At 74.8% G+C, this 54,097-nt stretch carries 54 protein-coding genes and 2 pseudogenes (2 of these 56 running past the window's edge); 25 read left to right on the plus strand and 31 right to left on the minus strand.

The genetic code is table 11. The features are described from left to right. Nucleotides 1-108 carry the 3' portion of a beta-phosphoglucomutase family hydrolase gene (locus AC0VX4_RS10910; protein WP_136940556.1) on the plus strand. The gene continues 3,270 nt to the left of window position 1, outside the view, so only the last 108 of its 3,378 coding nucleotides appear in the window; the start codon falls outside the window, past its left edge; it ends in the stop codon at nt 106-108. 28 nt (nt 109-136) lie between these two features. Here the strand turns inward: AC0VX4_RS10910 and AC0VX4_RS10915 are convergent, their stop codons facing one another. Together AC0VX4_RS10915 and AC0VX4_RS10920 are read right to left on the minus strand one after the other, a co-directional pair. Next, nucleotides 137-1,486: a sensor histidine kinase gene (locus AC0VX4_RS10915; protein ID WP_002855364.1), complete on the minus strand. Its 1,350-nt coding sequence runs from the start codon at nt 1,484-1,486 to the stop codon at nt 137-139. Then, entirely contained in the window at nt 1,483-2,148 is a 666-nt protein-coding gene (locus AC0VX4_RS10920; protein WP_002855366.1) for a response regulator transcription factor, read from the minus strand. Before AC0VX4_RS10920 ends, AC0VX4_RS10915 begins: the two co-directional genes overlap by 4 nt. Nucleotides 2,149-2,354: 206 nt before the next feature. On the opposite strand from AC0VX4_RS10920, the gene AC0VX4_RS10925 reads away from it, so the two are divergent. Further along, nucleotides 2,355-2,585, plus strand: coding sequence for a hypothetical protein (locus tag AC0VX4_RS10925; protein ID WP_475464374.1), 231 nt, complete (start codon nt 2,355-2,357; stop codon nt 2,583-2,585). Nucleotides 2,586-2,607: 22 nt separating this feature from the next. On the opposite strand, the gene AC0VX4_RS10930 is transcribed toward AC0VX4_RS10925, so the two are convergent. Continuing rightward, on the minus strand, nt 2,608-4,062 hold the full coding sequence (locus AC0VX4_RS10930; RefSeq protein ID WP_475464375.1) for an L-lactate permease: 1,455 nt from the start codon (nt 4,060-4,062) through the stop codon (nt 2,608-2,610). Between the two features lie 81 nt (nt 4,063-4,143). Here AC0VX4_RS10930 and AC0VX4_RS10935 point away from each other — a divergent pair, with 81 nt between their 5' ends. From AC0VX4_RS10935 to AC0VX4_RS10950, 4 genes are all read left to right on the plus strand, one after another. Further along, the gene (locus tag AC0VX4_RS10935; RefSeq protein WP_002855372.1) at nt 4,144-5,295 is read left to right on the plus strand and encodes an NAD(P)H-dependent flavin oxidoreductase; all 1,152 of its coding nucleotides are present in this window, start codon (nt 4,144-4,146) and stop codon (nt 5,293-5,295) included. 65 nt (nt 5,296-5,360) lie between these two features. After that, complete coding sequence (locus AC0VX4_RS10940) at nt 5,361-6,704, plus strand: sensor histidine kinase (RefSeq protein ID WP_136940561.1); 1,344 nt, start codon at nt 5,361-5,363, stop codon at nt 6,702-6,704. Nucleotides 6,705-6,760: 56 nt separating this feature from the next. Then, nucleotides 6,761-7,453, plus strand: coding sequence for a response regulator (locus tag AC0VX4_RS10945; protein WP_095695091.1), 693 nt, complete (start codon nt 6,761-6,763; stop codon nt 7,451-7,453). A 333-nt stretch (nt 7,454-7,786) separates the two neighbouring features. Further along, entirely contained in the window at nt 7,787-8,053 is a 267-nt protein-coding gene (locus tag AC0VX4_RS10950) for a hypothetical protein (protein ID WP_475464376.1), read from the plus strand. Nucleotides 8,054-8,066: 13 nt separating this feature from the next. On the opposite strand, the gene AC0VX4_RS10955 is transcribed toward AC0VX4_RS10950, so the two are convergent. After that, nucleotides 8,067-8,642, minus strand: coding sequence for a TetR/AcrR family transcriptional regulator (locus tag AC0VX4_RS10955; RefSeq protein WP_475464377.1), 576 nt, complete (start codon nt 8,640-8,642; stop codon nt 8,067-8,069). A gap of 165 nt (nt 8,643-8,807) precedes the next feature. On the opposite strand from AC0VX4_RS10955, the gene AC0VX4_RS10960 reads away from it, so the two are divergent. Then, a complete protein-coding gene (locus AC0VX4_RS10960) occupies nt 8,808-9,641 on the plus strand; it encodes an ABC transporter ATP-binding protein (protein ID WP_475464378.1) in 834 nt (277 codons plus the stop codon). Beyond that, a complete protein-coding gene (locus AC0VX4_RS10965) occupies nt 9,638-12,232 on the plus strand; it encodes an ABC transporter permease (protein ID WP_475464379.1) in 2,595 nt (864 codons plus the stop codon). Before AC0VX4_RS10960 ends, AC0VX4_RS10965 begins: the two co-directional genes overlap by 4 nt. Before the next feature lie 124 nt (nt 12,233-12,356). Here the strand turns inward: AC0VX4_RS10965 and AC0VX4_RS10970 are convergent, their stop codons facing one another. From AC0VX4_RS10970 to AC0VX4_RS10990, 5 genes are all read right to left on the minus strand, one after another. Beyond that, nucleotides 12,357-13,358 carry a bile acid:sodium symporter family protein gene (locus AC0VX4_RS10970; protein ID WP_145033303.1) on the minus strand — a complete coding sequence of 334 codons (1,002 nt, stop codon included), beginning with the start codon at nt 13,356-13,358 and terminating at the stop codon, nt 12,357-12,359. Nucleotides 13,359-13,476: 118 nt separating this feature from the next. Next, the gene (locus AC0VX4_RS10975; protein ID WP_475464380.1) at nt 13,477-14,472 is read right to left on the minus strand and encodes a hypothetical protein; all 996 of its coding nucleotides are present in this window, start codon (nt 14,470-14,472) and stop codon (nt 13,477-13,479) included. Nucleotides 14,473-14,650: 178 nt separating this feature from the next. Continuing rightward, nucleotides 14,651-16,534 carry an ABC transporter ATP-binding protein gene (locus AC0VX4_RS10980; RefSeq protein WP_475464381.1) on the minus strand — a complete coding sequence of 628 codons (1,884 nt, stop codon included), beginning with the start codon at nt 16,532-16,534 and terminating at the stop codon, nt 14,651-14,653. 58 nt (nt 16,535-16,592) lie between these two features. Next, the gene (locus AC0VX4_RS10985; RefSeq protein WP_010079918.1) at nt 16,593-17,063 is read right to left on the minus strand and encodes an NUDIX hydrolase; all 471 of its coding nucleotides are present in this window, start codon (nt 17,061-17,063) and stop codon (nt 16,593-16,595) included. A gap of 25 nt (nt 17,064-17,088) precedes the next feature. Next, nucleotides 17,089-17,919 carry a LysE/ArgO family amino acid transporter gene (locus AC0VX4_RS10990; RefSeq protein WP_223246372.1) on the minus strand — a complete coding sequence of 277 codons (831 nt, stop codon included), beginning with the start codon at nt 17,917-17,919 and terminating at the stop codon, nt 17,089-17,091. Nucleotides 17,920-17,988: 69 nt separating this feature from the next. On the opposite strand from AC0VX4_RS10990, the gene AC0VX4_RS10995 reads away from it, so the two are divergent. Continuing rightward, on the plus strand, nt 17,989-18,912 hold the full coding sequence (locus AC0VX4_RS10995; RefSeq protein ID WP_081304920.1) for an ArgP/LysG family DNA-binding transcriptional regulator: 924 nt from the start codon (nt 17,989-17,991) through the stop codon (nt 18,910-18,912). A 93-nt stretch (nt 18,913-19,005) separates the two neighbouring features. Here the strand turns inward: AC0VX4_RS10995 and AC0VX4_RS11000 are convergent, their stop codons facing one another. The 4 genes from AC0VX4_RS11000 to AC0VX4_RS11015 form a co-directional block, all read right to left on the minus strand. Continuing rightward, complete coding sequence (locus tag AC0VX4_RS11000) at nt 19,006-19,431, minus strand: WGxxGxxG family protein (RefSeq protein ID WP_060775135.1); 426 nt, start codon at nt 19,429-19,431, stop codon at nt 19,006-19,008. 140 nt (nt 19,432-19,571) lie between these two features. Beyond that, entirely contained in the window at nt 19,572-21,149 is a 1,578-nt protein-coding gene (locus AC0VX4_RS11005; protein WP_227448874.1) for a sensor histidine kinase, read from the minus strand. Between the two features lie 94 nt (nt 21,150-21,243). Then, complete coding sequence (locus AC0VX4_RS11010; protein ID WP_475464677.1) at nt 21,244-21,972, minus strand: response regulator transcription factor; 729 nt, start codon at nt 21,970-21,972, stop codon at nt 21,244-21,246. Between the two features lie 334 nt (nt 21,973-22,306). Next, entirely contained in the window at nt 22,307-23,050 is a 744-nt protein-coding gene (locus tag AC0VX4_RS11015; protein ID WP_065572675.1) for a ubiquinone/menaquinone biosynthesis methyltransferase, read from the minus strand. Between the two features lie 201 nt (nt 23,051-23,251). Here AC0VX4_RS11015 and AC0VX4_RS11020 point away from each other — a divergent pair, with 201 nt between their 5' ends. The 6 genes from AC0VX4_RS11020 to AC0VX4_RS11045 all read left to right on the plus strand — a co-directional run bounded on the left by AC0VX4_RS11020 (nt 23,252) and on the right by AC0VX4_RS11045 (nt 29,145). Next, entirely contained in the window at nt 23,252-24,328 is a 1,077-nt protein-coding gene (locus tag AC0VX4_RS11020) for an iron-siderophore ABC transporter substrate-binding protein (RefSeq protein WP_475464382.1), read from the plus strand. 9 nt (nt 24,329-24,337) lie between these two features. Beyond that, nucleotides 24,338-25,393 (plus strand): FecCD family ABC transporter permease, encoded by a 1,056-nt coding sequence (locus AC0VX4_RS11025; protein WP_475464383.1) that lies wholly within the window; start codon nt 24,338-24,340, stop codon nt 25,391-25,393. Further along, nucleotides 25,390-26,460, plus strand: a complete 1,071-nt coding sequence (locus AC0VX4_RS11030) for a FecCD family ABC transporter permease (RefSeq protein ID WP_311795791.1) — start codon at nt 25,390-25,392, stop codon at nt 26,458-26,460. Before AC0VX4_RS11025 ends, AC0VX4_RS11030 begins: the two co-directional genes overlap by 4 nt. After that, nucleotides 26,457-27,326 carry an ABC transporter ATP-binding protein gene (locus tag AC0VX4_RS11035; protein ID WP_475464384.1) on the plus strand — a complete coding sequence of 290 codons (870 nt, stop codon included), beginning with the start codon at nt 26,457-26,459 and terminating at the stop codon, nt 27,324-27,326. Before AC0VX4_RS11030 ends, AC0VX4_RS11035 begins: the two co-directional genes overlap by 4 nt. Continuing rightward, nucleotides 27,323-28,378 (plus strand): siderophore-interacting protein, encoded by a 1,056-nt coding sequence (locus AC0VX4_RS11040; RefSeq protein ID WP_475464385.1) that lies wholly within the window; start codon nt 27,323-27,325, stop codon nt 28,376-28,378. Before AC0VX4_RS11035 ends, AC0VX4_RS11040 begins: the two co-directional genes overlap by 4 nt. A gap of 101 nt (nt 28,379-28,479) precedes the next feature. Further along, a complete protein-coding gene (locus AC0VX4_RS11045) occupies nt 28,480-29,145 on the plus strand; it encodes an SDR family oxidoreductase (RefSeq protein ID WP_065572679.1) in 666 nt (221 codons plus the stop codon). Between the two features lie 143 nt (nt 29,146-29,288). On the opposite strand, the gene AC0VX4_RS11050 is transcribed toward AC0VX4_RS11045, so the two are convergent. From AC0VX4_RS11050 to AC0VX4_RS11060, 3 genes are all read right to left on the minus strand, one after another. Continuing rightward, entirely contained in the window at nt 29,289-30,068 is a 780-nt protein-coding gene (locus tag AC0VX4_RS11050; protein WP_145033338.1) for a Pr6Pr family membrane protein, read from the minus strand. 124 nt (nt 30,069-30,192) lie between these two features. Next, complete coding sequence (gene glsA / locus AC0VX4_RS11055; protein WP_475464386.1) at nt 30,193-31,563, minus strand: glutaminase A; 1,371 nt, start codon at nt 31,561-31,563, stop codon at nt 30,193-30,195. Nucleotide 31,564: 1 nt separating this feature from the next. Beyond that, entirely contained in the window at nt 31,565-32,227 is a 663-nt protein-coding gene (locus tag AC0VX4_RS11060; RefSeq protein WP_049158229.1) for a GNAT family N-acetyltransferase, read from the minus strand. A gap of 86 nt (nt 32,228-32,313) precedes the next feature. Here AC0VX4_RS11060 and AC0VX4_RS11065 point away from each other — a divergent pair, with 86 nt between their 5' ends. From AC0VX4_RS11065 to AC0VX4_RS11080, 4 genes are all read left to right on the plus strand, one after another. Next, nucleotides 32,314-33,771 (plus strand): FAD-binding oxidoreductase, encoded by a 1,458-nt coding sequence (locus tag AC0VX4_RS11065; protein WP_065572682.1) that lies wholly within the window; start codon nt 32,314-32,316, stop codon nt 33,769-33,771. Then, nucleotides 33,768-34,223 carry an acyl-CoA thioesterase gene (locus AC0VX4_RS11070; RefSeq protein ID WP_475464387.1) on the plus strand — a complete coding sequence of 152 codons (456 nt, stop codon included), beginning with the start codon at nt 33,768-33,770 and terminating at the stop codon, nt 34,221-34,223. Before AC0VX4_RS11065 ends, AC0VX4_RS11070 begins: the two co-directional genes overlap by 4 nt. Nucleotides 34,224-34,288: 65 nt before the next feature. Continuing rightward, on the plus strand, nt 34,289-35,131 hold the full coding sequence (locus tag AC0VX4_RS11075; protein WP_475464388.1) for a GTP pyrophosphokinase: 843 nt from the start codon (nt 34,289-34,291) through the stop codon (nt 35,129-35,131). A gap of 149 nt (nt 35,132-35,280) precedes the next feature. Further along, entirely contained in the window at nt 35,281-36,123 is an 843-nt protein-coding gene (locus AC0VX4_RS11080) for a TVP38/TMEM64 family protein (RefSeq protein ID WP_098470970.1), read from the plus strand. Here the strand turns inward: AC0VX4_RS11080 and AC0VX4_RS11085 are convergent. The 4 genes from AC0VX4_RS11085 to AC0VX4_RS11100 form a co-directional block, all read right to left on the minus strand. Further along, complete coding sequence (locus AC0VX4_RS11085) at nt 36,005-36,430, minus strand: iron chaperone (RefSeq protein WP_475464389.1); 426 nt, start codon at nt 36,428-36,430, stop codon at nt 36,005-36,007. The two genes, AC0VX4_RS11080 and AC0VX4_RS11085, sit on opposite strands and share 119 nt — an antisense overlap. Before the next feature lie 39 nt (nt 36,431-36,469). Then, a complete protein-coding gene (locus tag AC0VX4_RS11090) occupies nt 36,470-37,024 on the minus strand; it encodes a TIGR03086 family metal-binding protein (protein ID WP_475464390.1) in 555 nt (184 codons plus the stop codon). A 10-nt stretch (nt 37,025-37,034) separates the two neighbouring features. After that, on the minus strand, nt 37,035-38,288 hold the full coding sequence (locus AC0VX4_RS11095; RefSeq protein WP_475464391.1) for a polysaccharide deacetylase family protein: 1,254 nt from the start codon (nt 38,286-38,288) through the stop codon (nt 37,035-37,037). A 270-nt stretch (nt 38,289-38,558) separates the two neighbouring features. Continuing rightward, nucleotides 38,559-39,041, minus strand: a complete 483-nt coding sequence (locus AC0VX4_RS11100) for a MarR family winged helix-turn-helix transcriptional regulator (RefSeq protein WP_136940576.1) — start codon at nt 39,039-39,041, stop codon at nt 38,559-38,561. A gap of 115 nt (nt 39,042-39,156) precedes the next feature. Here AC0VX4_RS11100 and AC0VX4_RS11105 point away from each other — a divergent pair, with 115 nt between their 5' ends. From AC0VX4_RS11105 to AC0VX4_RS11115, 3 genes are all read left to right on the plus strand, one after another. Continuing rightward, nucleotides 39,157-40,035 (plus strand): dioxygenase family protein, encoded by an 879-nt coding sequence (locus AC0VX4_RS11105; RefSeq protein ID WP_180536436.1) that lies wholly within the window; start codon nt 39,157-39,159, stop codon nt 40,033-40,035. A gap of 77 nt (nt 40,036-40,112) precedes the next feature. After that, nucleotides 40,113-40,253, plus strand: coding sequence for a hypothetical protein (locus AC0VX4_RS11110; protein WP_002855432.1), 141 nt, complete (start codon nt 40,113-40,115; stop codon nt 40,251-40,253). A 29-nt stretch (nt 40,254-40,282) separates the two neighbouring features. Then, a complete protein-coding gene (locus AC0VX4_RS11115) occupies nt 40,283-40,813 on the plus strand; it encodes an SgcJ/EcaC family oxidoreductase (protein WP_475464392.1) in 531 nt (176 codons plus the stop codon). A 142-nt stretch (nt 40,814-40,955) separates the two neighbouring features. On the opposite strand, the gene AC0VX4_RS11120 is transcribed toward AC0VX4_RS11115, so the two are convergent. The 3 genes from AC0VX4_RS11120 to AC0VX4_RS11130 all read right to left on the minus strand — a co-directional run bounded on the left by AC0VX4_RS11120 (nt 40,956) and on the right by AC0VX4_RS11130 (nt 44,858). Then, a complete protein-coding gene (locus tag AC0VX4_RS11120) occupies nt 40,956-41,516 on the minus strand; it encodes a GNAT family N-acetyltransferase (RefSeq protein WP_475464393.1) in 561 nt (186 codons plus the stop codon). A gap of 97 nt (nt 41,517-41,613) precedes the next feature. Further along, nucleotides 41,614-44,073, minus strand: a complete 2,460-nt coding sequence (locus AC0VX4_RS11125; protein ID WP_206399753.1) for a YhgE/Pip family protein — start codon at nt 44,071-44,073, stop codon at nt 41,614-41,616. After that, complete coding sequence (locus AC0VX4_RS11130; protein ID WP_475464394.1) at nt 44,073-44,858, minus strand: ATP-binding cassette domain-containing protein; 786 nt, start codon at nt 44,856-44,858, stop codon at nt 44,073-44,075. The genes AC0VX4_RS11125 and AC0VX4_RS11130 overlap by 1 nt, the downstream gene beginning before the upstream one ends. A 72-nt stretch (nt 44,859-44,930) precedes the next feature. Between AC0VX4_RS11130 and AC0VX4_RS11135 the strand changes: the two genes are divergently transcribed. Continuing rightward, nucleotides 44,931-45,539, plus strand: a complete 609-nt coding sequence (locus AC0VX4_RS11135) for a TetR/AcrR family transcriptional regulator (protein ID WP_020624715.1) — start codon at nt 44,931-44,933, stop codon at nt 45,537-45,539. Nucleotides 45,540-45,560: 21 nt separating this feature from the next. Here the strand turns inward: AC0VX4_RS11135 and AC0VX4_RS11140 are convergent, their stop codons facing one another. Further along, nucleotides 45,561-46,328: a sulfite exporter TauE/SafE family protein gene (locus tag AC0VX4_RS11140; protein ID WP_126860539.1), complete on the minus strand. Its 768-nt coding sequence runs from the start codon at nt 46,326-46,328 to the stop codon at nt 45,561-45,563. A gap of 74 nt (nt 46,329-46,402) precedes the next feature. Between AC0VX4_RS11140 and AC0VX4_RS11145 the strand changes: the two genes are divergently transcribed. Next, nucleotides 46,403-47,683, plus strand: coding sequence for an NAD(P)/FAD-dependent oxidoreductase (locus AC0VX4_RS11145; protein WP_475464395.1), 1,281 nt, complete (start codon nt 46,403-46,405; stop codon nt 47,681-47,683). 27 nt (nt 47,684-47,710) lie between these two features. On the opposite strand, the gene AC0VX4_RS11150 is transcribed toward AC0VX4_RS11145, so the two are convergent. The 4 genes and pseudogenes from AC0VX4_RS11150 to AC0VX4_RS11165 all read right to left on the minus strand — a co-directional run. Then, nucleotides 47,711-48,601 (minus strand): class F sortase, encoded by an 891-nt coding sequence (locus AC0VX4_RS11150; RefSeq protein ID WP_240755385.1) that lies wholly within the window; start codon nt 48,599-48,601, stop codon nt 47,711-47,713. 29 nt (nt 48,602-48,630) lie between these two features. Beyond that, the gene (locus AC0VX4_RS11155) at nt 48,631-49,293 is read right to left on the minus strand and encodes an excalibur calcium-binding domain-containing protein (RefSeq protein ID WP_136940584.1); all 663 of its coding nucleotides are present in this window, start codon (nt 49,291-49,293) and stop codon (nt 48,631-48,633) included. A 204-nt stretch (nt 49,294-49,497) separates the two neighbouring features. After that, a complete protein-coding gene (locus AC0VX4_RS11160) occupies nt 49,498-49,710 on the minus strand; it encodes a hypothetical protein (protein WP_065572688.1) in 213 nt (70 codons plus the stop codon). Nucleotides 49,711-49,879: 169 nt separating this feature from the next. Next, nucleotides 49,880-49,942, minus strand: a pseudogene (locus tag AC0VX4_RS11165) (hypothetical protein); the annotation flags it as partial. 11 nt (nt 49,943-49,953) lie between these two features. Between AC0VX4_RS11165 and AC0VX4_RS11170 the strand changes: the two are divergent. After that, nucleotides 49,954-50,180: pseudogene (locus AC0VX4_RS11170) on the plus strand (acyl-CoA desaturase); the annotation flags it as partial. A 39-nt stretch (nt 50,181-50,219) separates the two neighbouring features. On the opposite strand, the gene AC0VX4_RS11175 reads toward AC0VX4_RS11170, so the two are convergent. The 3 genes from AC0VX4_RS11175 to AC0VX4_RS11185 form a co-directional block, all read right to left on the minus strand. Beyond that, complete coding sequence (locus AC0VX4_RS11175; protein WP_049158252.1) at nt 50,220-51,140, minus strand: sugar ABC transporter permease; 921 nt, start codon at nt 51,138-51,140, stop codon at nt 50,220-50,222. Nucleotides 51,141-51,217: 77 nt separating this feature from the next. Beyond that, nucleotides 51,218-52,855 carry an ABC transporter permease subunit gene (locus tag AC0VX4_RS11180; RefSeq protein WP_049158246.1) on the minus strand — a complete coding sequence of 546 codons (1,638 nt, stop codon included), beginning with the start codon at nt 52,853-52,855 and terminating at the stop codon, nt 51,218-51,220. A 118-nt stretch (nt 52,856-52,973) separates the two neighbouring features. Continuing rightward, nucleotides 52,974-54,097, minus strand: partial view of a sugar ABC transporter substrate-binding protein gene (locus AC0VX4_RS11185; protein WP_044659341.1) — the 3' portion only. The gene runs 199 nt beyond the window's last position; the window shows 1,124 of its 1,323 coding nt (coding positions 200-1,323); its start codon lies off the right edge, out of view; the stop codon is at nt 52,974-52,976.

The raw sequence follows: 54,097 nt of genomic DNA on the forward strand, positions 1-54,097 counted from the left end.
GTGACGGTGTCCGCGGGCGAGGGCATGTGGCACGACGTGCCGATGGTCATCGCCGGCCGCGAGCACATCCTCTCCCCCGGCGAGAGGCTGACGGTCCCGCTGGACTGAGGGCCGCCATCGTCGGCCCCGCCCCGGCTCAGCGCAGCGGCAGCTCGGCCCGGACCACCCAGCATCCGCCCAGCGGGCCGGCCATGAGGGTGCCGCCGAACACGGCCACGCGCTCGCGCATGCCGGCCAGGCCGAAGCCGCTGGCCATCGCGACCACCACGCGGTCCCGGCGGGGCTCGCCCTCGTCCATGGGGCTGGCGATGCACAGCACGAGGCGGTCCGCGCCCTCGAGCTCCGAGGTCAGGCGCACCGTGCCGCGGCGCGGGGCGTGCTTGAGGATGTTCGTCACCGACTCCTGCACCACGCGCAGCACGGTCAGCTCCAGGGAGCGCGGCAGCTCCTCCAGCTCGGTCAGCGAGCGCTCCACCGCGAACCCGGCCGCGTGCAGGCGGGCCTCGAACTCGTCGAGGCGGGCCGGCAGGTCCACGACGGCGTCCCCCTCCGCCGTCTGCGCGTTGCGGGAGGAGCCGCGCAGCGCGGTGAGCATGCGGCGCAGGTCCACGAGGGACTGCCGGGCGGCCTGCTCGATGGCCTTCTCCGCGGCGGCCCGCTTCTCCGGGTCCTTCTGGGTGGGCAGCATGGCGGCCTGCATCGAGATCACGGTGAGCCCGTGCGCGACGACGTCGTGCAGCTCCGCCGCGATCCGCTGCCGCTCGGCCTCCGCGGCGCAGGCAGCGGCCTCCTCGGCCCGGCGCAGGGCCGCCTCGCGGTCCCGGGTCCGATGCCGGGACCGGCGGATCATGAAGGCCGGCACCGCCACGCACAGCGCGAGGATGAGCGTGACGACCATGACGCCCTTGAGGCCGTCCTCGTCCGCCCACGTGCCGTCCGTGAGGAGCTCGCCCGCGACGGTGAGCAGGATGAGGGCGCCCAGGGCGGACCAGACGAACGCCCGGTGCGAGTACCGCGTCACCATGGCGGCGCCGAGGATGACCCCGCCGGTGAAGGCCTGTGGGGTGAGGTGCGCGTGGTCCGCCTCTACGAGGCCCACCAGACCGAACGTGCTCCCGAGCAGCACGAGCACCGCCGCCAGGGTGGGCTGCCACCCGAACAGCAGCGTGACCAGCACGCTCGCCAGGAACAGGACCCAGCGCAGGAGCGGCTCCCGCCCCTCACCCCTCAGCCCGCCGTCCTCCTCGAGGAGGGCCGCGAGTTCGGGATCGGCGCTCAGCCCGGCCGCCACCATGGGCCCCAGCACCAGGGTGAGGATCTCCCCCACCACCATGAGCCCGACGATCACGTAGAGGACGATCCGCGTGTGCCGGGAGACGGGCTCCGCGCGCAGGATCGCCGGCAGGCGGGAGTCCAGGGGCGAATCGGCGGGTGGGCGCGACGTCGCCGTCGTGGGCCGGGCGGGGGCGGGCGCCGCGGTGCTCATCCGATGTCCACGAGGCCCGCGCGGGCGGCGCGGATGAGGATCTGCACACGGTCGCGGACCTGCCACTTGTCTAGGACCTTGCCGATGTGGGACTTCACCGTGGCCTCGGCGAGGAACAGGGCACCGGCGATCTCCGCGTTGGAGGCGCCCTTGGCGAGCTCGCGGACCACGTCCAGCTCGCGCTCCGTGAGGCGCTCGTGCGGGGCGAGCGGCTCGGCCGGGCACGGGGCGGCGTGCTCGGGGGCGGCGGTGACGGCCTCCACGAGATCGGCGGCCACGGGGGCGGAGAACACGGCGTCCCCGGCGTGGACTCGGCGGATGGCGTCCACGACCTCGGCCGGCGGGGCGTCCTTCACGAGGTAGCCGGCGGCGCCGGCGCGCAGGGCGGGGACGAGGTACTGCTCGGAGGAGAAGGTGGTGATCGCCAGGACGCGCACGCCCGGGGCCTCGGCGGAGATGCGCGCGGTGGCCTCGACGCCGTCCATGCGGGGCATCTGCATGTCCATCAGCACGACGTCGGGGGCCAGCGTGCGGGCCGCTTCGAGGGCCTGGACCCCGTCCTCGGCGGAGCCGACCACCTCGAGGTCCTCCGCCTGGGCCACGAAGTGCTCGAGGGCGGTGCGCATCAACGTCTGGTCGTCGGCCACGACTACTCGGATCATGGCGTCCAGCCTAGGCGGCGCACAGGCCGCCGCGCGTCCGCCGCAGGTCGACGTCGGCCCCCGCCTCGGGGCGGACCGGGCCGGCTCCCGGGGGCGGGGCGGAGGGCGACCGGAGACGGTGTCGGCGGGCCGGCCCGGCGGCCGAGGATGAGGGCAGCCGGCCGGCGCCGGCCCGATCGTCCGTTCACCCTGCCGAGGAGACCGCCTTGACCGCCCAGCACGCCCCCTGCCCCACCTGCTCCGCCTCCCCCGCCGAGGAGCGCCCCGGCTTCCTCGTGACCCTCGGAGGCGTGCTCGCGACGGTCGCGACGCTGATGCTCACGTCCCGGCACACCGGGCTCGCGGACGTGTGGCGGATGCTGCTGGCCGCGGGCGTGGGCGGGGTGACGGCCACGGCGCTCGCGACGCTGCAGGCCGCCCTGCGCCGACGGGGGTGAGGGGGCCACGGGGCGCCGCGCGTCACCGAGGCAGCAGGAACCAGCCCATGACAGCCATGCCGAGGATGCCGGCGAGCATGGCGGGCAGCAGCACCACGAACAGGTTCCGCCGCGTCACGGTCCAGCCGGGCATCTGCGGCGACTGCGCCCCCGCGGCCATGCCGTGGGCCACCTGGATGCGGGCGGGTCCGGCGACGATGCCCCAGCCGGCGGCCGCGTTGTGCAGGCCGTTGGACCAGGGCGGGGGGACGCCCAGCGCGGCGCCCGTGTCCATCTGCAGGGGGCCGATCAGGGCCATGGCCCCGGTGTTGGAGGCCGTGATGAAGCCGGCGAACGCGCCGAGGAACGGCATCGCCACCAGGTAGGACTCCCCCATCCCGCTGAGCGCGCCCGCGAGCGCCTGCGAGACCCCGCCGGCGGAGAGGATGAGCCCGAACGCCACGTAGAGCGCGTTGGGGATGGCGGTGCCCACCCACAGCTTCCCGGCCTCGCGGGGGACGCGGCGGCGGGCGGCGGCGTCGAGGGGGAGCAGCCACACGCCCACGCCCACCGCCACGAACGCCCACAGCGCCGGCGTCCCCACGAGGGCCGCCGTTCCCTCGAGCCCGAACGCGCCCTTCACGGTGGTGCCCAGCACGGTGCCGGCCATGAGCGTCAGGTACGGCACCACGTCCCGCCCCGGTCCGGGCAGCAGCCGGCCGCCGCGGATCACGAGCAGCCAGGCCACGGTGAGCACGAAGGTGGCGACTGCGCCCGCCGGCGCAGTGCCGACCAGGAGGTTCGCCCCCAGGATCAGCGCCCACTGGGCGACCCCGGAGAGCACGGCGACGCCGAGCCAGGGCAGCGTGCGGGCCGCGCCGGCGTCGACCCGCATGCCGCGCGCCCCGCGCAGCAGCAGCACCGTGGCCACGCCCGCCACCAGGCAGGCCGGCAGGTTGAACACCGCGGCGGTGACCCCGATCTCCCGGAAGTCCAGGCCGAACAGGCGCGCGCCCATGAGCGTGCCCGGCGCCATGGACCCCCACGGGCCGATGGTGAGCGCGAGGATGGAGATCAGCGCGGACCGGAACGCCGTGTAGCCCAGTCCCAGCAGCAGCGGCACGCCCACGATCAGGGAGACGCCGAACCCGGTCACGGTCTCGAGGAACGGGATGACGCCGTGCACCATGAGCAGCGCGGTCGCGATCGTGGGGCCGTTGCCCGCCGACAGCCACGCGGCCAGGCGCGCGTGCCCGCCCGAGTACTCCATGACGCGGGACAGGGTGATGCCGCCGGCGATGATCGCCAGGATCTCGAGCAGCGTGGGCACGCCGGCGCCGATCGCGCCGCCCAGGTCGCCCGGGGCCACGCCGAAGGCCGTGAGGGCCAGCAGCACGGCCACGGCCGTCCCGGCCGCCGGGGCCACCCACGCGGGCAGCCGGGTGAGCAGCAGCACGAGGGTGAGCAGGATGGGCGAGAGCGCGAGCAGCACCTCCACGCCGCACCTCCCTCTCCTCGTGTACCCCGCCCCACTGTAGGCGCGGGGCGGGGCCGGGCCCTCCCCCCTACGCTGGGGGTCATGACGCAGCCATCCCACGACGACGTCACCCGCGCCCGTCTGATCCCGCCCGTGCCCGTGGCGGTGGCCCCGATGGCCGGCGGCCCCTCGACCCCGGAGCTGGTGGCCGCCGTCGTGGGCGCCGGCGGCGGCGGGTTCCTCGCCGGCGGCATGCGGACGGCCACGCAGATGCGCGAGCAGGTGGACGCGCTGCGCGCGCTGCTGGGCGCGGAGGGGCCGGACCGCTGGGGCGTGAACCTGTTCGTCCCGGACGCGGTGAACACGGCGATCCCCGCCGCCGCACGCACGGAGGCGGCACGGGCAGCGCGGGCGGCGGCGGTCGCCGCGTACCGGGCGGACCTGACGGCCGACGGCGCCGCCGACCTGCCCACCGCCGCGGACGTGGTCCCGGACCCGGACGCCGAACGGGTCGACTTCGACGCCCTGCTCACCGCCGCCGAGGAGCAGGCGTGGCCGCTGGTCTCCTTCACGTTCGGCCTGCCGGCCGCGGACGTGTTCGCCCGGCTGGCCGCCGCGGGCATCCCGGCCGGGGCCACCGTGACGGACGCGACCGAGGCCCGGGCCGCCCTCGAGCACGGCGCCGCGTTCCTCGTGGTGCAGGGCCACCGCGCCGGCGGGCACCGGGGCACGTCGAACCCGGCCGCGGAGCCGACCCGCGCCGAGCTGCCGGCGGTGTTGGCGGCGGTGCGGGACGTCGTCGGGACGGGGGCCCCGAGCGCCGTGCCCGTGGTGGCCGCGGGCGGCGTGGGCACCGTCGAGGACGTGCGCGCCCTGCTGACCGCCGGCGCGGACGCCGTCGCGGCCGGCACCGCGTTTCTCCTCACCCCGGAGGCAGGCACCTCGGCGGCGCACCGGGCCGCCGTCGCGGCGTGTGCGGCCGGGACACGCTTCTCCGCCGACGACGGCCGGGCCCGCACCGCCCTGACCCGCGCCTACACGGGGCGGTGGGCGCGGTCGCTGGCCACCGCGTTCATGGCGGAGCACCCGGACGCCCCCGCCGCGTACCCCGAGGTCAACGTCCTGACGAAGGGGCTGCGCGCCGCCGCCGCGGCCGCCGGCGACCTCGAGCGCGTCCACCTGTGGGCCGGCACCGAGGCGCACCGGGTCCGTGAGGCGCCGGCCGCCGACGTCCTCGCCTCCCTCGCGCCCTGAGGACCGCCCCGGATCATCCCGCGGACTGACGCCGGTCCCTCGGCCTGCGGCCTAGGCTGGCCCGCGTGAACCCCCTGCGCCGCCTCGACCAGTGGACGCGCCTGCACCCCGTGCGCACGGACGTGATGGCCGCCGCGGCCCTGTTCACCGTGCTCGTGGCGCTGCCGTGGATCGCGCTCGGGCCGATGGTCGCCCCCGACCCCCAGGGCCGGCAGACGGCCGTCTCCCTCCTGGCCGGGGCCGGCATGGTCCTGCCGTGGGCCGTGCGTCGGGTGCGCCCGGTGGCCTCGGCCGCCGTCGTGACAGCCGCGGCCGTCCTGCACCTGCTCGCCGGGCCCGAGTTCAGCCTGTCCCTGCTGATGGTGCCGCTCACCGTCTACAACCTCGCCGCGAACGCGCCCCGGAGCATCTCCGTGGCCGGGCTCCTCACGGGGCTGGTCGGCGGCGTGGCCAACGGGGTGAAGGTGTGGCTGTTCCCGGCGCAGTTCGTCACCCCCGACGGCCTCATCGTCCGCTCCCCCGCGGAGCCGCTGGCCATGGTCATCATGGCGATCGGCTGCGGGCTCATGGTGCTCACCGCGTGGGCGTTCGGCGACGTCGTGCGCAACCGCCGCCTCGCCGTGCGCGCCCTCGAGGACCGCGCCCACCGCCTCGAGGTGCAGTCCCGGCAGGAGCGCGAGCTCGCCGCCGCCGACGAGCGCAGCCACATCGCCCGCGAGATGCACGACATCGTCGCCCACTCCCTGCAGGTGATCATCTCCCAGGCCGACGGCGCCCGGTACGCCGCCGCCGCCAAACCCGCGCTCGCGGTCACCGCGCTCGAGACCATCGGCCAGACCGGCCGCTCCGCGCTCGCGGACATGCGCCAGCTGCTCGGCGTGCTCCGCGAGACCGGCGAGACCGTGGCCGGTGTGCCCGGCGTGACGGACGACGACGCCCGGCGGCCCGCCGCCGACGTCGTCGCCTCCCCCGACGGCCGCGGCACCCGCCTTCCCCCGGGCCGCCGGCCCCAGCCGCGGCTCGCGGACCTGCCCGCGCTCGTGGAGACGATGCGCCTGTCCGGACTCGAGGTGTCCCTGCTGGAGACCGGCACGCCCCGCCGTGCGCTGCCGGCGGGCGGTGAGCTGGCCGCGTACCGGATCGTGCAGGAGGCGCTGACCAACACGCTGCGCCACGGCGGGCCGGACGCGGACGCGTTCGTCACGCTCGCCTGGACGCCGCGCGGCCTGGACCTGCAGATCGACGACGACGGCTGCGGCGCCGCCGCCGACCCCGCCACCCGGGGCAGCGGCCAGGGACTGCGGGGGGCCGCCGAGCGGGCGGCCCTGTTCGGCGGGACGCTCGAGTCGGGGCCGCGCGTGGGGGCCGGGTACCGCGTGTCCGCCCACCTGCCGTACTCGGCGGTATGAGGGGTGGCCGCCCCCGTCCCACCCGCTCACCCCACCCGACTTGAGAGGATGACCCCATGAGCTCCGAGGAGACCGTCCCCGTCCGCGTGGCCCTGGTGGACGACCAGGCGCTGATCCGCTCCGGGCTGGCCATGCTCGTGGACTCGCAGCCGGACCTGACGGTCGTGGCGGAGGCGGGGAGCGGGCGCGAGGCGGTGGCGTCGGTGTCCGTGGCGGGCGCCGACGTCGTGCTGATGGACGTGCGCATGCCGGAGATGGACGGCATCGAGGCCACCCGCGCCCTGCTGCGCCGGCCGGACGCCCCGCGCGTCGTGGTGCTGACCACCTTCGACCTGGACGAGTACGCGTTCGACGCGATCGAGGCGGGCGCCAGCGGCTTCCTGCTCAAGGACGCCCCGCCCGAGGAGCTGCTCGCCGCGATCCGCACGGTGCACCGGGGCGACGCCGTGATCGCCCCGTCCACGACGCGCCGGCTCCTGACGCACATGGCCCCGCGCCTGCGCTCGGACCAGGTCCGCAGCGCGGAGTGCGAGGAGCAGCAGGCGGCCGTGGCGTCGCTGACCCCGCGCGAGCGCGAGGTGCTGGTGCTGATGGCGCAGGGCGCCGCGAATCTGGAGATCGCCGCCGAGCTCGTGCTCTCCGAGGCCACGGTGAAGACGCACGTCGGCCGGGTGCTGGCCAAGCTCGGCGCCCGCGACCGGGTGCAGGCCGTGCTCATCGCCCACCGCGCGGGCCTCGTGCAGTTCTGACCCGGCGCCCCCGCTTCAGTCCCTGCCCCCTGCCTCACCCCTCGTCGAGGCCCGCAGACACGCCGCTACGCCGTCGTCGTAGCGGCGTGTCTGCGGGCCTCGACGGTCGGCCTGGGCGGCGGGGCCCTTGCCTGAGGCCTTCCCCAGGCACCTGTCAGCACAATCACAGGTCATACCTGGGTATGAGTCGGGCGCCCCGAGGTTCATCCTCATGGCCCTGCCGGTGCGCCCACCCGCTCCGCGATGCTGGACGCAGGCCCCGCAACGGGTCCGCCGCCGGGGTGCACGCGCCGACGGCCGCCCCGGCCCGACGCGCACTGGAGGAGAGGCACCATGACCGGCAGCATCCTGGACCACCCCACCCCGACGGCGTCCCGCGCCTCCGACGCGGCCGCCGAGCAGGCGCAGCGGGACAGCGAATGCGTGGCCTTCTTCGTCGCGCTGGCGACGGCCGCCGTCGTGATGCTGGGCCTGAGCCTGTTCACGGGGGTCGAGGGGCTGCTGCGCCTGGCGCTCACCGCGGGCGCCGGCCTGCTCGCCGGCGCCGTCGCGTGGGCCACCGCCCGCCCCGTCCTGGAGGACGAGGCCTCCGGCGACTGACCCGGCCGCGCCCTCAGGGCCGCAGGCCGCGCAGGTACGTGTCCAGGAGCCAGGTTCGCTGGTTCGGACCGCAGCCCGGCAGCTCGCCCTCCGGCGACCGGGTGACCATGAGCAGGCCGAACAGGTAGTCCGCCCCGGTCACGGCCGGGCCCACGAGCCCGGAGCGGTGCGCTTCGGCCACCACCTGGTCCGCGAGCTCGAGGATCACACGCTCGGCTTCGGCGATGAGGGCCTCGGGCGGCCGGTCGGCGGGGTCGAAGTCGTCCCGGGCGGCCGCGAGCGAGGACAGGTTCACGGCCCCCAGGTCCTCGGCGAGCCGCCGCCACCGCGCCTCGGCCCCGCCGCCGTGCTCGTCCCCGCCCGCCCCGTCGAGGAAGGCCTGCAGGATCCCCCCGGTGCGGGCCACGACGTCCTCGAGCACCGCGTCCAGCAGATCCCGACGCGTGGGGAAGTGCCGGTACAGCGTGCCCACGCCGACCCCGGCCTCCTGCGCCACCCCGCGCAGGGACATCGCCGCGCCCTGGGTCGTGATGAGACGGCCGGCGGCCGCCAGGAGGTCCTGGCGGTTGGCGCGGGCGTCGGCTTTCATGTCCCCATCATCCCACTCCGCCCCGCACCGCCCGGCGGCGGGGACCCGACGCCCTCGGGTCCACGCCCCGCCGGCCCGCCTCATCCCCGGGCATGACCCGCCGCCCGCGGAGGTGGTCCCCTCCTCCGATCCGCTCCGCCGGGTCCGCGCGGGAGAGTGGCCGCCATGGACACCGCTTCCCCCGCACACCCCGCCACCCCCACGACCCCCGGCCCCGTCGCGCCGGGGCCGGGCACGCCGTCGTCGTCCGCCACCACGACGACGGCGCCCGCCGTCTGCGCCCGCGGCCTCACCCGCGCCTACGGGCGCGGTGACGCGCAGGTGCACGCCCTGCGCGGGGTGGACGTGGACTTCGCCTCGGGCGCGTTCACCGCGATCATGGGGCCCTCGGGCTCGGGCAAGTCGACGCTCATGCACTGCCTGGCCGGGCTGGACGCGCCGACCTCGGGCTCCGTGAGGATCGGCGGCACCGAGATCACCGGATTGGACGACACCGCCCTGACCCGCCTGCGCCGCGACCGCGTGGGCTTCGTGTTCCAGGCGTTCAACCTGGTGCCCACGCTCACGGCCGAGCAGAACATCGTGCTGCCGCTCGAGCTGGCCGGCCGCACCCCGGACCGTGCGTGGCTGGAGGAGATCACCCGGGCCCTGGGCCTCGCGGACCGGCTGGGCCACCGACCGCACGAGCTCTCGGGCGGTCAGCAGCAGCGCGTCGCCGTCGCCCGCGCCCTGCTCACCCGACCGGACGTCGTGTTCGGGGATGAGCCCACCGGCAACCTGGACACCGCCACCTCCGCCGAGGTGCTCGGCCTGCTGCGCCGGTCCGCGCGGGAGATGGGCCAGACCGTCATCATGGTCACCCACGACCCCGTGGCCGCCTCCGCCGCGGACCGCGTGCTCATGCTCGCCGACGGCGCGCTCGTGGGGCAGCTGCACCAGCCCACCGCCGAGGCCGTGGCCGAGGCCCTCACGCGCGTGAGCGCGGGTGAGTCGCTGTGAGCGCCCCCATGCGGAGGCTGGCCCTGTCCCAGTTGAGGACCCAGCCGCGCCGGTACGTCTCCCTCGTGCTGGCGATCCTGATCGGCACGGCGTTCCTGGCCGCCTCGTTCCTGGTCAGCGCGTCGAGCCAGGCGACCATGACGCATTCGATGGGCTCGGCGTACGCGAATGCGGACCTCGTCGTGCTGCCCGACGACGAGGCGGCCGCCCCCGACGAGGACGTCTCCGAGCAGGACCTGCCGGCCGCGATGCGCCTGCCGCAGCTCGCCGGCACCCCGGACGAGCCCGGGCCGATCGGGGCGGTCGACGGCGTGGCCGAGGCCTACGCCGGGACTCGGGATTACGTGGAGATCGGCCCGAAGGACGAGGTCGGCATGCTGCTGCCGACGCCCCAGCACACCGAGCTGACCGGCGTCGAGACCCAGGTCGGCCGATTCCCCGCGTGGGACGCCGACGACGAGGTCGCCCTCGACGAGGCGACTGCCGACCGTCTGGGCGTGCGAGTCGGCGACGCGCTGCGCCTCGGACTGCCGGACGGAGTGACCTCGGAGGTCCGCGTGGTCGGCCTGAGCACACAGACCTCGAACCCGCTGCTCTCCGCCATGCCGCAGGTGTGGGCCGGACGCGGGGTCGTCGACCCCATGACGGGGGCCGGCGCCGGCACGGGCGAGAACGCGGCGTCCGCCGCCCAGGAGCTGCAGATCGCCCTGGCCGACGGCGCGGACGCCTCCCGGGTCCGGGCGGATGTCGAGGCGGTGCTCGCGGACGCGTCCGTCTCGGCGACCGTCTCGACCCCGGACGAAGCCGTGCGGCAACGTGTCACCGACCTGGCCGGGGCGAACGTCATGGGCTGGGTGCTCGGCGGGTTCGCCGCGCTGGCCCTGCTGGTGACCGGCCTGGTCATCGCCAACACGTTCCAGGTGCTCGTCGCGCAGCGCACCCGCGAGTCCGCGCTGCTGCGCACCCTCGGCGCCACCGCGGCCCAGGTGCGGCGCGGTGTGCTGGCCGAGGCGGCGGTCGTGGGACTGATCGGCTCGGTGCTCGGCGCGGGCCTCGCGGTCGGGCTGACGGCCGGGCTGATCGCCGTCGTGCGGACGCTGCCCGAGAGCGGGGCCGCCCGGTTCGGCATGTCGTGGCCGGGGCTCGGCGTCGCCGTGGCCGTCGGCGTGCTCGTCACGGTGCTCGCCGCCCTGCGCCCCGCCCTGGCCGCGACCCGCGTCAGCCCCCTGCAGGCCATGCAGCCGCGGCAGGAGGTCACCGCGGACTCGCGCGTCGGCCTGCTGCGCCTGGTGCTCGGTCTCGTGCTGGCCCTGGGCGGCGGCGCCCTCATGCTGGCCGGAGCACTGAACCAGTGGCCGCTCCCGGCCATCGGCGGCGGCGCCGTGAGCTTCCTCGGCGTGCTGCTGCTGGCCGGACTCTTCGTGCCCGCCGCGGTGAAGGCCGCCTCGGTGCTCGCCCGTCCCGCCGGGGTGCCGGGCAGGCTGGCCGGGCTGAACGCGGTCCGCCAGCTCTCGCGCACGGCGGCGACGGCGTCGGCCCTGCTGATCGGCACGACGCTCGTCACCCTGTTCCTGGTGGGCGGCCGCACCGCCCAGGACCAGCTGGACACCCTCCTCGACGAGCAGTACCCCGTCGACCTCACCGTGCAGGCGCAGGAGGGCGCGGACCTGCCCGAGCTCGTGCGTCAGGTGCGGGATGTCGCGGGCGTGGAGACGGCCGCCGCCGCGTGGGCGGTCGGCGAGACCGACGACGAGATGCCGGTGTACGCGGTCGAGCCCGACGGCCTGCGGGACGTCGTGGGCGCGGTCGCCGCCGAGGACCGGGACCGGCTCGGCACGGCCGGCACCGTGCTCTCGGCGCGGCCCAGCGGGGAGCCGGTGGGCGTCGACGTCGGCGGCCGGGCGCGCGAGTTCGCGTCGGTCTCGGCCGGGTCGTTCGGGGACGCCGGGTACATGACGGTCGCGGACGCCGAGGCGCTGGGCTGGGACCGCGCCGGCGGGGGCGAGGAGGCCGCGACGACGTCGCAGGTGATGCTCTCCCTCGAGGACTCCGTGGCGGGCGCCCAGCTGCGCACCCTCGTCGACGAGGTGGGCGCGATCGACGGGCTGCAGGCCGAGGCCCTCGGCGGCGGCGCGCCGGAGCGGTCGGTGTACGCGCAGATGGTCGACCTGGTCATGTGGATCGTCGTGGCGCTGCTCGCGGTGTCCGTGCTCATCGCTCTGATCGGCGTGGCGAACACGCTGAGCCTGTCCACGATCGAGCGCACCCGGGAGAACGCCCTGCTGCGGGCGCTCGGGCTGAGCCGGGGCGGGCTGCGCCGGATGATCGCCATCGAGGCGGTGCTGATCGCCGGCGTGGCCGCGCTGCTGGGCGTCGGACTCGGCGGGCTCTACGGCTGGGCAGGATCGCAGCTGGTGCTCGGCGACATCACCGGGCAGCTGCAGGGCACGGCCCTCGTGCCGGTGTCCGTGCCGTGGCTCGAGCTCGGGCTGGTGGTGGCCGTGGCGGCGCTGGCCGGGCTGGCGGCGTCGCTGCTGCCCGCGCATCGAGCGGCCCGGCTGAGCCCGGTGGCGGGGCTGGCCGCGGTGTGAGGGGGCGGAGCGCGAGCCGGGCCACCCCGCACAGCTCCGCCCCGCGGCCCCGGCGCCGTCGTCGACCGTCCGGAATCGTCTGCGGATCTGTCCCTTCTGAACGTCCGATCCCGCCTCAGAAGGGTCAGTTCCGCAGACGATCCGTCGCGCCCTGGCCGCTGGCACGCCGGCCGTCGGAACGGCGGTAGGCCATCGCGAGCACGGCCCCGGAGAGGTTGTGCCAGATCGAGAACACGGCGCCCGGCAGGGCTGCCGCCGGCGAGATGTACTGCGCGGCGAGGCCCGCGGCCAGGCCCGAGTTCTGCATGCCGACCTCGATCGAGACCGTGCGCGCCACGGGCGTGGGCAGCCGGAACAGCTTCGCCGCGCCGTAGCCGAGCAGGTAGCCGAGCCCGTTGTGCAGCACCACCGCTGCGAACACCAGCAGGCCCGCCGACAGCACACGGGAGGCGCTGTTCCCGACGACGGCGGCCACCACCAGCGCGATGAACACCACCGAGACCCACGGCAGGGCGGGCAGCACGCGGTCGACGACGCGGCGCAGCAGCAGGCGCACGACGAGTCCGCCCAGGACCGGCAGGAGCACGATGTTCACGATGGACTTGGCCATGGCGCCGCCGTCGACGGCCATGTACTGGCCGGCCAGCCACAGGGTGAGCAGCGGCGTGAGCAGCGGGGCCAGGAGCGTGGACACGGAGGTCATGGCCACGGAGAGGGCGGTGTCGGCGCGGGCGAGGTAGCTGACCACGTTCGAGGACGTGCCGCCCGGGGCCGAGCCCACGAGGATCACGCCCGCCGCGAGCTCGGGCGGCAGCTGGAGCACGACGGCGACGCCGAGCCCCAGCAGCGGCATGATCGCGTACTGCGCCACCACGCCCAGCAGCACGGGCAGCGGCCGGCGGGCGACGAGGCCGAAGTCCGGAAGGGTCAGCGTCAGGCCCATGCCGAACATGATGATCCCGAGGAACAGGTTGACCTGGGGCAGCAGCGTCTTCGCGGCGGTCGGGGCGAGGAAGCCCACGAGCGCGGCGGCCAGCACCAGCAGCGGGAAGACGGTGACGGCGATGCGTGCGGAGCGGTCTTCCGCGCGGCGGGCGTCGGTGGGGGCGGGATCCGGTGCGGTCATCCCGTCATGGTAGGAGCGCGACCGCGGTGCGTCGTCGCGTGACGCGGCGCCGTCGTCGGCCTTCCGGAATCTTCTGCGCCCCTGACCCTTCTGGACGTCCGCTCCCGCCCCAGAAGGGTCAGGTCCGCAGACGATCCTCCGCGCCACCGGCGTCGGGACCGCCACGCTCCGCGATTGCGGCCCGCACCAGCGCCGCCGTCTCGACGAATCCCCGCCACCGGTCCGTCCCCGCCACCCGGATGTTGAGCCAGCCCTGACGCAGGAACACCGCGTCCCGGCGGGTGTCCTTGCCGACCTGCGCGGCGCCGTCGTGGGTCTTGCCCTCGTAGTGGATCGCGATCCGCCACCGCCGGTAGCCGAGGTCCGCGCTCGCGGGGTGCCACAGCGAGTAGTCGGGGTCCCAGAGCTCGATCTGCAGGTCCGGCTCGGGCAGCCCCGCGGCCATCAGCGCCAGGCGCAGCTCGGTCTCGGCCGGGGAGTCGGACCCGGTGCGCACGAGCGCCAGCGCCTCCCGCGCCCGCACGATCCCGGCCTCTCCCGTGTGCCGCTCGAGCGCGGCGTCGAGCTCGCGGCGGGTGGCCAGCGCGACCTTCCCCCGCCGCTCGTCCTCCCGTGCCAGGCGATCTCCGACCGCCACGAGCGCGTCCCGGTCCAGGACGGTGGCCAGGTGGAACCAGGTGTCGGCGTGCGAGGTCCACCGCAGCCCGTGCAGCCGGTCCCGCCGCACGATGAGGCGGTCCAGGTCCACGAGCCGGGTGCGCACGCCGGGCTCCCGCAGCACCCGGCGGGTGCGGGACCGCAGGACGGTGGGGCGCGTCCGGGCCTGGACGTCGTCCGGGAGGGGCCAGCCCAGCAGCCGGGCCACGGACTCTCCGGTCACCACGACGTCGGGACGCATCGCCGCCAGGTCCTGCAGCCGGGACAGCTCGGTGGCGAGGGGACGCGCGGGCGGCGTCACCCCGGTGACGGGACCGATCCAGCGGTAGTGGCCGTGCGCGACGCGTTCGACGTCCCGGCTGCGCAGCCGCGACCCCGACACCCCGGCGGCCAGCGCCTCCGCCCGCGTGAACGGGGCGTCCTGGAGGTGGGCGGGGAAGGGTCCGGGCACGCGCATGGCCCCGATCCTGCTCGCTCCCGACGCCGGCGGGCCCGGTTGTCCACAGGCCGTGCGGCGGCGCCGGGCCGACGTCGTCGTGGGCGTGCTGCCGAGTGCGGGGAATCCGTTGCACATCTGACCCTTCTGAGCCGCCGCGCAGCGCCCGGAAGGGTCAGATCCGCAGAAGATTCCGGCCTCAGCCGCTGAGCCCGTACTCCTTCAGCATCTTCCGGGCCTCCTGGGTGCCGGCCCTCTGCAGCTCGAGCAGCTGCGCGTAGATCCCGCCGGACTCGGCCAGCTCGGCCGGGGTCCCGATCTCCTGCACCTGCCCGCCGCGCAGCGTGACGATCCGGTCGACGGACGCGATCGTGCTCAACCGGTGCGCCACGATCAGGCTCGACCGTCCCACCATCAGGTCCTCGAGGGCCGCCTGCACGAGCCGTTCGGACTTCGTGTCCAGCGCGGAGGTGGCCTCGTCCAGCACGAGGATCGGCGCGTCCTTCAGCACGGCCCGCGCCACCGCGATCCGCTGCTTCTGCCCGCCGGACAGCCGCAGCCCGCGCTCGCCGATCACCTGTTCGTAGCCGTCGTCGAACGCCTCCACGAACCGGTGCGCGTACGCGGCCTCGGCGGCGGCCCGGACGCGTTCGTCGGAGGCGTCGGGGTCCGCGTAGGCGATGTTCTCGCGCACCGTCCCGGAGAACAGGCTCGGCTCCTGGAACACGGTGGCGATCCGCCCGCGCAGCGTGGCCAGGTCCAGCCCGGCGACGTCCTGTCCGAACACCTCGATGCGTCCGCTCGTCACCGGGTACAGCCCCAGCAGCAGGTGCGCGATGGTCGACTTCCCGCCGCCCGACTCGCCCACGAGCGCCACCCTGGCACCCTGCGGGATGTCGAAGGACACGCGGTCCAGCACGGGGCGGGAGGCGTCGGCGTCGTAGGCGAAGGAGACGTCGTCGAAGCGCACGGCCGGCACGTCCGCGGGGATGTCCGGCGCACCCGGCACGACGTCGGCCCGCGGCTCCGCCGGCACGCGCGGTGCGTCCGCGCTCGCCGACTCCGCACTCGCGCTCGCCACCGCGAGCGCCGCCCCGCCGGCCCGCTCGCGCTCCTCGGCGAGCACCTCGAAGTAGTCCTTCGACCCGGCGACGGCGCGCTGGGCGGAGTCCACGAGGAAGCTCATGGAGAAGATCGGCTGCCGGGCCATGTTCATCAGCTGCAGGAGGATCACCATGTCGCCCACGGAGAACAGGCCCTGCGCGGTGCGGACGAACACGATCAGGTACATCGCGCCGAAGGCCACGTTGAGGGCGAGCCGGCGCCCGGCGTCCATGCCGTGCCAGAACCGGGACTGCTGCCGGGTGATCCCCACGGTCCGCAGGAACCGGTCGCGGAACCCGGTGAGCTCGTGATCCTGCCGGTTGTAGGCCCGCACCACGGACATCTGCGAGACCACCTCGGCGAACCGCCCCGAGGCGATGTCCACCTCCGTGTTCTTCTCCCCCTCCCACACCTGCCACTTCGCGGAGGTCCGCGCGGTGAGCCACATGTACACGGGGAAGACGACGGCCAGCAGGATCGCCAGCGGCCACCAGTAGAACGCCGTGATCACGAGCACCGCGGCGGTGGTGATGAGCATGGTGAACGCGTTGTTCGCGAAGAACTGCAGGAACTGGGTGAGCTCGTTGATGGTGCGGTTCAACCGGTTGACGACCCGCCCGGTGATCGCGGTGTCGAAGTACCGCTGGGGCAGGTGCAGCAGCTGCTCGAAGTACCGCGTGGAGAGGATGGTGCGCATGCGCGCGGCCATCACGTCGCCCCAGTAGCCGCCCACGCTCACCACCAGGGTGGTCGCCACCTCGACGGAGAGGAACGCGACCGCCAGCCAGGTCACCGCGGTGACGGCCTCGGCCACACCGGTCTCCCCCGCGACGGCGGCGACGATCCGGTCCGTGGCCGCGCCGATGAGGAACGGGGTGGCCAGGGCCAGCACCGCGGCCAGCACGGAGCTGACGGCGATGCCGAGGTAGAGGCGGTGGAGCTGGGGCGCGAAGCGCAGGATGCGAAGCAGCGACGTCACCGGGCCAGGCTAGTGGCCGGCGCGGACATCAGCGCGGGCCGGTCGGCCCGCCAGGACGTCAGAACGGGGGCGTGGCGGCGACGGCGGCCAGCACGGGGTGCAGCAGCGGGGCCACGCCGTGCCCGCCCGGTGCGGCCGGGGCGGCGGGGTCCATCCAGTGCAGCTCGACGATCTCGTCCGTCGGCTCGGGGACCTCGTGCCGGGCGACGGGCCGCCACAGCGCGAACACCTCCGAGTGCAGGGCGGCGCCGGGCTCGTTGGCGGCGGCGGTGTCCCACGCGCCGAGGCGGGTCAGCTCGTCCGGGCGCAGGCGCAGCCCGGTCTCCTCGGCCACCTCGCGGACGGCGGTGTCCACGGGGGCCTCGCCGGGCAGGTGCTTGCCGCCGGGGAACATGAACATGGCGGTGCCGGCCTTGCGGACTGTCAGCACGCGGCGGTCCGGGCGGGCCAGCACGACGGCGGAGACGCGGATGACCTCCCCGGCCGCGACGGTCGGTGTGCGGGCGGAGTCGGAGGGGGAAGGACTCATGCTCCCATCATCCTCCCCGCGCGGCTCAGAGGAGCGTGAGCCCCACCTTCACGGCGATTCCCAGCATGAGCACGCCCACCACGGCGTCCACGATCCGCCACGTCCGCGCCGAGTCCATGGACGGGGCGAGCTTCGTGCCGCCCCAGCCGAGCCCGGTGAACCACACGAGCGAGGCCGCCACCGCGCCGCCCACGTACGCCCACTTCGCCGCCCCGAACGTCTGTGCGAAGGTGCCCATCATGACCACGGTGTCGAGGATGGCGTGCGGGTTCACCAGGGAGACGGACAGCGCCAGCAGGATGATCCGCGGCAGCGGCGTCTGCGGGCGGTCCAGCGCCACGCGGCGCGGCTGCACGCGCTGCCGCACCGCCACCGACCCGCTGCCCGAGGGGGCGCCGACGCCGGGCGCGCCGTCGTCGTGATGCCCGACGCCGGCCCCGGCCGGCTCGCGATCGGCCAGGCGGCCGGTCGCCGGGTCGATCAGCGGCAGCTCGCCGGTGAGGACCGCGAGGTCGATGCGGTCAGGGCCGTGCCCGGTCCCCTCGACGTCCGCGGCCGCGGTGGTGAGGGTCCGGTCCCCGCGCCAGGCGGAGCGCAGCGCGCCCACGGCGAACGCGAGGAGGTAGACCACGCCGGCCACGGTCAGCGCGGGAACGAGCCACGGCCAGCGTTCGGCCACCACGCCCACGCCGCCGGCGCCGAGCACGAGCAGCGCCACATCGGCCACGAAGCACACCGTCAGGACGGTCCACACGCGGTCGCGCCGGACGATCTGGCGCAGCAGGAACAGGGTCTGCGCGCCGATGGCGACGATGAGGGCGAGGTAGGTCAGGAATCCGGTGGCGAAGATGGTCACCGAGCGAGGATAGGAGCCGTCCCACGTCCGTGCCATCGCAATCTTCTTCAAGATCTGAAGACATCCTTCATGACCACCCCTACCCTGGACCGCATGAACTCCGACCACCTGCGCGCCCTCGTCGCGGCCGTCGACCACGGCACCTTCGACGCCGCCGCGGACTCCCTGCGGATCTCCGGCTCGGCCTTCTCGCAGCGGATCAAGGCCCTCGAGCGGCAGGTGGGCCAGGTGCTCCTGGCCCGCACCGTCCCCGTCCGGCCGACCGCGGCGGGAGAGCGCCTGCTCCGTCTCGCCCGGCAGACCCTCGCACTCGAGGACGAGGCGCTCGCCGCGCTCGGCCGCGGCGACGGAGGACGCGTGCCGCTGCGCGTGGCCCTCAACGCGGACTCCCTCGACACGTGGTGGGAGCCCGTGCTGCGCGAGGCGGCGACGTGGGACGACGTCGTCCTGCAGATGCAGTCCGAGGACCAGGAGCACACCGCCGTCCTGCTGCGGGACGGCGCAGTCGTGGCCGCCGTGACGGACGACCCCACGCCCGTGGCCGGGTGCAGCTCCACCCCGCTGGGCACGATGCGCTATCACGCGGTGTGCGCGTCCTTCCTGCTGGAGCTGCACCGCGACGCGCGGGGCCGGGTCGACTTCGGCACGCTGCCGATCGTGGACTACGGCCCCCGCGACGGCCTGCAGCACACGGTGCTGCGCCGCGTCACCCGCGGCCGGCCCGTGGCCGACCCGCCGACCCACCTCGTGCCCTCCGTGCACTCCTATCTGCGGGCGGTGGAGCTCGGGCTGGGCTGGGGCATGCTCCCCTCGGTGCAGATCCCGCCGGGCGTGCTCGAGGGCCGCCACCCCGATCTCGAGCCGATCCCGGCCCTCGGCGCGGTCGACGTGGACCTGCACTGGCAGCGCTGGACGGCCGGGACCGCAGCCCTGGACCGGCTCACCGACGCGGTGCTTCGTGCTGCGCCCTCGGCGGGGGACGCCGCGGACTGAGGAGCGCATTCAAGACCCGCCCGGACGCGCCGCGACCCCCGCCTCAGGGGCGGGGGTCGCGGTCACGGGCCGCTCGGGGCGGCCGGGGTCGGGTCAGCGGGCGTCGCCGGTGCCCGGGCGGCGGGTGGCGTCGCCCAGGGTGCCGTCGGCCTCGTGGCGGCGGGCGTCCACGCCCTCGGTGCGCACGTCGCCGGCGCGGTCGTCCACGCGGTGCACGTCATGGTCACGGTGCGCGCCGGCCACGTGGTGGTCGCGGCGCACGGGCTCGGCGTGCACCTCACGCTTGCGGCGACCGGCCAGGCCCGCCAGGCCCAGCAGACCGGCCAGGCCCCACAGGCCCCAGTTGCCGTTGTCGTCCTTCTCCTCCTCCTGGGGGGCGGGCGACTGGGAGGCCGGCGCCGTCGTGGCGGTCTCGGTGGCCGGGGCCGTGGTCTGCGCGACGGCGGCGGGGGCGCCGAGGCCGGTGACGACGGCGGCGCCGAGGGTCAGGGCGGTGGCGGTGCGGCGGATGTCAGTCATGATCGTGCTCCTCTCACCGGTGGCCTGCGCCGACCGGCGTCGGGGGATCGACCGGAGGTCCCGGACGACCCTTTCTGGGTCATGCACGAGCACCGTACGCACAGGAGGGTGGGGGTCCGTCAACGGTTGCCGACCCGGGGTCAGGGCCGGCCGGCCCGGGCGGAGCCGCAGCAGGGGCCCGCAGCCCCCGGCCCGGCGCGCCCCGGGGTGCAGGGCACGACGACGTCGAAGCGCGTCCATCCGTCCTCGGACGCCACGGCCACGTCCCCGCCATGGCTGCGCGCGATCGAGCGCACGATGGCCAGACCCAGACCCGTGGACGGCTCCGTGCCCGGGGCGCTCGACCGGCCTTTCCCGGGGCCGCGGACGAAGCGGTGGAAGAGGCTGGCGTGCCGGTCGGCCGGGATGCCGCCGCCGTCGTCGTGGACGCTGACGAGCATGACGCCGGGCCGGGGCTGGTCCTGCCGCACGGAGGCCGTGACGGTGGTCCCGACGGGGGTGTGCTTGGCCGCGTTGGAGAGCAGGTTGCCGACCACGCGGGCCAGCTGCGACCGGTCGCCGGTGACGGACCGCTGGGTGCCCGGCTCCGCCCCCTCGGGCAGGTCCACCACCCACGTGTGGTCCGGCCACGCCGCGCGGGCGTCCATCACGCCCTCGAGGACCACCTCGGACAGGTCCACCTGTTCGGCCAGCGCCACCTCCCCGGAGGGCTCCAGGCCCATGGCCCGGCCGCGCGAGACGGACTCGAGCCGTTCGAGCAGGAGCATGTCGTCCACGAGGGCGGCCATCCGGTCGGCCTGGAACAGCACCCGGCCGAGCGACCGCCGGCCGGTCGCGGAGAGCTCCTCCGTCATCGCGATCATCTCGGCGTAACCGCGCACCGAGGCGAGCGGCGTGCGCAGCTCGTGGGAGGCGTCCGCCATGAACCGGCGCATGTGCTGCTCCTGCACGCGGCGCTGCTCCAGGGCCGCCTCGACCGAGCCGGTGAACCGGTCGAGTGCCTGGGCGACGACGGCCACCTCGTCCGGCCCCTGCAGGAGCCGAGGCGGCATGCGTGAGTCCTCCGGATCGAGCCCGGCGTGGGCCATGTCCGCCTGGGCGACCCGCTCGGCGACGGCGGCGACCTCGCGCAGCGGGGCCAGGCCCCGGCGCAGCCACAGGGTCACCAGGATCGCGGTGGTGAGGACGGTGACGGACAGTCCGACGGCGACCGCGAGCAGCGCCTGCCGCGCGACGTCGGACATGGCACCCGTCGGCGCCCCCACCACGAGCACCTGGTCCGCGGCCACCCAGGGGCCCGGCGCGCTCAGCAGTTGGGCCTGAACGCGATAGCCGACACCGCCGACGACGGCGTCGAGCATCGGCCCGCCCGGCCGGTCCCGGAGGGCATGCAGAAGGTCATCGGCCTCCTGCGCCGTGAGCGGCACGGACTCCCCGGCCTCGCCGACCCGGTGCCCGGTGAGCGCGCCCTGGTGGTGCGCCTCCAGGGCGGAGAGCGAGACGAGCGCGACCACCGTCCCCTCGAACTGGCCGAGGGTGCCCGGCGCGCGCAGGCCCCCCTCCCCCAGGCCGACGTCGTCCCCTCCGCCCGGCGAGGGGCCCGCCAGCTGCTCCGCGGCGCGGGCCCAGGCTTCGGAGGCGTCCCGGGAGGCGGAGTCGGTCAGCAGGGCCTTCGTGATGCCGGCCGCGAAGAACGAGTAGGCCGTGATGGTGGCCACCAGGATCAGAAGGACGCCCGCGCCGACGCGGCGGGCCAGCGACGTGGGCCGCCTGCGGCGGGTGCTGCCGTGCCCCGACGGGACCGCGGCGGTCTCAGGCGGGCCGAATGACATACCCGGCGCCGCGGATGGTGTGGATCATCGGATCCCGATCCGCGTCGATCTTCTTCCGCAGGTAGGAGATGTACAGCTCGACGATGTTCGCGCGGCCGCCGAAGTCGTAGCCCCAGACATCCTGCAGGATGCGCTCCTTGGAGAGCACCGTGCGGACGTTGGCCATGAGGAACTTCAGCAGGTTGTACTGCGTGGCCGTCAGTTCGATCTCGTCGCCGCCGCGGGTCACCTCGTGGGTGCGGGTGTTCATCACCAGGTCACCGACCGCGAGCACCTCGGAGCCGCCCGAGACCACGCCGGAGCGCTGCACGAGCCGGTGCGCGCGGATGAGCACCTCCTCCATGGAGAAGGGCTTGGTCACGTAGTCGTCGCTCCCGGCGGCCAGGCCTGCCACGCGGTCCTCCGTCGCGTCCTTGGCGGTGAGGAACATGGCGGGCATCTCCGACCAGTGGGCACGCAGGCGCTCCAGGACGTCCAGGCCGTCCATGTCCGGCAGCATGACGTCCAGGATCGCCAGGTCCGGCCGGCCGGCGGTGCCCAGCTCGACGGCGGTCGCGCCGTCGTGGGCCACGATCACCTCCCAGCCGCAGAGGGTGAAGCCCATGGAGAGCAGGTCGGCGATCATCGGCTCGTCGTCCACGACGAGCACCCGCACCGGTGCGCCGTCCGGGTGCGAGAGCTCGGGCAGGACCTCCTTCAGCTCTGCCATGGATGACGGGCCGGTGGTGCTCTGGATGGGGCTCACAAAGTTCCTCTACGTTCGGGAGACGGTTCACGGTGCCCACGCGGACGTCGCGGGCTGCGGGGGACGAGCGCCTCGCGACGGAGGGGCGACGCCGTTCCGGGGGATGGCGGACGGGCGGCGACCGGAGGCCGGGGGGTGCGCGGATCCCCCCTCGACGGAGCCCCATGCTACGCGGATCAGCCGGGTCGGCCCAGAGTCTTCTCGGATTGCGGACATCAGCGTGACTCGTCACAGCCCTGACGCATCCGGCGGCGCCACCGGGGCCGCCCTGTGCTGACGCCGCGCCGCGTGGCCGGCGTCAGTCGACCGGCTTCATGGCCCAGTGCGTGGCCAGGGTGCCGAACATGTGGGTCTCGTGGCCGATGTTCACGAAGCCGGCCTCGGCGAAGAGGTCCGCGACCTCGTCCGGCGTGTGGAACGCCTTCGTCGAGGAGGACAGGTACGCGTAGGCCTCGGGCCGGTCGGCGATCAGCTTCGCGAGCTGCGGCATCACCCGGTGGATGTAGAAGGAGGAGAACGGCTTGAGCACGTTGTCCGGCGCCGGCGACGTCTCGAGGGCCGCGACCCAGCCGCCGGGGCGCAGCACGCGGAACTGCTCGGCGAGAGTCGCCGGGATGTCCGCGACGTTGCGCAGCAGGTAGCCGTGGGTCACGGCGTCGAACGAGCCGGCCTCGAACGGCAGGTCCGTCGCGTCCGCGACGACCCACTCGATGCGGTCCCCGCCCGCGCGGGCACGGCCGACCTCCATCATCTCGGCGGCGATGTCCGCGCCCACCACCTGTGCGTCGGGGTGCTGCTTGAGCACCTCGAACGCGAGGTCGCCGGTGCCGGTGGCCAGGTCGAGCACGCGGGCCTGCGCCGGGATGTCGGCCCGCGCCACCGTGTGGCGCACCAGGCGCGGCTCCTGACCCCAGGTCATGACGGCGTTCATCAGGTCGTAGCGGCCGGCGATGGCGTCGAACATCGCGGAGACCCGGTCGTGGTGGTCGGCGGCGCCGCGCTGGGCGTCGCCGCGTGGGGCGGGGAGGGGGTTCTGGCTCACCAGACCACCGTATCCCGCCCACCTCCCCCGACGACGCCCCTCCCCGGGATTGCACAGGGGCGTTAGGTTGCCCTAACCTTCCAGAGTTACCTCACGTCGATGTTCGCTAATGTCGGCCCCCAGGGCCGCCGCCCTCCCCGACCGCAGACCCGACCCCCTCCGCCCGGCGCCCGCGCGTCGCGACCGTGAAAGGCCACCGCCATGGCACCGTCCTCCCTGTCCCGCCGCTCCCTCCTCGCCGGCGGGGGAGTCGGCCTCACCCTCCTGCTCGCCGCGTGCTCCACCGGCCCGGCCGGGGGCTCGGCCTCGTCCTCGTCGGCCGGTGCGTCGTCGTCGGACGCCGCAGGCGGGGACGCCGCGTTCCCGCGCAGCATCGAGCACGTCTACGGCACCACCGAGATCCCGCAGCGCCCGACCCGCGTGGCCACCGTGTCCTGGGTGAACCAGGACGTGGCCCTCGCCCTCGGGGTGGTGCCGGTGGGCATGGCCGCCGTGGAGTTCGGCGGCAACGCGCAGAAGTCCACCGACTGGTTCGACGCGAAGCTCGCCGAGACCGAGCGCGCCCAGAAGCCCGTGCAGTGGTCCGAGGCCTCCGGCATCGACGCGGAGGCGATCGCCGCCGTGAAGCCGGACGTCATCCTCGCCGTCTACTCCGGCATCACGCAGGAGGACTACGACCGCCTCTCGAAGATCGCCCCCACCGTGGCCTACCCGAAGGACGTCCCCGCCTACGGCACCTCGTGGCAGCAGTCCACGGAGGTCATCGGCCGCGTGCTCGGCACGGAGCAGGAGGCGGGGGAGCTCATCGCGGACCTCGAGCAGCAGATCAAGGCCGCCGGCGAGAAGCACGCGGATCTCCAGGGTGCCTCCTTCGTCTACGGCACCATCGACCCCGCCGCCGCGGACCAGATCAGCATCTACACGGACGTGGACAACCGCCCGAAGTTCCTCGAGCTGCTCGGCATGGAGCAGGCGCCGGTGGTGACGGAGAATTCCCCGGAGGACCAGGCGTTCTTCTTCACGTGGTCGCCCGAGCGCGCGGACGAGCTGGAGTCGGACGTGTTCGTCTCCTGGGCCGCCCAGGACTCGGTCCGCGAGGCCATCGAGTCCGACCCCCTGCTGGGCTCGATCCCCGCGGTGAAGGCCGGCGCCCTCGTCCTGCAGACGGACGAGCAGGAGGTCCTCTCCGTCTCCGCGATCTCCCCGCTGTCCATCCCGTTCGCGCTCGAGAAGGTCGTCCCGCCGATCGCCGAGGCCGCGAAGACCGCGCAGGGCTGATCCCTCCCCATGCCGTCCACGGCCCTCTCCTCCCCGGCCCGCGCCCGCGCGGGTGTGCTGATGGGCGCCCTGCCCGCGGCGCTGCTGCTGGCGGCGCTCGTGGCCGGCGTCGCCCTCGGCGCGCGCACCGTGCCGGCGACGACGGCGCTCGACACCCTGGGCGCGGTCCTCACCGGGCACCCCGTGCCGGAGGGCATCGAGGCGGCGGCCGTGGCCTCCCGCGTGCCCCGCGTGGTGACGGGGGCGCTGGTGGGGGCGGCGCTGGCCGTGGCCGGCGCGGCCCTGCAGGGGGCCACCCGCAACCCGCTCGGCGACCCGGGACTGCTCGGGCTCTCCGCCGGCGCGGGGCTGGCCGTGGCGGCGGGCATGGCGCTGGGCGTCGCCGGGTCCACGTTCGGGGTGCTGGCGCTGGCCGCCGTCGGGACGCTGATCGCGGCGGCGCTCGGCTACGCGGTGGCGGCGGCCGCCACGCGGAGGGGACGGACGCCCGGCGCCCCCTCCCCCATGGCGCTCGTGCTGGCCGGTGCGGCGCTCACCGCCGGCGCCACCGCCGGCACCACGGCGCTGCTCGTGCTCTCCCCCACGGTCCAGGACCGACTGCGGTTCTGGGCCGTGGGCACGGTGGCCCGCGCCGACCTCGGCGAGGCGCTGGCCCTGACGCCCGTGATCGCCGTCGGGCTGCTGGCCGCCGTCGCCGTGGCCCCCGGGCTCGACGCCCTCGCCCTGGGCGACGACCTCGCGCACGGCCTGGGCGGGCGCCCGGAGCGGGTGCGCGCGGTGCTGCTGGGCGCGGTCGTGCTGCTCACGGCCACGGCGGTGGCGCTGGCCGGGCCGGTCGGGTTCGTGGGACTGCTCGTGCCCCACGCGCTGCGCCGTCTGCGGCCGCCGAGCACGCGGGCCCTGATGGTCGGCTGCGCCCTGTGGGGCGCCGTCCTCGTGATCCTCGCGGACCTCGCCGGGCGGCTCGTCGTGGCACCCGGGGAGATCCACCTCGGGGTGACCACCGTCCTGCTCGGCGTGCCCGTGCTGCTGGCGCTGCTGCGCCGCCCGGGGGTGGCCGCATGAGCCTCCAGCGCACCGCCGCGGCCGACGTCGTCGCCCGCCTGCGCCGCTCCGACCGGCGCCGCCTCGGATGGGCCTGTGCGGGCCTCGCCGTGGCCGTGCTGGTCCTCGCACTGCTGCGCGTGGTGTGGGGCACGTACCAGGTGACCGTCCCGGACCTCGTGCGGATCCTGGGCGGGGAGACGATCCCGGGGGCGAGCTTCATCGTGCTCGAGGAGAAGCTGCCGCGCGCCGTGGCCGCAGTGCTCACCGGCGCCGCCTTGGGCGCGGCCGGCGCACTCTACCGGCGCACCCTGCGCAACCCGCTGGCCTCGCCGGACATCCTGGGCGTCACCCAGGGCGCCGCGGCGGCGGTCGTGCTGGGGATGCTGGCGACCGCCGGGCAGACCGGCGGCGGATCGGACCTGACGCGCGCCGCCACGGCGCTGGTCGGCGGCCTCGCGGCGGTGGCCGCGGTGTTCGCCACGGCCCGCTCGGTGGGCGGCGAACGATTCGTGGTGGCCGGCATCGCGGTCGCGGCGGCGGGCCAGGCCGTGGTGGCCGGGGCCATGCTCTCGCTGGCCCAGCACGACCTGCAGTCGGCCACCGTCTGGATCGCCGGCTCGCTCAACGGCGTCACGTGGGGCCGCATCGCGCTGCTCGCGTGCGTGCTCGTGGTCGCCCTGCCGCTGGCGGGGGTGCTCCACGCGCGACTGGCCCCCGCCGACGTCGGCCCGGACCTCGCGCACGCCCTCGGCGCCCGGCCGCGCCCCACCTCGGCCGCGGCGCTGGGGCTCGGCGCGGTGCTCGCCGCCGTGGCGACCGCCGTCGTCGGGCCGCTGGCGTTCGTGGCGCTGCTGGCCACCCCGGTGGCGCGCGGGCTCACCCGCGGCCTGCCCTCCCTGCCCGCGGCGGCGCTCACGGGCGCCGCGCTCGTGCTGCTCGCGGACCTCGTGGCCGGCGAGGCCGTCCCCCTGCTCACCGGCGCCGCCCTGCCCACCGGTGTGCTCACCGGCGCCGCCGGCGCCCCGCTCATGCTCTGGCTGCTGCTGCGCCAGGGCCGGACCCCAGGAGGCGTGCGCTCCACATGACCGCTCCCCCGCTCACCGTCCCGTCCCCCGCCGCACCGCGCGCCGGGGCCGCCGACGACGTCGCGATCCGCCTGCGCGGCCTGACGCTCGGCTACGGCCCGGCCTCGGCACCGCCGATCGTCCAGGGCCTCGACCTGGACGTGCCCGCCGGACGCGTCACCGCGATCATCGGCGCCAACGGCTGCGGCAAGTCCACGCTGCTGCGCGGCCTGACCCGCCAGCTCGCCCCGCGCACCGGGAGCATCGAGGTGCTCGGCCGGGACGCCGCCCGCGTGTCCGCACGCGACTACGCCCGCACCGTGGCGCTGCTGCCCCAGCATCCCGTGGCACTTGAGGGCATGACGGTGGCGCAGCTCGTGGCGCGCGGCCGTCACCCGCACCGCGGGCTCCTCGGCGGCCGGGCCGCCGGCGACGACGCCGCGATCGCCTCGGCGCTCGAGCGCACCGACCTCGTGGAGCTCGCCGAGCGCGAGGCCGGCACGCTCTCCGGCGGGCAGCGGCAGCGGGCGTGGCTCGCCCTCGTGCTCGCCCAGCAGACCCCGGTGGTGCTCCTCGACGAGCCCACGAGCTACCTCGACCTCAGCCATCAGGTGGAGGTGCTCGACCTGGTGCGGGCGCTCCCGGACCCGCGCGGCGGGGGCCGGGCGACCGTCGTCGCGGTGCTGCACGAGCTGAACCTGGCGGCGCGCAGCGCGGACCACATCGTGGCGATGGCCGCGGGCCGGGTGGTGGCGCAGGGCACGCCGGGCGAGGTGATCGTGCCGGAGGTGCTGACCGAGGTGTTCGGCCTGGACGCGGACGTGGTGGCCGACCCGCTGCTGGGCCACCCCGTGGTGCTGCCGCGCGGGAACGGGGACCGCCGATGAGCGCCGACGGCATGATCGTGGCGCACACGCGCGTGGTGTCCGTGGAGCAGCCGTGCCGCGGGTTCCGGCGGATCGTGCTGGCGGGCCCGGACCTGGAGGCCGCCAGCGGGGACCTGCTGGGACTGCTGCCGCCCGGCGTCGCCGACCTGCACGCCCTGTACCGGGGCGCGCGGCCGCGCCGGGACGCCTACGTGAAGCTGCTGATCCCCCCGCCGGGCGGGGCGTCGGCGGACCCGGACCTGTCCGCCGGGTTCCGCGCCGGGTTCCTGGCCATCCCCGAGGAGGAGCGCGGCTGGATGCGCACGTACACGGTGCGCTCGGCCGGGCTCGTGCGGCTCGACGGGCGGCAGGTGCCCTCGCTGACCGTGGACGTGGTGCTGCACGGCGACCCGGACGACCCCGCCGACCCGCATCAGGGGCCGGGCCTGCGCTGGGCGCGCGCCGTCCAGGCGGGGGACGCGGTGAACGTGCTGGTGCCCTCGGCGGAGGCGCCGGCGTGGTCCGGCTGGCGGCAGACGGGGGCGCACCGTGTGCTGGCCGTGGGCGACGAGACCGCCGTCCCCGCCCTGGTGTCCGTGGCGGAGGAGCTCGCGGACCCGTTCGGCGGGTTCGACGGCGAGGCGGACCTCGTGCTCGAGCTGCCCCACGACGGGCAGGCCCCCGACCTCATCGCCGAGCGCCTGGCCGTCCCCGAACCGTGGGACTGGCGGGCCGTGACGGAGCTGGCGGACCGGGGCCGCGTGCGCCTGCACGTGGGCCGCCGGGCGCCGGGGGCGCCGTCGGGGTCCTGGGCGCACGCCCGCCTCGCCGCCCTGCTGGGCGTGGACCCCGACGACGCCGGCGGGCCAGTCGCGCCGCCCGCGGCCTCCGTCGAGCGCGAGTGGACCGTCGCCGCCCTCGAGGCCGACGAACGGCCCGAGGCCTACGTGTTCCTCGCCGGGGAGTCCGCGATGGTGCGCGCCCTGCGCCGGTTCAGCGTGGGCCCCGGCGGCGTGCCGAAGAAGCACGTCTCCTTCATGGGCTACTGGCGGGAGGGCCAGGCGGAGAGCTGAGGAGTGGGGTGGCGGTCGCGCGCCGCTCCACCCTCGCACCGGCGTCGGGCTCTCCCTACTGTGGGAGTCCAGCACCCGATCGAACCGAAGGAGAGATCCCCATGACCCGCACCGTGATCATCGGCGGCCACGGCAAGGTGGCCCTGCTCGCCGCACCCCTGCTGGCGGAGGCCGGCCACGACGTCGTCTCGCTCATCCGCAACCCCGACCACGCCGAGGACGTCCGCGCCGCCGGCGCCGAACCGCTCGTCCTGGACATCGAGAAGGCGGACCAGGAGGAGCTGGTCCACGCGCTGCGCGACGCGGACAACGTCGTGTTCTCCGCGGGCGCCGGCGGCGGGGACGCCCAGCGCACCCGGGCCGTGGACCACGACGCCGCCGTCGCCAGCATGCGCGCCGCCGAGGCCGCGGGTGTGCGGCGCTACGTGATGGTGTCCTACCTCGGCGCGTCCCTGCACCACGACGTGCCCGAGGACGACCCCTTCTACACGTACGCGCAGGCCAAGGCCGAGGCGGACGAGGCACTGCGGGACTCCGGGCTGGCCTGGACCATCCTCGGCCCCGGCGCCCTGACCGAGGAGGAGGCGTCCGGCCGCATCACCGTGGACCCGGACCTCTCCGACTCCGACGCCTCGCAGCGTGAGGCCAGCCGTGGCAACGTCGCCCGGGCGATCGTGGCCGTGCTCAGCGAGCCGGGCACGGTGGGCCGGAAGATCGACTTCGTGGACGGCGACGTGCCCGTGGCCGAGGCCGTCCGCGGCGACTGACGCGCCGCCGCCGTCGCCGGCGCTCCCCACCCGCGCTTTCGAACGCGAAAGGGGGCGAATGGGCGCTTTCGAACGTGAGATAGGCCCTCTCTCACGTTCGAAAGCCCCGGGCGCCGGCCGCCAGCGCCGGGGACCGCCCTCGCTCAGGCCGGGCCGAGGCGGCGGTCCACGGTGCCGAGCACGCCCATGAGCCCGGTGAAGCCGGCCAGGATCCCGGCGAGCACGACGCCCACGCTGCGGCGGCCGAGCCGCGGCACGTCGAGGAACGGGTACGGGTACCAGTCGATGCGGGGCCCGCGCGCCATGGTCGCCGCCGCCCACATCAGCGGGATGACCGAGGCCAGCCCGGCGCGCCGCGGCGTGATCTGCCCGCGCGGGTCGAACAGCGCCCACACCGCCGGGGCGAGCACGGGGTTGACGATGTGCTGCAGCGCGTCGTTGAACCGGTAGAGGAAGGTGTCCTGTTCGCGGCCGCGCAGCACCGCGTTGTAGACGATCCCCGTGACCATCACCGAGCCGAGGCCGGCGGTGCGCACGGCCCAGAACGCGTCCGACGTGGGCGCCTCACGACGCGCGGCCAGCGTCAGCGACGTGCCCGCGACCAGCGCGTTGGACAGCCACGTGAAGTACGCCGGCTGGTTGAGGGCGTGGGACCAGCCCGCGGGGAAACCGCCCTGATAGCCGACGCCTGGGATCACCATGGAATCCTTGGACATCCCGATGGGGAACGAGGTCAGGCACCCGATCAGCGGCAGAGCCCCCGAGACCTGCCACGCCAGGCGGGTCCGACGGTCCACCGGCGGCACGGGACGCGGGCGTAGCCGGGACACGACGGCGTGCGCGATCCGCCCCCGGACCCCCTGCGGGGCGGGGCGGGTGCGGCGGAGGGAGGGCAGGCTGACGCGGAGGGTGGAAAGGGGCATGGGGGTCGTCCTCGAACGGCGGGGTCAAGGGATGAGACCGCCCATTCTCACATGAACAGCAGTTGAACGAAAGGGAGCGAGACGGAGAACACCGCCGCGCCCCCCTCCTGCCCGCCCCGCCGCCTCAGTGGGCGCCGGCCTCCTCCAGCGGCAGGATGCGCTCCGGATCCTCGACCTCCACGCGCACGCCGTCGGCCTGCAGCCGGCGCACGCCCTCGGCGATCAGCCGCCGGCCGACATCCTCGATCCGGTCCACCCGCGCGAGGTTGAGCACCACGGTACGGATGGGCCCGTCGTTCTCGTCCCGGGCGGCCACGGCGGCGGCCTCGTGCACCGCCCCGCCGCCGGTCGCGGCCGCGAGCGCCGCGCTGTCCGCCGCAGCCTCCTGCCACCGCGGGTAGACGGCGGCGTCCCACCCGGTGCCGGGCTTCTCCGCACCGGTGTGCAGGTCCGTGAGCGCGTCCAGCACCGCCTCCGCACCGCCGAACCGGATCACGCCCTGCAGGTGCAGGAACACGCGGTCACCCTCCCGCTCCACGAAGCGCACGGCGGTGCCGCCCAGGCTGTCCCCGTCCATGAGGTGCAGCCGGAAGTCCTCGGAGAGGCGGCGGCACGCCAGCACCCCGCGCGCCGAGTTGCCCACCTCGTCCAGGCGCGGCGAGAACACGCCAATCCCCACCCGGCCCGGCAGCGCGCCGAGCACGCCGCCCGCCACGCCGGACTTGGCCGGGATCCCGACGTCGGCGAGCCACTGCCCGGCGGCGTCGTACATGCCGGAGGAGGTCATCACGGACACCACGCGCCGCGCCACGATGGACGGCAGCACGCGCTCGCCCGTCATCGGGTGGATGCCTCCGGTGGCCAGGCACGCGCCCATCACGGCGAGGTCCTTGGCGGTGACGAGCACGGCGCACTGCGCCACGTACCCGGCCACGATCTCCTCGGCGGAGTCCTGCAGCACCCCGTAGCTGCGGAGCATGTGCCCCAGGGAGAGGTTGCGGTCCGAGACCGCCATCTCGGACTCGTACGTCTGCCGGTCCACCGAGAGCCGACGCCCGGCGAGCAGGGACATGATCTCCACGGCCCGGTCCAGCCGCTCCTTCCGGCTCGCCTCCGGTCCCACGAGCAGCTGGTGCACCGCGAGCGCGCCGGCGTTGATCATGGCGTTGTCCGGGCGGTGCGACTCCACCTCGAGGGAGAGCTCGTTGAAGGCCTCGCCCGAGGGGTTCAGCCCCACCTGCCGGTCCACGGCGGCGAAGCCCCGGTCCACGAGCGCGGCCGCGTACGTGAACGGCTTGGACGCGGACTGGATGGTGAACTCCACGTCCGCGTCCCCCGCGCAGTGCAGCCGCCCGGTGGGGGTGGCCAGCGCGATGCCGAAGCGGTCCGGGTCCGCCTCCGCGAGCACGGGGATGTACTGGGCCGTCTCGCCCGGGTTCACGGCGCCGAGCTCGGTGACCAGCCTCGCCAGGTAGTCGGGGATCGGGTGTCTCATCTCAGGCCTCCCAGCGCAGGCAGGTCAGGGGCTCGCCGCCGGGCACGGGCACGTGGCCGGTGGCACGGAAGCCGAGCCGCTCATAGAACGGGACGGTGGCGGGCACGGACGCCTCGAGGTGCACGGGCAGGCCCGCCGCGCGGCGCTGGCCGTGGCGCACCAGCGCGCTCGCCGCCCCGCGTCCGCGGGCGGACGGGACGGTGCCGACCTCCTCGAGGTACCAGTGTCGGCCTGCCGGGCGGGCCCGCTCGCAGGCGGCCTGGATGCGCTTCAGGGTGAGGGTGTGGCGGCCGTGGACGGCGACGGCGGTGGGCAGCCCCGCCAGCAGGCCCGGCACGTCGACCCCGCGGGGGGCGGCGGGGGAGGTCCACACGGCGGCGCCGAGCAGCGTGCCGTCGTCGGCGTCCACGGCGACGTCCACGGCGCCGAGCGGGGCGCCGTCGGCCCCCGCGCGCAGCCCGTGGCGCACGGCGGCGGTGAACTTGCGCTCGAGGCGGGCCTCGCGCCGGTCCTCGGGCACCAGCCCGAGCGTGTAGGGGTCCGTGGCGAAGGCCTCGGCGAGGACCGCGCCCACGCGGCGGGCGGTCTCCTCGCGGGCCCCATCCGGGCGCAGGGTGAGCACGTGGACGCGGGGGCGCGGGGGCGCGGGGTCCGGGGAGGTCATGGCCGCCAGTCTAGGGACGGGGCCGGGCGCGTCATCGGACCGGCCGACGCACGTTCCGCCCCGTGTGATCGGCGACACTGGTGGGCATGGACTTCTCCGCACCGCTCGCCCCGGCCGCCCCGCCTGCCGCGGACGCCCCGCCCGCCGACGTCGTCGCCCGCCTGCAGGCGGAGCTGCCCGGCCGCGTGGACGTCTCCGTCGCCGCACTCGAGGCCGCCCGGGCGGACCGCTCGGGACACCGCTCCCCGGCCGCGCCGCTGGCCGTGGTCCGCGCGCGGACGGTGGAGGACGTGCAGGCCGCGTGCCGGATCGCGCACGCCACCAGCACCCCGCTGGTCACCCGCGGAGCGGGCACGGGGCTGGCCGGCGGCGCCGTCGCGGGGGCGGGCGAGATCGTCCTGGACATGACCGCGATGGACCGGATCCTGGAGGTCTCCCCCGCGGACCGCGTGGCCGTCGTCGAGCCGGGGATCCTCAACGGGGCGCTGAACGCCGCGCTCGCCGAGCACGGGCTGTGGTGGGCCCCGGACCCCGCGTCGAAGGACATCTCCACGGTGGGCGGCAACATCGCGATGAACGCCGGCGGGCTGCTGTGCGCCAAGTACGGCGTCACGCGCGAGGCGGTGCTGGGCCTGGACGTGGTGCTCGCGGACGGCACCCTGCTGCGGCTGGGCCACCGCACCGTCAAGGGGGTGACCGGCTACGACCTGGTCGCGCTGATGATCGGCTCGGAGGGCACGCTCGGCGTGATCGTGGGCGCGACGCTGGCGCTGCGGCCGGCCGTGCGCGGCGTGCCGGTGACGCTCGGCGGGTTCTTCCCGGACGTCGTCGCGGGCGCCGCCGCGGCCGAGGCGATCACCGGGGCCGGTCACGTGCCCGCCCTGATGGAGCTGATGGACGAGGCGACGCTCGCCGCGGTGCGCGCGCACGCGGGGCCCGAACGCGGGGCCGCCCTGCCCGAGTCCGGCGCGTTCCTGCTGGTGCAGGCCGACGGCGCCGGCGCCGAGGCGGACGGCGAGGCCATGGCCGCCCTCATGCGCGCCCACGGCGGGGACGTCACCGTGACCGTGGACCCCGCCGAGGGGGAGGCCCTCATGGCCCTGCGCCGCACCGCGTTCCCCGCGCTCGAACGCCTCGGCACCCCGCTCGTGGAGGACGTGGCCGTTCCCCGCAGCCGCATGGCCGAGATGTTCGCGCGGATCCGTGAGATCGAGGCACGCACCGGCGTCGCCATCCCCACCACGGCCCACGCCGGGGACGGCAACCTGCACCCGATCCTGCTGTTCGGCGAGGCGGCGCAGGTGGGCGGCGCGGCCGAGGACGCCGCGTCGATCCCGGCGGACGTGTGGGAGGCCGCCGGCGAGCTGTTCCGCGCGGGCCTGGAACTCGGTGGCACGCTCACCGGCGAACACGGCGTGGGCCTGCTCAAGCGCGCGTTCCTGCGGGACGAGCTCGGCGACGCCCAGCACGACCTCCAGCAGCGCATCAAGGCCGTGTTCGACCCGCACGGCATCCTCAACCCAGGAAAGGTGTTCACCCCGTGACGCAGCCGACCACCCCCGAGACCCCCGCCGACGCCGGCACGCCGACCCCGTTCGAGGTCGGGCTGCAGCTGCGCTGGTCCGACGAGGACCGCTACGGCCACGTCAACAACGCCCGCCTGCTCACCCTCACCGAGGAGGCGCGCGTGCGCGCCCTGGCCGCGTGGGCCACGACGACGGCGTCCCCGGACGTCCAGCGCGTCGTGCGGTCCATGGAGGTCCAGTACGAGGCGCCCGTGGTCTACGCCGGGACCGAGGTGACGGCGCGGGTGTGGATCCTGCGGATCGGCCGGACGTCCTTCACGCTGCGCCACGAGCTGTGGCAGGACGGGCGGCGCTGCGTGCTGTGCGACGCCGTGTTCGTGCAGGTGGACCCGGCGGTCGGGCGGCCCGTGGCCGTCTCCGACGAGGAGCGCGCCGCCTTCGAGCGCGTGCTGATCCCCGCCGAGGACTGACGGGCCGCCGTCGGGCCTGTGGACGGCCAGCCGTCTCGCAGGATCCCGCCGTAGGCTCTGAGGCCATGGAGCAGGACCCTTCCCCGGACGCGCCCACGCCCTCGGCGGACGTCGAGGCGCTGCGCGGCACCCCCGTGTCCGAGTTGACGCAGCTCTCCCCCGCGATGTCCGAGGCGCTGGATCGCCTGCGCAAGGACGTGGAGCGTTTCGACCTCGAGTACCGCTCGGCCCTGCTCCAGGTGGAGGCGCGGCTCGAGGTGCTGCGGGACGAGTTCACGCACCTGCACGACTACAACCCCATCGAGCACATCGTCACGCGGGTGAAGTCGCCGGAGTCGATCCTGCGCAAGGCGTCCGCCCGCGGGCTGTCCCTGGACCTGGACGCGCTGCGCACCAACGTCACGGACATCGCCGGGGCGCGCGTGATCGTCAGCTTCGCCCGGGACGTGTACCGCGTGTTCCGCCAGTTCACGCAGCAGCCGGACATCCGGGTGCTCGAGGTGGAGGACTACATCTCCCGGCCCAAGCCCTCCGGCTACCGCAGTCTGCACTGCCTCGTGCAGGTGCCGATCCACCTGTCCACCGGCACGATCCCGGTGACCGTGGAGATGCAGTTCCGCACGAGCGCCATGGACTTCTGGGCCACGCTCGAGCACAAGATCAACTACAAGTTCGACGGCGGCGTGCCCCCGGACATCGCGACCGAGCTCGTGGCCGCCGCCCGCGTGGCCGCGGACCTGGACACCCGCATGGAGCGCCTGCACGACCAGGTGCAGGAGACCGACAGGGACGACGACGCCGCCGCGGCCTGGGAGGACGACGGCGGTCCCGCCTTCGAGGACGAGCCGGCGGCGGGGCCGGGCGACGCGGAGCCGCGCGACGACGCGCCCGGCGCGTCCACCGGCTGAGCCCCTCCGTCCACACCTGGCGGGCCGCGTGCACAGGGTTCTCCACAGAGTTGTCCACAGGTGTGGATGAGTCACACGCGTGTGATCCACCGAAGCCGAGCAGGGCGTGACCGCGGAGCGGGCAGGGTGGCCGCCGGTAGCCTGGTCCGATGCCCTCCACCGCCGTGCCGCCGGGCGACTCCGGCGCCGCCTCCACCCCGCCCGCCCGCACCGGGCACCGCGGGGTGTCGATCCTGCGCACCGCCGCCCTCGTCCTCGTGGTGGCGGCGTTCGTGTGGCTCGCGCTCACCGTGCGCCTGCCCGGCGTGGACGAGCTGCGCACCCGGCTGGACGGCTTCGGCTGGTGGAGCTGGCTCGCGTTCACCGTGCTGTACGCGGCGGTGGCGCTCACCCCCATCCCCGTGACGATCATGGCGGTCACCGCCGGTGTGCTCTTCGGGACGATCGAGGGGACGGTGCTGTCCGTGGTCGGGGCCCTGCTGGGCTCGCTCGGGGCCTACGGCGTCGCGCGGGCAGTCGGGCGGGAGGTGGTCCTGCGCTGGCTCGGCCGCCACGCCGAGACCGTGGAGCGGCGGCTCGAGGACACCGGGTTCCTCGCCCTGCTGACCCTGCGCGTCGCCCCGGGGCTGCCGTACTGGCCCGTGAACTACGGAGCGGGCGCGCTCGCCGTGCCGCTGGGGATCTTCGCCGGCTCCACCGCGGTCGGCGTGATCCCCGGGCAGCTCTCCCTCGTGGCGATGGGGGCGTTCGCGGTGCGCCCGGGCGTCGTGAACGGCGTGCTGCTCGGGGTGGGCTGGCTCACCGTGGGCGGCCTGACCCTGTGGGCCGTGCGCCACTGGCGACGGGCAACCCGGTCCGCGGAGGGGCCGGACGTCAGCCGACGGCGCGGCGCACCAGATCGGCGATCCGGGCCCGGACGTCGTCGTCGAGGGCGGTCAGGGCGAACGACGTCGGCCACATGGCGCCGTCGTCGAGCTTCGCCCCCTCGTTGAAGCCGAGGGTCGTGTACCGCACGCCGAACTTGCTGCTGACCTGCAGGAACACGAGCACCTCCGTGCCGCGCGCGTAGGCGGGCATGCCGTACCACGTGCGGGGGGCGAGCTCCGGGGCCACCTCCGTGACGATCCGGTGCACCCCCACCGCCAGGGCGCGGTCCGGCTCGGGCATCTCCTCGATCTTCGCCAGCAGGTCCTGCAGGGCGTCGGCCCTCTTCCTGCCGCCGCGCTGGGCGCGCAGCTCCTCCGCGCGCTCGGCCATCGCGGCCTTCTCCGCGGCGCTGAAACCGGTGGACTCGCTCACGGTGCCTCCTGGGGTTCGGGGATGGGTCCTGCTCTGGTCTCAGCCCCGACGGCCCAGGCGGCCGAGCAGGCGGGTCTGCGGGTCGGCGTCGTCGGCCACGGGGACGGGCTCGCCCAGGATGCCGGGCGTGTAGGCGGCGTCGCCGAACAGCTCCAGCGACTCCTCCACACAGTCGATCTCCGCGTCCGTGAACCGCGCGTCCACGCCCTGCGAGCGGGCCAGGTCCCAACGGTGCACGATCAGGTCGAACGCGTGGAAGCGGATCAACGCCTCGCCCACGGGCATCTCCCCGAGCGCGGTCTTCATGGGCCGCATGATGAACTCCTCGTCACCGGCGAGGGCGGACATGGCGGCGGCGTGCTTGGCCCACTGGGTGGCCAGCTGCTGGCGGGAGCCGTCGAAGAGGGGCACCTCCCGGCCCTGACGGGCGGCGAAGTCGCGCTGGCCGGCGATCACGTGGTCCAGCAGGTCCAGCGCGTCCCAGCCCTCGCACGGGGTGGCCGCGTCCCAGTCCCGCACCTCCCGGACGACGGCGGTGAACGGCTCGGCGGCCGCGTTCCAGCGGGCCTCGACCTCGGTGGCGGGGATGGACATGGTGCTCTCCTCAGGGTCGCGGGGTTCTCGGGGCCGCGGCGGACGACGACGGCTTCGGGCTCGGCTTCTTCGGGCCGCGGATGGACTCGGGACGGGCCGGGTCCAGGACGGACCGGGGGTCGAAGAACTCCTCCAGCACGGGCCGCTCACCCGAGACGGCCGCGGCGAGGCTGATACCGTCCACGTTGATGCGCGAGCCGCGGTAGTAGGCGGGCTCGAGCTGGCCCCACGCCTTGGAGGTGCCGTCCACGAGGAAGAAGGAGCGGTAGCCGAGCTCGCGGAAGTAGCGGTACCGCTCGTTGTCCGCGGTGTACTTGCCGGGACCGGTCACGTCCGCGCCGAAGGGGTAGATGAGCATGTCCGTGGGGCCGAGGATCGGCTCGACCTCCTGGTGCCAGTGCCCCATGTCGAACTCGAGCTCCTCCATGGTCAGCTTCGGCACCGTCCGGTGGCCCCACGTGTGGGAGGCGAACTCCCAGCCGCTGTCCTTGAGCGCGTCGGCGACCTCGGTGGCGGCCGCGACGTCGGCGTCGAACGTGGGGCTGTCCCCGAATTCGCGGGCCGAGGTGCGGTAGCCGAACACGCCGTCGTAGCCGGTCATGGCCAGCACGCCGCGGGCGCCGTTGAGGCTGAAGTCCGGGTGCTCGTCGAGGAAGTCGTCCAGACGCGGGACGACGTCGAACGCCCCGACGTGCGTGGTGCCCTCGGCGTCCGTGTACTCGTTGCGGACGCGGCCGTCCTCGGCCACGATCAGGCGGTCCGCGAAGCCGTCGCCGTCCATGTAGAGGTAGTACGAGCAGTCGTCCAGGGAGAGGATCAGCGGGGTGCGGCCCTCGGGGACCATGAGGGTCTTCGGGCGGACGACGTCGTCCTCGCCCACCTCGTACAGCTCGTGCGGGGAGACCAGCACGTAGCCGCGCTCGTAGACCTGCCGGATGACGGCGTCGAACTCGTCCACCGTGACCATGAAGTCCAGATAGCCGCCGGCCTTGTCGTCGCCGTCGAAGGCGCGGGCCGGGTCCACCACGAGGGAGTGGAAGAACAGGTGCGGCACCCGGGCCACGTCCGGCCAGGCCACCGGGTCGCCGGCGGGCGGCGGGCCGGCGGGGGCGGCGGAGGTGGGAGCGGACGAGGCGGGCTCGGACGACGACGACGGCGCGTCCTCCCCGTCCTGCCCGCAGGCGGTCAGCAGTCCCGATCCGAGCAGGGCGGAACCGGCCAGGAGCATCTGTCGGCGGGTCGGCTGCGGCACGGGCGGGGGCATCAGGCACCTTTCTCCGGGGGCACCCATCATGCCAAGGCCGTCCGGCCCGGGACCACCCCTGCCGGGCGTGGGGGCGGAGGTGGGAACCGGCCGGGCATGGGAGGCCGGCCGGCGGCGGGGCTCGATCCGCCGCAGACGGCACAGAGTGGTCACGACACGCCGTCTCGCCGTCGGCCATGCGGCGTGTCGTGACCACTCTGCGGGAGGCGGGCCAGCGGGCGTGAGGCCGGCGGTGAGGACAGCGCGGGCGCGGGCGCACCCGGTGGGGACTCAGCCCTCGAGGCAGCGGTCCTCGGGGTCGATCGCCCCCATGACCCGCCGGCCGATCGCCGCCAGCTGCCGGACCTGCGCCCGCGTGAGCGGGTCCAGGACCACGCGGCGCACCTCGGCCACGTGCCCGGGGGCGGCCTCCTCGACGGCCGCCCGGCCCGACGCGGTCAGGACCGCGCGGGTGTAGCGGCCGTCATCCGGGTCCGGCTCCCGCCGCACGAGCCCCCGCTTCTCCAGGCGGGTCACCACCTGGGACAGCCGCGGCAGGGAGCCCGCCGAGAGCCAGGCGAGCTCGCTCATCCGGCGCGTGCCGCCGTCGGCCTCGGAGAGGTTGGCCAGCACGGAGTACTCGAAGTGGGTGAGGCCGACGTCGCGGCGCAGCTGGGCGTCCAGGGTCGGCTCCAGGCGCATGGCCATGCTCATCAGGGCGAGGAACGCGCGGCGCTCCTCCGCGTCCAGCCAGGGGGCGGCGTCGTGGTCCATGACTGCCACCCTACCCGAAGACACGGCGTGATTCAGTTGCACCGTGAACTGAACCGCCGCACCTTTGACTTCACGCGTGAAGTCAACAGACGCCGTCGTGAGCCAGGAGGACACCATGACCGCCACCATCCAGGACCCGTGGGCGCAGCCCACCCCCGCCGGCGCGTACGACGACCTGCTCGTGCGCGCGCTGCCCCTCACCCGCGCCCAGCGCCGTTGGGAGCCGTCCGACGGACCCCTGCCGGCCCTGTTCGTCAGCCACGGCGCCCCGCCCACCCTGGACGATCCGCAGTGGCTGCAGGACCTGTTCTCCTGGGCCCAGAGCATGCCGAAGCCGCGCGCGATCGTGATCGTGTCCGCGCACTGGGAGGACGCCCCCGTGGCCATCTCCTCCGCGGCCGCCGGCACGCCGCTGGTCTACGACTTCGGCGGCTTCCACCCGCGCTACTACGAACTGACGTACGCCACCCCGGACGCCACGGACCTCGCCGCCCGCGTGGCCGGCGTCCTCGGCCAGGGCCGGCCCGGTGCGGTCCACCAGACCGGCCGCGGGCTCGACCACGGCGCCTACATCCCGCTCATGGCCATGTACCCGGACGCGGACGTCCCCGTGGTCCAGGTGTCCATGCCCTCCCAGGATCCGGCCGCGCTGCTGCGGCTCGGCACCCGGCTGCGCGCCCTGCGGGAAGAGGGCGTGCTCGTGATCGGCTCCGGGTTCATGACGCACTCGTTCGCCGCCATGCGCGACCCGCGCCTCTTCGGGCACGTCGACGCCTTCGACCGGTGGGCGGCCGAGATGACCCACGCGGGCGACGTCGACGCCCTGGTCGGCTACCGGGACACGGCGCCGGGCGCGCTGATCGCCCACCCGACGGCGGACCACTTCGTGCCACTGCTGCTCACCCTGGGCGCCGCGGACGACCCGAGCTCGGCGCGGACCGTGTTCGACCGCTTCGTGTTCAGCAACCACATCCGCAGCTTCAGCGTCGACTGAGCCCCGGCTGGGAGGCACCTTCGACGCGCGCCGACGCACGCGCCCCTCGCGCCGTGCCGCATGCCACACTGGCGAGCGTGACCCGACGTCCGGATGCACCACCCCCGGCCGACCCGCGCACGCGTGCGGCCCTGCGCGCCGTGCTCACGGTCCTGGCCGTGATGGCGGTGCTGTTCGCCGCCGTCGTGCTGATGCTGGCCTACGGGCCCGCCCGCTGAAACCGCCCTTCCCCGATCCAGGAGCAGCCATGTCCCCCGCGGACCCCACCGCCGACGTCGCGACCCGGCCGGCCGGCCCCGCCGCGGTGGCCGAGGCCTTCGCGGCCGCCTGGAACGCCGCCGACGCCGACGCGCTCGCCGACCTGTTCGCCGAGGACGCGGACTTCGTGAACGTGGTGGGCGTGTGGTGGACACGGCGGCGGCAGATCCGGGTGAACCACGCGCTCGGCTTCCGCTGGATGTTCCCGGCCTCCCGGCTCGTGCTCGGTCAGGTGCGCGTGCGCGAGCTCGGGGACGTGGCGGTGCTGCACGCGCCGTGGACCATGACGGGGCAGACCGCGCCCGACGGCGACGAGGCCGGTGAGCGCACCGGCGTCCTGCTGCTCGTGGTGCGCCGCACCGAGGCCGGGGCGTGGGAGGCGGTGGCCGGGCAGAACACGGACTCCGTGCCCGAGGCGCAGACCCACCTGGCCGACGACGACGGGCTGGCCGCGGTGCACTACCACCCGTCGGCGTGGATCGATCCCGACGACGACCCCGACGGCCCGGAGGCCTGCTGAGGGGCGGCGACCGGCCGCACCCGGCGCCACAGACGGTCAGGGCGCCACAGAGTGGTCACGACACGCCGTCTCCTGGAGAGCCACGCGGCATGTCGTGACCACTTTCTGGCAGTCCGCGGCGGTCACCATCGGCGCTCCCGCCTCACCCCAGGCTCTTCAGCCGCACCCAGTCGTCCTCGACCCGCTCCCCGCCGACCACGAACTGCCGCGCCCCGATCGTCGCGAAGCCGAGGCGCTCGTAGAACCGGTTGGCCCGTGCGTTCTGCGCGTTCGTGCCGAGCCACACGTGCCGGAACCCCAGCCGCCGCAGCCGCTCGACGCCGTCGTGCACGAGGGCCTCGGCCAGCCCGGTGCCGCGCCCCTCGGCGAGCACGTACAGCTTCGAGAGGTGGCCGGCCGGCACGTCGCCGAGCCGCTCCGTGACGGGTGCCTCGGGGGTCGCGGCGGTCTCGTACATGGCGTAGCCGAGCAGGGTCTCCGGGGCGTCGGCCGCGGCGCCCACGAGCACGATCCGCTCCGGGTCCGCGATCCACGCGGCCACGGCGTCCTCACTCAGGTGCAATGCGATGTGCGCCTCCACCGCGGCACGCGGCAGCGAGGCCGGGGAGGCGTCCGGGAAGGTGGCCGCGGCGATCGCGGCGATCGCGGGCGCGTCCTCGGGGCGGGCCGGACGGACGACGGCGGCGCGGGGTGCGGAGGTCATCCCCGGACGGTACCGCCGAGGCCGGGCCGCAGGGCGGCGCGCGTCGCGGGGTGACCGGGCGCTCTCCCGCCCGGCCCCCACACGCGGCCGCCCCCGCTCAGGCCTGCAGCGCGGGGTGCAGGTCCTTCATGCGGAACCGGCGCCGACGCCGCACCACGAGCACGTCCAGGGCGAGCGCCGCCGCCCCGACACCCATCAGCACGACCACCGGCACCCAGAAGCGCTGGTCCAGGCCGCCGGAGATCGCGTTGCGGAACGCCTCGATGGAGTAGCTCATCGGCATGAACGGGTGCAGCGCCTGGAAGAAGCCGGGCAGCACCTCGGCCGGGTAGGTGCCGCCGGTGGAGGCCAGCTGCAGGATCAGCAGGACCAGCAGCACCGCCGAACCGGGGGTGCCGAGCGCCGTCTGCACCAGGTGCGCGATGAGGGAGAACACCACGGCCACGAGCACCGTCAGGGCCACGGCCCGCACCGGGTGCACGGGGGCCAGGCCCAGCGGCAGCGTCGCGGCGAGCATGAGCAGGCCGCCGCCCACGGCCACGATGCCCACGGGCAGCCACGCGGCCAGCGCGATCGCCACCGGGTTGCGGCGCCCGGCCAGCAGCCGCCCGCTGATGGGCCGCATGATGTTGAACGCGGCGATGCCGAACACCCACAGCGCGATGGAGAAGAACATCGGCGCCATGCCGCGCCCGTAGACCTCCGCGGAGTTGTCCACCTGCATCACGGCCTCCACCGGCCGGGACATCACCAGGGCGGCCTCGTCCCGCTCGTCCTCGGTCAGGGCGGGGACGCGGTCGACGCCGTCGGAGAGCCCGGAGGCGAGCTCGTGGGCGCCGTCGTCGAGGGTGCCGAGGCCGGTGTGCAGCTCCCCGGCGCCGTCCTGGAGCTGGGCCAGGCCGTCGTCGAGCTCGGTGGCGCCGGACTCCAGCTGGCCCGCACCGTCCTGCAGGGTCAGCGCCCCGTCGTGGAGCGCGGCGTTGGCCTCGGCGAGGGTGGTCGCCCCGTCCGTCAGCTCGCCGAGGCCGGACTGCAGCTCCCCGGCGCCGTCCTGGAGCTGGGCCAGGCCGCCGTCGAGCTCGGTCGCGCCGGAGCCCAGCTGCTCGAGGCCGTCCGCGAACCTCCCGGCGCCGTCGGCGAGGGAGTCGGCCCCGTCCTTCGCCTCGCCGATCCCGCCCTGCAGCTTCTCGGCGCCCGCGGCCACGGCGTGGGCGCCGTCGTTGAGGTCCGTCAGATCCGCCTTGGCGGAGGCGGCGACGTCGTCCTCGACGAAGCCCTGGACGCGCTCGTTGGCGGCCGCGGAGGTCTCGGCGGCCTCCTCGGCGCGGCCGGCGACGGCGGTCACCCGCTCGTCCGCGCCGGTGAGCGCCTCCTGGAGCGCGGCGTACTGCTCGGACTCGGCGAGCGTCGGGTCCTCTTCGGCGAGCTCGGCCAGGGCGGCCTGCGCGTCGGCGATGCGGGCGCCCGCGCCGTCCTCGGCCGTGCCGGCCACCTCGGCGACCCGCTGGACGTCCTCGTCCACCGCGGCGACGTCGGCGGCCACCGCGTCCTGCCGCTCGATCACCTGGTCCAGGCCGGGGATCACCGTGTCGTAGAGCTGCTGGGTGCCGTCGGCCACCTGCGTGGCGCCGTCGGTGAGCTCGGCCGATCCGGTCTGCAGCTGGGCCAGCCCGTCGGAGAGGTCCGTGGCGCCCTGGCGCAGGGCGGGGGCGTTCTCGGCGAGCTGCCCGGCGCCGTCAGCGAGGGCCTGGGAGCCCTCGCGCGCCTGGTCGAGCCCGTCGGCCAGGCGCCCGGCCCCGTCCTGCGCGGACGCGGCGCCCTCGGCGAGTCGCTGGGCGCCGTCGTCGGCCTGGGCGGCGCCGTCTGCGAGGTCACCCGCACCCGTGGCGAGCTGGCCCGCGCCCTCGGCCAGCTTGCCCGAGCCGTCGTGGGCCTGGACGATCCCGTCCTCCAGCTGGCTCGCGCCGTCCTCCGCGGAGGCCGTGCCGTCGGCCAGCTGCGCGGCACCGTCGGCGGCGTCCACCATGCCCGACCGCAGCTCGCCGAGGCTGGAGAAGACGGCCTCGAAGTACGCCTCGATCGCGGACCGGTTCACGGCGGCCTCGACCTTGGCCTGGCTCGCGTTCGTGACGGAGCCGATCACGAAGCCGTTGGCGTCGTCTCGGCGCAGGGTGATCTGCGCCTGCTGCGGTGTCCCGCCGCCCTCGGGGCTGACGAGGTCACGGCTGAGCTCGGCGGGGATCTCCAGGACGAGGTAGTACCGGCCCTCCCGCAGCCCCTCCTCGGCCTCTTCGCGCGTGGTCTCGCGCCAGTCGAAGGCGCGGTCGTCCTTGAGGCGTTCGGTCATGTCCGCGCCGGTGCGCAGCGTGGTGTCGCCGCGCTGGACGGGTTCGTCCTCGTTGACGATCGCCACCGGCAGACGGTCCATGGACCCGTAGGGGTCCCAGTTCGCGGACAGGTAGAGGGCGCCGTAGATGGCGGGGACGAGGAAGATGAACAGCAGGGCGAGCAGGGGCAGGCCACGGCGGAAGCGTCGCAGCTCGTAGCGGAACAGCATCAGTTCTCCCGGACGGGGGGCAGGGTGAGGACGACGGCGTCGCGCGGCACGGGCGCGGAGGCCACGGCGCTCACCGCGAACGGGTGGCCGTGGTCCTTGAGGACGTCCAGGGCCGCGTGGAGCGCGACCAGCTCATCGAGGGCCAGGGTGGCGTCCACGTCGTCGAAGGTGACGAGGCGGGCCGGGCGCAGGCAGGCGACGACGGCGGCCAGCAGCGCGCGCTCGGGTGCGGACAGCTCCCCGACGACGGCCTCCGGCGCCACGCTCAGCCTCACCGCGTCCGCGAGGAGGGCGAAGCGCGCGCGGCCGGCGCGGCGGCGCACGCCGTCGGCGAGGCAGCGCTCGTCCACGACCTCGGCCGCGGTCAGCGCCGGCTCGAGCTCCACCAGGTCGGTGGTGTGGGCGACGGCGGTGCGGGCGCGGAGGGCGTACGGGTGGCGCGCGGCGTCGATCGGGGGCCGGTACGCACGGGCGGCGGGCCGCTCCGGGCCGTCCAGGGCGACGTCCACGGGGCCGCCGGTGAGCACGAGCTCGCCCCGCACGCCCTGCAGGCGCCCCGTGAGGGCGAACAGCAGGGCCGAGCGGCCCGAGCCCTGGGTTCCGAGCACGGCCAGGTGGGTCTGCGGGGGCAGCACGAGGTCGAGGGGGCCGAACACCGGCCCGCGACCGCCGCGCAGGGTCAGACCGCGCGCCACGAGGGTGGCGGGCGGGAGCTCGTCGAGGTGCGCCGGGACGGGGGCGGGCCCGGGGCCATGGTGATCGGCGTCGGTGGGAGTGGAAGACATGGGCCCTCTTTGCCGAGTCGAGGCGGATTCAATACCATCGGTATTCAATACCATCGGCATCGAGAGAGCAACATGGCCACCCGACCCCGCCGCGAGGATGTCCGCGCGGCCATCCTCGACCACGCGGCCCGGGTGTTCGGACGGGAGGGCTACGCGCGCTCCTCCCTCGCCCGCATCGCGGCGGAGGCCGGCTACACCAAGGGCGCCGTCTATTCCGGCTTCGCGGGGAAGCCGGACCTCTTCGCCGCCGCCTGCACCGTCCAGTTCGAGCGGGCGACCACCCGAGCCATGGACGGCGTCGCCGACGCCCTGGACGACCCCGACCTGCCGCGCGAGGACCTGGTGGCCCGCGTGGCGGAGGCCCTGGCCGACGTCGTGCTCGAGACCACGGGCTCCTGGCCCCTGCTCCTCCACGAGTTCCAGGCCGTGGGCCTGCGCGAGCCCGCCGTGGGGAGAGCCTACCGGACGCTGACCGTCCGGCGGCGGGACTTCCTGGCCGGCCTGCTGCGCGAGCACCGCGTGCTGGCCGACGTCCCGGACGAGCAGGTCACGCACACCGCGGCCATGCTCCTGATGCTCGTGCACACGCTGTCGGTCGAGCGGCACCTGGCCCCGGAGGACCTGACGGTGGACGACGTGCGGGACACGCTGGCCGCGGCCGTGCGCTCCCTCCTGCCCTGACGCCTGCGCGCCGGCCCCGCCTCAGCCCAGGGCGCCGGCCACACCGCGCACCAGCGCCACCGTGCCCCCGACGCCGGCCAGGCAGATCGCGAGGACGCGCGCCTTCGCGGGGTCCACCCGGCGGGCCACCACTGAACCGAGCAGGACACCCAGCGGACCGCCCGCCACCACGGCGACCCACACCGGCCACGGCACGTGCAGCCCCGCGGGCACGGCCGCGCCGAACAGCGACTTCGTGACCAGCGAGGTGAGATTGGCCAGCAGGAACACGGGCTGGAGGGTGGCCGCCCACGACCGCTGGTCCCACCGGCTCGCCACCGCGTAGACCGCGAGCGCCGGACCGGCGATGCCGGCGGTGGTGTTCATGAACCCGGCCACGGCGCCGGAGGCGAACACGGCTCCGTCCCCCTGGGCGGTGAAGCGCTGCTGCAGGCCCAGGACGGCGGCCACGGCCACCAGCACGGAGGACCCCAGGAGGATCTCGAGCGCGTGGGCGTCCAGGACCCGCACGGCCCACGCCCCCGCGAACGAGCCGGCCACGAGCAACGGTGCGAGACGGACGAAGCGCGGCCAGTCCACATGCCTGTGCAGCACCGCGAACAGCAGCACCGCGGACACCGAGGCGGCCACGTTGGACAGCGTCACCCCCGCCACCGGGCCCAGGAGCAGGGACAGAGTGGGGGCGGCGATCATGCCGACGCCCATCCCGCTCACCCGCTGGAGCGTGCCGCCCACGGTGATCGCGGCCAGCGCGACGACGGCCGGCAGCCACACCAGGGAGGGGTCCATGCGGGCAGTATGCCGGAGCCGGGGGTGCCCGTCGGCCCTGGCGCCCGCCCGTGACGGGTGCGCATGCTGGCCGTATGGCCCAGCACAGCTCCACCCCGTACCCGCTCGTGATCGTGGGCAGCGGCCCCGCCGGCGTCAGCGCCGCCCGCGCCTACGTCGACGCCGGGGGGCCCGGCCCCGTCCTCATGCTCACCTCGGACGTGGACCACCCCTACGAGCGTCCGCCGCTGTCCAAGGAGCTGCTGCGCGGCACCGTCGAGCCCGAGCCGACGGTGCTGGACGAGCTGCCGGACGCCGTCGAGCTGCGCCGGGGCGTGACCGTCACGTGCGCGGACCTGGGTGCGCGGACGCTGTGGGCCGCCGAGGAGCCGATCCGCTTCGAGCGGCTCATCCTGGCCCTGGGCGCCCGTCCGGTCCCCCTGCCGGACGTCGAGGCCGATGCCGAGGTGCACCTGCTGCGGTCCTTCGCCGACGCCCGCCGCCTGGTGACGTCGGCCGGGCACGCGCGCTCCGCCGTCGTGGTGGGGTCCGGGTTCATCGGCTGTGAGGCGGCGGCCTCGCTGGCGCTGCGCGGGGTGGAGACCACGCTGGTCACCCCGGACGAGGTGCCGCAACAGAGGCGGCTGGGCCGCGCCGCCGGCGAGCGGATCGCCGAGTGGCTGACGGGCGCGGGCGTCACGCTGCGCACGGGCGTGCGGGTGAGCGGCATCGAGGCCCCCCGGACCATCCACCTGGACGACGGCGTCACCCTCGCCCCGGACCTCATCCTCGCCGCGGTGGGCATGGAGCCCGGCGGCGGTCTGCTCGAGGGCACGGAGCTGACCGTCCACGAGGGACGGATCGTGGCGGACGAGCACCTGGCCGCGGCTCCGGGCGTGTGGGTGGCCGGGGACGTCTCCCGGGCCCGGCACGCGGTGGCGAACCGGCCGATCGTCGTCGAGCACTGGGGCGACGCCCTGGCGATGGGCGAGGTGGCCGGCGCGAACGCCGCGGTCACGACGGTGTCCGTCCCGGACGCCACGGCCGGGCAGAGCTCGGCGCTCGCGCACGAGGCCGACGCCGACGAGGACACGCTGCGGAGCTGGGACCAGGTGCCCGGGTTCTGGAGCACCATCGGCGAGCACCTCCTCAAGCACAGCGCCTGGGGCGACGGCCACGCCACGGCCCGCGTCGTCGAGCGCCCCGGCTCCTTCACGGTCTGGTACACGGACGAGGAGGACCGCCTGGTCGGCGTGCTCACCTACAACGCGGACGACGACGCGGCGCGCGGCCGGGAGCTCGTGGCCGCCGGGGCGGCGTGGTCCGAGGTGAGCGGGGACCTGCGCGGCGAGCTGCGGACGGACGCGGACGCCTGAGCGGGCGGTGCCCGGCGCCGCAGCCGGTCAGTAGACGTCCACGAGGGTCGCGTAGACGATGTGGTTCTCCTCGAACTCGCGCGTGAAGGCGTTGTAACCGTCGCACGTGATCAGGCGCAGCTCGGGGACGTCGGTGTCCCCGTAGACCTCATCCGTGGGGAACTCGTCCTTGCCGTACGTGACCCCGCGGTCCACCGCGAACACGGCCACGGCGCCGTCCTCGCGCTCCACCTCGATCGTGTCCCCCGGCGCAAGGTCGGTCAGGTGGGCGAAGACGCCCGCGGAGCCGTCCGTGGCGTTGACGTGGCCGAGCAGCACCGCCGGGCCCCGCTGCCCCGGGCTGGGCGAGTTCGCGTACCAGGCCGCGGGCGAGCCGGGCTCGGCGGGCGGGACGGCGAGCGAGCCGTCGTCCCGCAGGAGCAGGCGCATCAGGTCGGAGCCCGCCCCGATCGAGGGGATCGTGAAGGACACCGGCGGGGAGTCGTCCAGGCCCTCGGCGACGACGGCCTCCTGCGCCAGGCGTTCCTCTTCGGCGACGCGAGCAGCCTCCTCCGCGGCGGCCGCCTGGGCCGCAGCGGCCTCGGCCTCGGCCTGCGCACGGGCGGCCTCCTCGGCAGCCGCCTCCTCCGCCGCAGCCGACGCCGCGGCACGGGAGGCCTTCGCGGACGCCTCTGCGGCGGCCGACTTCTCCGCGGCCGCGCTCGCCCGGACCGCCTCGGCCGACGACGACGCGGCGGCCCGGGAGGCAGAGGCTTCGGCGGCGCGGGCCTCGCGGGAGCGCTGCGCCTGGGCGGCCGAGGCGGACGCGGCGGGATCCGGGGTCGAGGCGGCCTGGCCGGCGCATCCGGTGAGCAGCAGGCAGAGCGCCGCCGCGGACGCCACAAGGCGTCCGCGGCGGGCGGGTCGGATCCGGATCATGCGTGAAGCGGAGGGGATCCGGTCCGGGTTCAGGCCTGGGCGCGACGGCGGACCAGCACGGCCGCACCGGCAACGCCGGCCAGGCCGAGGGCACCCACCGCGAACGCGGCGGCGGGGTCGGCGGCGGGGGCCACACCGGTCTCGGCGGCGCCGACGGGGACCACGGACACCTGGGACTCGTCCTCGGTCTCCACGACGGCCCCGGTCTTGATGGCCTCGATCTCTGCGGCGGCGGCCTGCTCGCGACCCTCGACGATCACGCCGTACTCGACGTTGTACTCGCAGCCGACGCCGTCCTGATCGGAGTCCAGGTCATCGTGGTAGTCCGGGTGCGTCGCGGGGATGTTGAAGACCCCGGCCGCGTAGGCGTCCTTGCAGTCCGGGTAGGTGTAGGCCGCGTCCGGCAGGGCCTGGTCAGTCGGGTCGTGGTACCCCGTCGAGTCGTTGACGGCGGGCTTGTCGAGGCGCTTCAGGCCCTTGTACTTGCCGTCCGAGTTCTCGCAGGCGAGGCCGTCGCCGCCGCCGTCCATCTTCGGCTTGTACCACTCGTGGCCACGCGGCACGTGGGAGAAGCCCATCTCGTACACGTCCTTGCAGTTGCTCGGCGTCTCGACGGCCGTCGCGGGGGCGGCGGCGAACAGGGACAGACCCAGGGCGGCGGTCAGGGTGGCGCCGGTGACGATCTTCTTCATGGCAGACCTCGTTGTCTCAAGGGGAGGATGGAACGCACCACAGGGGGATGTGACGTGGCAGACGTTGCTGAGAAAACCATGGCCAGACCCTGGATGTCCAGTCGGCGGCGCCGCTGGCTCTGCCGCTGACCTGGGGCGACGTGCCTCCACCGACCCACGACGCGCCGCCTCCCCCGCAGGGAAGACGACACGCCGTCCGCGCGCTCACTTCGCGTGGCGGGCGAGCAGGTCACGGGCGACGTCGATGCCGGCGGCCTCGACGTCGTAGGAGCCGGTGGCCTCGTGGTGGGCCTCCACGGCGTCGGTGATCCGGTAGTGGTCCGGGTTGCCGGGCGGGTCCGAGGTCTCCAGGACGTGGATCAGATAGGTCTCCCCGGCGGCCAGGTCCTGGCGGTCGTGGTTCTCGTGGTGGGTCATGTCGTCCTCTCGGGCGGAATCCGGACGGGGCCGATCCCCGCCGCTCGTACGGCCCAGCGTGGCCCGCATGCCGCGTCACGGCCAGGGCTGCCCGCCCCCGGTCCCCTGAGGCGTCGAGGACGCCCGCGTGTGCCGCCTGGGCCTCCGCGTAGGCCTGGGCGCTCACCGCGGAGAGCTCGTCGATGTAGGCCCAGATGAACTCGCCGAGGTCGATCACCACGGACATGCCCATGCCGAGGCGGGCGCAACATCTGGGCGCACGCGGTGATCTTCTGCGGCCACTTCCCCGAGGGCGCGGAGACGTTCACCGAGGAGATGGTGGAGGGCCAGACCCGCGGCGACGGGTACGTGCGCCAGATGATCGGCTCCGCGAGATCTGCGCCCGCTACGGCCTGCCGTACACGACCGGGCCGCTGCTGCGGCAGGTGGGCTCCGCGTGGAAGAAGGTGTCCCGGCTGGCGCTGCCGTGAGGCGGGAGGGGCGCCCCTCCCACCGCCGTCGTCGTCGGCTCAGCCCTTCACGCCGCCGGCCGTGAGGCCGGAGACGATGTACCGCTGCAGGAACAGGAACAGCGCCATCACGGGCAGGGCCGCCAGCACGGCGCCGGCCGCGAACACGCCCCAGTTCTCAGAGCGGGTCTCCGAGACGTAGCCGTAGAGGCCCACCGCGAGCGTCTGCGCGGACGGGTCCGTGAGCACCACGGAGGCGATCACGAACTCCGAGACCGTGGTGATGAAGGACAGCAGGGCCACCACCGCGAGGATGGGGGTCACCAGGCGCAGGATGATCGAGAAGAAGATCCGCGCGTGCGAGGCGCCGTCGAGCTTGGCGGCCTCGTCCAGCGACGGCGGGATGGTGTTGAAGAACCCATACATCAGGTACGTGTTCACCCCGAGCGCGCCGCCCAGGTACACGAGGATGAGGCCGAGCTGCGAGCCGATGCCCAGGACGGGCACCAGGTTGCCGATGTAGGTCAGCAGCAGGAAGATCGCCACCACCGCGAGCAGCTGCGGGAACATCTGCACCAGCAGCAGCGTCAGCAGCCCCACGCGGCGGCCCGTGAACCGCATCCGGGAGAACGCGTAGGCGGCCAGGGCGCCGAGGAACACCGTCATCACGGACGTGATGACGCCGATCACCATCGTGTTGAGGAACCAGCGGCCGAAGGGCCGGTTCGGATCGCTGAACAGGTCCACGTAGTTCTGCCCGCTCAACGAGGAGAACAGCCGGTTCGAGCTTGCCATCGTGCCAGTCGGGTCGAGCGACGCGGACAGCACGTACAGCAGCGGGAACAGTGCGAACGCGCTGGCCAGCACGCCCACCGCGTGGCGCCAGCCCAGCTCCCGCATCCACCGGCCGAACGAGCGGCGGCGTCGTGGCGGGGCCGGGTCCTCCTCCCAGCGCAGCGGGTCCGTCTCCTGCTGCGCCAGGGCGGCGGCAAGGGGCGAGGTCGGGACGCCCGCCTCGGGGGCGTCCGGCCGGGGCCGGCCGGAATCCTGGGGGATGCTCACTTGTCGATCTCCTCGAGCGCCTTGGTCTGCCGGAAGCTGATCGCCGAGATGGTCGCCACGATCAGGAAGATCACGATGGACAGGGCGGAGGCCAGGCCGTAGTCGCGCCCCACCCCGCTGAACGCCGTCTTGTAGACGACCGTGATCAGCAGGTCCGTGGCGCCGATGTTCGAGCCCGCGTCGGGGAACCGCGGTCCGCCGCCGGTCAGCATGTAGATGATGTTGAAGTTGTTGAAGTTGAACGCGAACGAGGAGATCAGCAGCGGCGCCACCGAGACCAGCAGCAGGGGCAGCTTGATGGAGCGGAAGATGCGCCACGGGCCGGCGCCGTCCATGCGGGCCGCCTCGTCCACGTCCTCGGGCAGGGACTGCAGGGCGCCCGTGGTCACCAGGAACATGTAGGGGAAGCCCAGCCACAGGTTCACCACGAGCACCGACAGCCGGGCCAGCCACGGGTCGGTGAGCCACGGGATGTCCGCGCCGCCGAAGAACACGGTGTTGACGAAGCCGAACTCCGGGTTGAGCAGGCCGGCCCACACGAGGCCGGACAGGAACGCCGGGAACGCGTACGGCAGGATCATCATCACCCGGTAGACCTTCTTGCCGCGCATGTCCGAGCGGTTGAAGGCGATCGCCAGCAGCAGCCCGACGGCGAACGTCGTGGCCACGCTCAGGAACGCGAAGGCGAAGGTCCACACGGTGACCCGCACGAGCGGGTCGCGCAGCTCGGGGTCGGTGAACGCGCGCGTGAAGTTGTCCAGGCCGACGAACACCCGCCAGCCGGTCTGCAGCGTGCTGCCGTCGTCCGCCTGGAACTGGCCCTCGCCGTTGTCCCGGTACTCCACGCCGCTCTCGAGGTCCGTGAAGGTGTCCCGGGCCTCGTCGTACTCCAGACGCGGCGCGTACACGTACCCGCGGGAGCCGTCGCGCGTCTCCAGGGTGCCGTCGGCGGCGTCGTCGCTCAGCGGGACCTTCAGGCGGGTGACCTGGTCCTGACGCTGCAGCAGGTCGCCGAACCGCAGGGTGGTGTACCCCTCCACCCCCACCGGCTCCCCGTCCTGGATCTGAGCCTCGACCGGCTCCAGCGCCTGGTCCGCGCCGCCGAGGACGGGCTCCCCGTCCCGCAGGGTCAGCAGGTAGAGGTCGCCGCCCTCCTCCAGCACCGTGATGTCGTATACCGGGGAGTCCGGCACGCGGATGGAGGAGGAGCGCTGGATGATCTCGATCGCCGCGGCCTTGTCCGAGTTGTGCCCGGCGCCGTAGTTCGTGAAGGCAACGTAGGAGGAGTAGACCACCACGAACACCTGGAACAGCATCAGGAAGAACAGGCCGGGGGCGAGGTACTTGGCCGGCAGGCCGCCGCGGCGCAGGTAGATCCAGTTGATGCCGATCGTGACCGCCAGGGTCAGCGCGAACACCACCCAGTCCCCCGCGGCCGCGAGCTGGAACAGCAGGAACGCCGCGAAGGCGTCCACGAGGCCCAGCAGGACGATCTTGGCCAGCGTGCCGCCGAGGCCCTCGGTACCCCGGGCGTCCGCCCGACGACGGCGGCCCGGGCCGGTGCGGCGCGCGGCGTCGTCGAGGGCGGCGGTGGCGGCGTCGGACCGGTCCGACGCGGTGGAAGACGGGCTCATGGTTCCTCATCCGGCCCGAGGGCCTGCCGTGGAAGGGGGGGATGCGCGCCCCGAGGGCGCAGGGCCACGGTCCGCCTCCGGCGTCCCCGCGGGGACGCCGGAGGTGGACCGCGCCGGATCACTGGCCGATGCGGCCCTCGATGTCGGAGATCATCTTCTGCCAGGTCTGGACCGGGTCGCCCTCGCCCTTGATGATGCTCATCTCGGCGCCGCCCCAGAACTCGAACACCGCGCCCATCTCGGGGGCCGCCGGCATGGGGACGCCGTTCTCGCCGATCTCGCCGAACGCCTTCACGGTCTCGTCCGAGGCCGCCTTGTCGAAGGAGGCGGTCAGCGCCGGGGGACGCTTGCCCTCGGCGAAGAGCGCGTCCTGGGCCGCCTCGGTGGAGAGGTAGTTGACCACGAACTCATTCGCGGCCAGCTGGTTCTCGGACTCTGAGGAGACGAAGAAGGCGTTGACGCCCACGAACGGCTGCGCCGGCTGGTCGCCCATGGACGGGATGGCCTCGACCTCGAAGTCGACGCCGGCCGCCTCGGCCTCCTCGATGTTCCACGGGCCGGTGATGAAGTAGGCCGCGTTGCCGGAGTTGAACTGCTCCTTGGCGATGTCCGCGGTCATGTTCGGGTTCAGCACCCCGGACTCGCCGTACTCGGCCAGCTTCTCGGCGAAGGCCTCACCCTCGGGCCCGCCCATGGCCAGCGAGCCGGTGTCGTACGAGCCGTCCTCGGCCTGCTTGAACACGGGGGCGCCCATGGAGGTCTGGAACGGGTACAAGTGGTACGGGTCGCCGTTGACGGCGTCCAGGCCCACCACGAACGGGTACTCGGCCTCGCCGGCGTCGACGGCCTTCCGGCCCTCCGCGATCATCTCGTCGAAGGAGGCCGGGGTGGACTCGGCCAGCTCGGTGTTGCGCAGGATGGCGATGTTCTCCACGGAGTACGGCACGCCCCAGGTCTGACCCTCATAGGTGACGGCCTGCACGGAGGACTCCACGAAGTCGCCGGCTCTCTCGCCCAGCTCAAGGGGCTCGATGGTGCCGTTCTGCACGAGCGAGCCGATCCAGTCGTGGGCGCCGACGATCACGTCCGGGCCCTCGCCCGTGGGGTTCTGGGTGATGAAGTCGTCCTTCATCGTGGAGTTGTCCTTGACCACGAGCTCCACCGTGATCCCGGTGTCCTCCTTGAAGTCCTCCGCCACGGCCTGCAGCGGCTCCTGGCGGTTCTGGTCCACCCACATGGTGA

The organism is Micrococcus sp. 63XJN7_8_ISO-PGPR-S23-253, from assembly GCF_056173425.1.

What these genes read in the sequence shown, in the direction of transcription:
- AC0VX4_RS11180 (WP_049158246.1), bottom strand. Translation starts at nt 52,855, where the DNA reads ATGAGCCCGTCTTCCACCGCGTCGGACCGGTCCGACGCCGCCACCGCC.
- AC0VX4_RS11000 (WP_060775135.1), bottom strand. Translation starts at nt 19,431, where the DNA reads ATGACTGACATCCGCCGCACCGCCACCGCCCTGACCCTCGGCGCCGCC.
- AC0VX4_RS11010 (WP_475464677.1), bottom strand. Translation starts at nt 21,972, where the DNA reads ATGGCAGAGCTGAAGGAGGTCCTGCCCGAGCTCTCGCACCCGGACGGC.
- AC0VX4_RS11075 (WP_475464388.1), top strand. Translation starts at nt 34,289, where the DNA reads ATGGAGCAGGACCCTTCCCCGGACGCGCCCACGCCCTCGGCGGACGTC.
- AC0VX4_RS11115 (WP_475464392.1), top strand. Translation starts at nt 40,283, where the DNA reads ATGTCCCCCGCGGACCCCACCGCCGACGTCGCGACCCGGCCGGCCGGC.
- AC0VX4_RS10975 (WP_475464380.1), bottom strand. Translation starts at nt 14,472, where the DNA reads ATGCGCGTGCCCGGACCCTTCCCCGCCCACCTCCAGGACGCCCCGTTC.
- AC0VX4_RS11045 (WP_065572679.1), top strand. Translation starts at nt 28,480, where the DNA reads ATGACCCGCACCGTGATCATCGGCGGCCACGGCAAGGTGGCCCTGCTC.
- AC0VX4_RS11150 (WP_240755385.1), bottom strand. Translation starts at nt 48,601, where the DNA reads ATGATCCGGATCCGACCCGCCCGCCGCGGACGCCTTGTGGCGTCCGCG.
- AC0VX4_RS11060 (WP_049158229.1), bottom strand. Translation starts at nt 32,227, where the DNA reads ATGACCTCCCCGGACCCCGCGCCCCCGCGCCCCCGCGTCCACGTGCTC.
- AC0VX4_RS11100 (WP_136940576.1), bottom strand. Translation starts at nt 39,041, where the DNA reads ATGGACCACGACGCCGCCCCCTGGCTGGACGCGGAGGAGCGCCGCGCG.
- AC0VX4_RS11120 (WP_475464393.1), bottom strand. Translation starts at nt 41,516, where the DNA reads ATGACCTCCGCACCCCGCGCCGCCGTCGTCCGTCCGGCCCGCCCCGAG.
- AC0VX4_RS11025 (WP_475464383.1), top strand. Translation starts at nt 24,338, where the DNA reads ATGCCGTCCACGGCCCTCTCCTCCCCGGCCCGCGCCCGCGCGGGTGTG.
- AC0VX4_RS11080 (WP_098470970.1), top strand. Translation starts at nt 35,281, where the DNA reads ATGCCCTCCACCGCCGTGCCGCCGGGCGACTCCGGCGCCGCCTCCACC.
- AC0VX4_RS11050 (WP_145033338.1), bottom strand. Translation starts at nt 30,068, where the DNA reads ATGCCCCTTTCCACCCTCCGCGTCAGCCTGCCCTCCCTCCGCCGCACC.
- AC0VX4_RS10945 (WP_095695091.1), top strand. Translation starts at nt 6,761, where the DNA reads ATGAGCTCCGAGGAGACCGTCCCCGTCCGCGTGGCCCTGGTGGACGAC.
- glsA (WP_475464386.1), bottom strand. Translation starts at nt 31,563, where the DNA reads ATGAGACACCCGATCCCCGACTACCTGGCGAGGCTGGTCACCGAGCTC.
- AC0VX4_RS10985 (WP_010079918.1), bottom strand. Translation starts at nt 17,063, where the DNA reads ATGAGTCCTTCCCCCTCCGACTCCGCCCGCACACCGACCGTCGCGGCC.
- AC0VX4_RS11160 (WP_065572688.1), bottom strand. Translation starts at nt 49,710, where the DNA reads ATGACCCACCACGAGAACCACGACCGCCAGGACCTGGCCGCCGGGGAG.
- AC0VX4_RS10935 (WP_002855372.1), top strand. Translation starts at nt 4,144, where the DNA reads ATGACGCAGCCATCCCACGACGACGTCACCCGCGCCCGTCTGATCCCG.
- AC0VX4_RS11125 (WP_206399753.1), bottom strand. Translation starts at nt 44,073, where the DNA reads ATGCTGTTCCGCTACGAGCTGCGACGCTTCCGCCGTGGCCTGCCCCTG.
- AC0VX4_RS11035 (WP_475464384.1), top strand. Translation starts at nt 26,457, where the DNA reads ATGACCGCTCCCCCGCTCACCGTCCCGTCCCCCGCCGCACCGCGCGCC.
- AC0VX4_RS11135 (WP_020624715.1), top strand. Translation starts at nt 44,931, where the DNA reads ATGGCCACCCGACCCCGCCGCGAGGATGTCCGCGCGGCCATCCTCGAC.
- AC0VX4_RS10960 (WP_475464378.1), top strand. Translation starts at nt 8,808, where the DNA reads ATGGACACCGCTTCCCCCGCACACCCCGCCACCCCCACGACCCCCGGC.
- AC0VX4_RS11140 (WP_126860539.1), bottom strand. Translation starts at nt 46,328, where the DNA reads ATGGACCCCTCCCTGGTGTGGCTGCCGGCCGTCGTCGCGCTGGCCGCG.
- AC0VX4_RS11130 (WP_475464394.1), bottom strand. Translation starts at nt 44,858, where the DNA reads ATGTCTTCCACTCCCACCGACGCCGATCACCATGGCCCCGGGCCCGCC.
- AC0VX4_RS11155 (WP_136940584.1), bottom strand. Translation starts at nt 49,293, where the DNA reads ATGAAGAAGATCGTCACCGGCGCCACCCTGACCGCCGCCCTGGGTCTG.
- AC0VX4_RS11145 (WP_475464395.1), top strand. Translation starts at nt 46,403, where the DNA reads ATGGCCCAGCACAGCTCCACCCCGTACCCGCTCGTGATCGTGGGCAGC.
- AC0VX4_RS10970 (WP_145033303.1), bottom strand. Translation starts at nt 13,358, where the DNA reads ATGACCGCACCGGATCCCGCCCCCACCGACGCCCGCCGCGCGGAAGAC.
- AC0VX4_RS10995 (WP_081304920.1), top strand. Translation starts at nt 17,989, where the DNA reads ATGACCACCCCTACCCTGGACCGCATGAACTCCGACCACCTGCGCGCC.
- AC0VX4_RS10920 (WP_002855366.1), bottom strand. Translation starts at nt 2,148, where the DNA reads ATGATCCGAGTAGTCGTGGCCGACGACCAGACGTTGATGCGCACCGCC.
- AC0VX4_RS10915 (WP_002855364.1), bottom strand. Translation starts at nt 1,486, where the DNA reads ATGAGCACCGCGGCGCCCGCCCCCGCCCGGCCCACGACGGCGACGTCG.
- AC0VX4_RS11020 (WP_475464382.1), top strand. Translation starts at nt 23,252, where the DNA reads ATGGCACCGTCCTCCCTGTCCCGCCGCTCCCTCCTCGCCGGCGGGGGA.
- AC0VX4_RS11040 (WP_475464385.1), top strand. Translation starts at nt 27,323, where the DNA reads ATGAGCGCCGACGGCATGATCGTGGCGCACACGCGCGTGGTGTCCGTG.
- AC0VX4_RS10950 (WP_475464376.1), top strand. Translation starts at nt 7,787, where the DNA reads ATGACCGGCAGCATCCTGGACCACCCCACCCCGACGGCGTCCCGCGCC.
- AC0VX4_RS11095 (WP_475464391.1), bottom strand. Translation starts at nt 38,288, where the DNA reads ATGCCCCCGCCCGTGCCGCAGCCGACCCGCCGACAGATGCTCCTGGCC.
- AC0VX4_RS10955 (WP_475464377.1), bottom strand. Translation starts at nt 8,642, where the DNA reads ATGAAAGCCGACGCCCGCGCCAACCGCCAGGACCTCCTGGCGGCCGCC.
- AC0VX4_RS11105 (WP_180536436.1), top strand. Translation starts at nt 39,157, where the DNA reads ATGACCGCCACCATCCAGGACCCGTGGGCGCAGCCCACCCCCGCCGGC.
- AC0VX4_RS11090 (WP_475464390.1), bottom strand. Translation starts at nt 37,024, where the DNA reads ATGTCCATCCCCGCCACCGAGGTCGAGGCCCGCTGGAACGCGGCCGCC.
- AC0VX4_RS11030 (WP_311795791.1), top strand. Translation starts at nt 25,390, where the DNA reads ATGAGCCTCCAGCGCACCGCCGCGGCCGACGTCGTCGCCCGCCTGCGC.
- AC0VX4_RS11065 (WP_065572682.1), top strand. Translation starts at nt 32,314, where the DNA reads ATGGACTTCTCCGCACCGCTCGCCCCGGCCGCCCCGCCTGCCGCGGAC.